Source organism: Pseudonocardia sp. KRD291, assembly GCF_019263595.1.
Lineage (GTDB): Bacteria > Actinomycetota > Actinomycetes > Mycobacteriales > Pseudonocardiaceae > Pseudonocardia.
Window position 1 is genome coordinate 1 of the sequence record NZ_JADQDD010000010.1, and the last position, 51,463, is coordinate 51,463.

General features: G+C 69.5%; 50 protein-coding genes and 3 pseudogenes. 18 read left to right on the top strand and 35 right to left on the bottom strand.

Going from position 1 to position 51,463, the window contains the following annotated elements:
- Positions 1-246 precede the first annotated feature (246 nt).
- On the top strand, positions 247-1,086 hold the full coding sequence (locus I4I78_RS03040) for an abortive infection family protein (protein WP_308251868.1): 840 nt from the start codon (positions 247-249) through the stop codon (positions 1,084-1,086).
- A 20-nt stretch (positions 1,087-1,106) separates the two neighbouring features.
- Here I4I78_RS03040 and xerC read toward each other — a convergent pair whose 3' ends face one another.
- From xerC to I4I78_RS03055, 3 genes are all read right to left on the bottom strand, one after another.
- Positions 1,107-2,246, bottom strand: a complete 1,140-nt coding sequence (xerC, locus tag I4I78_RS03045; RefSeq protein ID WP_218609625.1) for a tyrosine recombinase XerC — start codon at positions 2,244-2,246, stop codon at positions 1,107-1,109.
- On the bottom strand, positions 2,243-2,452 hold the full coding sequence (locus tag I4I78_RS03050; RefSeq protein ID WP_218609626.1) for a helix-turn-helix domain-containing protein: 210 nt from the start codon (positions 2,450-2,452) through the stop codon (positions 2,243-2,245). Before I4I78_RS03050 ends, xerC begins: the two co-directional genes overlap by 4 nt.
- 65 nt (positions 2,453-2,517) lie before the next feature.
- Positions 2,518-2,856 carry a hypothetical protein gene (locus I4I78_RS03055; RefSeq protein WP_218609627.1) on the bottom strand — a complete coding sequence of 113 codons (339 nt, stop codon included), beginning with the start codon at positions 2,854-2,856 and terminating at the stop codon, positions 2,518-2,520.
- Positions 2,857-2,949: 93 nt separating this feature from the next.
- On the opposite strand from I4I78_RS03055, the gene I4I78_RS03060 reads away from it, so the two are divergent.
- The 4 genes from I4I78_RS03060 to I4I78_RS03075 all read left to right on the top strand — a co-directional run bounded on the left by I4I78_RS03060 (position 2,950) and on the right by I4I78_RS03075 (position 5,852).
- The gene (locus I4I78_RS03060) at positions 2,950-3,183 is read left to right on the top strand and encodes a hypothetical protein (protein ID WP_218609628.1); all 234 of its coding nucleotides are present in this window, start codon (positions 2,950-2,952) and stop codon (positions 3,181-3,183) included.
- Positions 3,184-3,484: 301 nt separating this feature from the next.
- Positions 3,485-3,769, top strand: coding sequence for a hypothetical protein (locus I4I78_RS03065; RefSeq protein WP_218609629.1), 285 nt, complete (start codon positions 3,485-3,487; stop codon positions 3,767-3,769).
- Entirely contained in the window at positions 3,766-5,193 is a 1,428-nt protein-coding gene (locus I4I78_RS03070) for a relaxase/mobilization nuclease domain-containing protein (protein ID WP_218609630.1), read from the top strand. Before I4I78_RS03065 ends, I4I78_RS03070 begins: the two co-directional genes overlap by 4 nt.
- Positions 5,194-5,234: 41 nt before the next feature.
- Complete coding sequence (locus I4I78_RS03075; RefSeq protein ID WP_218609631.1) at positions 5,235-5,852, top strand: hypothetical protein; 618 nt, start codon at positions 5,235-5,237, stop codon at positions 5,850-5,852.
- Positions 5,853-6,537: 685 nt separating this feature from the next.
- Here the strand turns inward: I4I78_RS03075 and I4I78_RS03080 are convergent.
- The 12 genes from I4I78_RS03080 to I4I78_RS03135 form a co-directional block, all read right to left on the bottom strand.
- Positions 6,538-7,122, bottom strand: coding sequence for a prepilin peptidase (locus tag I4I78_RS03080; RefSeq protein ID WP_218609632.1), 585 nt, complete (start codon positions 7,120-7,122; stop codon positions 6,538-6,540).
- Positions 7,119-10,223, bottom strand: coding sequence for a LysM peptidoglycan-binding domain-containing protein (locus I4I78_RS03085; RefSeq protein ID WP_218609633.1), 3,105 nt, complete (start codon positions 10,221-10,223; stop codon positions 7,119-7,121). The genes I4I78_RS03080 and I4I78_RS03085 overlap by 4 nt, the downstream gene beginning before the upstream one ends.
- Positions 10,224-10,228: 5 nt before the next feature.
- A complete protein-coding gene (locus tag I4I78_RS03090) occupies positions 10,229-10,621 on the bottom strand; it encodes a hypothetical protein (protein WP_218609634.1) in 393 nt (130 codons plus the stop codon).
- Between the two features lie 35 nt (positions 10,622-10,656).
- Positions 10,657-11,076: a TadE/TadG family type IV pilus assembly protein gene (locus tag I4I78_RS03095; protein ID WP_218609635.1), complete on the bottom strand. Its 420-nt coding sequence runs from the start codon at positions 11,074-11,076 to the stop codon at positions 10,657-10,659.
- An 11-nt stretch (positions 11,077-11,087) separates the two neighbouring features.
- Positions 11,088-11,468 carry a TadE family protein gene (locus I4I78_RS03100; RefSeq protein ID WP_218609636.1) on the bottom strand — a complete coding sequence of 127 codons (381 nt, stop codon included), beginning with the start codon at positions 11,466-11,468 and terminating at the stop codon, positions 11,088-11,090.
- Between the two features lie 10 nt (positions 11,469-11,478).
- Positions 11,479-11,685, bottom strand: a complete 207-nt coding sequence (locus I4I78_RS03105; protein WP_218609637.1) for a hypothetical protein — start codon at positions 11,683-11,685, stop codon at positions 11,479-11,481.
- A 20-nt stretch (positions 11,686-11,705) separates the two neighbouring features.
- Complete coding sequence (locus tag I4I78_RS03110; protein ID WP_218609638.1) at positions 11,706-12,593, bottom strand: hypothetical protein; 888 nt, start codon at positions 12,591-12,593, stop codon at positions 11,706-11,708.
- Positions 12,590-13,237 (bottom strand): type II secretion system F family protein, encoded by a 648-nt coding sequence (locus I4I78_RS03115; protein WP_218609639.1) that lies wholly within the window; start codon positions 13,235-13,237, stop codon positions 12,590-12,592. The genes I4I78_RS03110 and I4I78_RS03115 overlap by 4 nt, the downstream gene beginning before the upstream one ends.
- A gap of 257 nt (positions 13,238-13,494) precedes the next feature.
- Positions 13,495-14,796 (bottom strand): CpaF family protein, encoded by a 1,302-nt coding sequence (locus tag I4I78_RS03120; RefSeq protein WP_218609640.1) that lies wholly within the window; start codon positions 14,794-14,796, stop codon positions 13,495-13,497.
- A gap of 65 nt (positions 14,797-14,861) precedes the next feature.
- Positions 14,862-15,608: a hypothetical protein gene (locus I4I78_RS03125; protein ID WP_218609641.1), complete on the bottom strand. Its 747-nt coding sequence runs from the start codon at positions 15,606-15,608 to the stop codon at positions 14,862-14,864.
- A gap of 5 nt (positions 15,609-15,613) precedes the next feature.
- Entirely contained in the window at positions 15,614-16,234 is a 621-nt protein-coding gene (locus I4I78_RS03130) for an SAF domain-containing protein (protein WP_218609642.1), read from the bottom strand.
- 877 nt (positions 16,235-17,111) lie between these two features.
- On the bottom strand, positions 17,112-17,501 hold the full coding sequence (locus tag I4I78_RS03135; protein WP_218609643.1) for a hypothetical protein: 390 nt from the start codon (positions 17,499-17,501) through the stop codon (positions 17,112-17,114).
- Between the two features lie 390 nt (positions 17,502-17,891).
- On the opposite strand from I4I78_RS03135, the gene I4I78_RS03140 reads away from it, so the two are divergent.
- Positions 17,892-18,758, top strand: coding sequence for a bifunctional DNA primase/polymerase (locus tag I4I78_RS03140; protein ID WP_226379013.1), 867 nt, complete (start codon positions 17,892-17,894; stop codon positions 18,756-18,758).
- A 26-nt stretch (positions 18,759-18,784) separates the two neighbouring features.
- Here the strand turns inward: I4I78_RS03140 and I4I78_RS03145 are convergent, their stop codons facing one another.
- From I4I78_RS03145 to I4I78_RS03185, 9 genes are all read right to left on the bottom strand, one after another.
- Positions 18,785-19,303 carry a hypothetical protein gene (locus tag I4I78_RS03145; protein WP_218609644.1) on the bottom strand — a complete coding sequence of 173 codons (519 nt, stop codon included), beginning with the start codon at positions 19,301-19,303 and terminating at the stop codon, positions 18,785-18,787.
- A gap of 39 nt (positions 19,304-19,342) precedes the next feature.
- Entirely contained in the window at positions 19,343-20,080 is a 738-nt protein-coding gene (locus I4I78_RS03150; RefSeq protein WP_218609645.1) for a DUF2786 domain-containing protein, read from the bottom strand.
- Positions 20,081-20,245: 165 nt separating this feature from the next.
- Positions 20,246-21,373 carry a hypothetical protein gene (locus tag I4I78_RS03155; RefSeq protein WP_218609646.1) on the bottom strand — a complete coding sequence of 376 codons (1,128 nt, stop codon included), beginning with the start codon at positions 21,371-21,373 and terminating at the stop codon, positions 20,246-20,248.
- A 6-nt stretch (positions 21,374-21,379) separates the two neighbouring features.
- The gene (locus I4I78_RS03160) at positions 21,380-21,904 is read right to left on the bottom strand and encodes a DUF4913 domain-containing protein (RefSeq protein ID WP_218609647.1); all 525 of its coding nucleotides are present in this window, start codon (positions 21,902-21,904) and stop codon (positions 21,380-21,382) included.
- The gene (locus tag I4I78_RS03165) at positions 21,901-23,763 is read right to left on the bottom strand and encodes a type IV secretory system conjugative DNA transfer family protein (RefSeq protein ID WP_218609648.1); all 1,863 of its coding nucleotides are present in this window, start codon (positions 23,761-23,763) and stop codon (positions 21,901-21,903) included. The genes I4I78_RS03160 and I4I78_RS03165 overlap by 4 nt, the downstream gene beginning before the upstream one ends.
- Positions 23,760-25,190, bottom strand: a complete 1,431-nt coding sequence (locus I4I78_RS03170) for a hypothetical protein (protein ID WP_218609649.1) — start codon at positions 25,188-25,190, stop codon at positions 23,760-23,762. The genes I4I78_RS03165 and I4I78_RS03170 overlap by 4 nt, the downstream gene beginning before the upstream one ends.
- A gap of 10 nt (positions 25,191-25,200) precedes the next feature.
- Positions 25,201-26,694, bottom strand: a complete 1,494-nt coding sequence (locus I4I78_RS03175) for an SCO6880 family protein (protein WP_218609650.1) — start codon at positions 26,692-26,694, stop codon at positions 25,201-25,203.
- Positions 26,691-27,857: a hypothetical protein gene (locus I4I78_RS32500; RefSeq protein ID WP_226378999.1), complete on the bottom strand. Its 1,167-nt coding sequence runs from the start codon at positions 27,855-27,857 to the stop codon at positions 26,691-26,693. The genes I4I78_RS03175 and I4I78_RS32500 overlap by 4 nt, the downstream gene beginning before the upstream one ends.
- Entirely contained in the window at positions 27,854-28,138 is a 285-nt protein-coding gene (locus tag I4I78_RS03185) for a hypothetical protein (RefSeq protein WP_218609651.1), read from the bottom strand. The genes I4I78_RS32500 and I4I78_RS03185 overlap by 4 nt, the downstream gene beginning before the upstream one ends.
- 818 nt (positions 28,139-28,956) lie before the next feature.
- Between I4I78_RS03185 and I4I78_RS03190 the strand changes: the two genes are divergently transcribed.
- From I4I78_RS03190 to I4I78_RS34145, 4 genes and pseudogenes are all read left to right on the top strand, one after another.
- A complete protein-coding gene (locus I4I78_RS03190) occupies positions 28,957-29,238 on the top strand; it encodes a transposase (protein ID WP_218609652.1) in 282 nt (93 codons plus the stop codon).
- 134 nt (positions 29,239-29,372) lie between these two features.
- A pseudogene (locus tag I4I78_RS34135) lies at positions 29,373-29,528 on the top strand (IS3 family transposase); the annotation flags it as partial.
- A 148-nt stretch (positions 29,529-29,676) separates the two neighbouring features.
- Positions 29,677-29,820: pseudogene (locus I4I78_RS34140) on the top strand (DDE-type integrase/transposase/recombinase); the annotation flags it as partial.
- Positions 29,804-30,001 (top strand): IS3 family transposase, encoded by a 198-nt coding sequence (locus I4I78_RS34145; RefSeq protein ID WP_218609653.1) that lies wholly within the window; start codon positions 29,804-29,806, stop codon positions 29,999-30,001. The pseudogene I4I78_RS34140 and the gene I4I78_RS34145, both read left to right, overlap by 17 nt.
- A gap of 209 nt (positions 30,002-30,210) precedes the next feature.
- Here the strand turns inward: I4I78_RS34145 and I4I78_RS34150 are convergent, their stop codons facing one another.
- A complete protein-coding gene (locus I4I78_RS34150) occupies positions 30,211-30,543 on the bottom strand; it encodes a hypothetical protein (RefSeq protein WP_218609654.1) in 333 nt (110 codons plus the stop codon).
- 1,169 nt (positions 30,544-31,712) lie between these two features.
- The gene (locus tag I4I78_RS03215; RefSeq protein ID WP_226379000.1) at positions 31,713-33,335 is read right to left on the bottom strand and encodes an NAD(P)/FAD-dependent oxidoreductase; all 1,623 of its coding nucleotides are present in this window, start codon (positions 33,333-33,335) and stop codon (positions 31,713-31,715) included.
- A gap of 657 nt (positions 33,336-33,992) precedes the next feature.
- Here I4I78_RS03215 and I4I78_RS03220 point away from each other — a divergent pair.
- Positions 33,993-35,768 (top strand): sigma-54-dependent Fis family transcriptional regulator, encoded by a 1,776-nt coding sequence (locus tag I4I78_RS03220; RefSeq protein WP_218609656.1) that lies wholly within the window; start codon positions 33,993-33,995, stop codon positions 35,766-35,768.
- Positions 35,769-36,313: 545 nt separating this feature from the next.
- Here the strand turns inward: I4I78_RS03220 and I4I78_RS03225 are convergent.
- Entirely contained in the window at positions 36,314-36,886 is a 573-nt protein-coding gene (locus tag I4I78_RS03225) for a TetR/AcrR family transcriptional regulator (RefSeq protein ID WP_226379001.1), read from the bottom strand.
- A gap of 201 nt (positions 36,887-37,087) precedes the next feature.
- Here I4I78_RS03225 and I4I78_RS34155 point away from each other — a divergent pair.
- Both I4I78_RS34155 and I4I78_RS03230 read left to right on the top strand, forming a co-directional pair.
- Positions 37,088-37,465 (top strand): annotated as a pseudogene (locus tag I4I78_RS34155) (hypothetical protein); the annotation flags it as partial.
- Between the two features lie 8 nt (positions 37,466-37,473).
- On the top strand, positions 37,474-37,887 hold the full coding sequence (locus tag I4I78_RS03230) for an ATP-binding protein (protein ID WP_218609657.1): 414 nt from the start codon (positions 37,474-37,476) through the stop codon (positions 37,885-37,887).
- Positions 37,888-37,960: 73 nt separating this feature from the next.
- Here I4I78_RS03230 and I4I78_RS03235 read toward each other — a convergent pair whose 3' ends face one another.
- From I4I78_RS03235 to I4I78_RS03260, 6 genes are read right to left on the bottom strand one after another with little or no spacing between them, the layout of a single operon-like run.
- On the bottom strand, positions 37,961-38,833 hold the full coding sequence (locus I4I78_RS03235) for a hypothetical protein (RefSeq protein WP_308251870.1): 873 nt from the start codon (positions 38,831-38,833) through the stop codon (positions 37,961-37,963).
- A 24-nt stretch (positions 38,834-38,857) separates the two neighbouring features.
- Complete coding sequence (locus I4I78_RS03240) at positions 38,858-39,868, bottom strand: dihydrodipicolinate synthase family protein (protein WP_218609659.1); 1,011 nt, start codon at positions 39,866-39,868, stop codon at positions 38,858-38,860.
- On the bottom strand, positions 39,865-40,359 hold the full coding sequence (locus I4I78_RS03245) for a cupin domain-containing protein (RefSeq protein WP_218609660.1): 495 nt from the start codon (positions 40,357-40,359) through the stop codon (positions 39,865-39,867). Before I4I78_RS03245 ends, I4I78_RS03240 begins: the two co-directional genes overlap by 4 nt.
- Positions 40,360-40,417: 58 nt before the next feature.
- Positions 40,418-41,260: a 3-(cis-5,6-dihydroxycyclohexa-1,3-dien-1-yl)propanoate dehydrogenase gene (gene hcaB / locus I4I78_RS03250; protein WP_218609661.1), complete on the bottom strand. Its 843-nt coding sequence runs from the start codon at positions 41,258-41,260 to the stop codon at positions 40,418-40,420.
- A gap of 33 nt (positions 41,261-41,293) precedes the next feature.
- Positions 41,294-41,821, bottom strand: a complete 528-nt coding sequence (locus tag I4I78_RS03255) for a 3-phenylpropionate/cinnamic acid dioxygenase subunit beta (protein ID WP_226379003.1) — start codon at positions 41,819-41,821, stop codon at positions 41,294-41,296.
- Between the two features lie 27 nt (positions 41,822-41,848).
- Positions 41,849-43,204: an aromatic ring-hydroxylating dioxygenase subunit alpha gene (locus tag I4I78_RS03260; protein WP_218609662.1), complete on the bottom strand. Its 1,356-nt coding sequence runs from the start codon at positions 43,202-43,204 to the stop codon at positions 41,849-41,851.
- Between the two features lie 197 nt (positions 43,205-43,401).
- Here I4I78_RS03260 and I4I78_RS03265 point away from each other — a divergent pair, with 197 nt between their 5' ends.
- Positions 43,402-44,136, top strand: coding sequence for an IclR family transcriptional regulator C-terminal domain-containing protein (locus I4I78_RS03265; RefSeq protein WP_218609663.1), 735 nt, complete (start codon positions 43,402-43,404; stop codon positions 44,134-44,136).
- Positions 44,137-44,152: 16 nt separating this feature from the next.
- Here I4I78_RS03265 and I4I78_RS03270 read toward each other — a convergent pair whose 3' ends face one another.
- Entirely contained in the window at positions 44,153-45,388 is a 1,236-nt protein-coding gene (locus I4I78_RS03270) for an FAD-dependent monooxygenase (RefSeq protein ID WP_226379004.1), read from the bottom strand.
- 905 nt (positions 45,389-46,293) lie between these two features.
- Between I4I78_RS03270 and I4I78_RS03275 the strand changes: the two genes are divergently transcribed.
- The 3 genes from I4I78_RS03275 to I4I78_RS03285 all read left to right on the top strand — a co-directional run bounded on the left by I4I78_RS03275 (position 46,294) and on the right by I4I78_RS03285 (position 50,128).
- Positions 46,294-46,902: a TetR/AcrR family transcriptional regulator gene (locus I4I78_RS03275; RefSeq protein WP_218609664.1), complete on the top strand. Its 609-nt coding sequence runs from the start codon at positions 46,294-46,296 to the stop codon at positions 46,900-46,902.
- 903 nt (positions 46,903-47,805) lie between these two features.
- Positions 47,806-49,323: a class I adenylate-forming enzyme family protein gene (locus I4I78_RS03280; protein WP_218609665.1), complete on the top strand. Its 1,518-nt coding sequence runs from the start codon at positions 47,806-47,808 to the stop codon at positions 49,321-49,323.
- Between the two features lie 97 nt (positions 49,324-49,420).
- Positions 49,421-50,128: a TetR/AcrR family transcriptional regulator gene (locus tag I4I78_RS03285; protein WP_218609666.1), complete on the top strand. Its 708-nt coding sequence runs from the start codon at positions 49,421-49,423 to the stop codon at positions 50,126-50,128.
- A gap of 34 nt (positions 50,129-50,162) precedes the next feature.
- Here I4I78_RS03285 and I4I78_RS03290 read toward each other — a convergent pair whose 3' ends face one another.
- Complete coding sequence (locus I4I78_RS03290; RefSeq protein WP_218609667.1) at positions 50,163-50,708, bottom strand: TetR family transcriptional regulator; 546 nt, start codon at positions 50,706-50,708, stop codon at positions 50,163-50,165.
- Between the two features lie 125 nt (positions 50,709-50,833).
- Here I4I78_RS03290 and I4I78_RS03295 point away from each other — a divergent pair, with 125 nt between their 5' ends.
- Positions 50,834-51,418: a PaaI family thioesterase gene (locus I4I78_RS03295; RefSeq protein WP_218609668.1), complete on the top strand. Its 585-nt coding sequence runs from the start codon at positions 50,834-50,836 to the stop codon at positions 51,416-51,418.
- Positions 51,419-51,463 lie beyond the last annotated feature (45 nt).

Sequence of the window (51,463 nt, forward strand, 5' to 3'; positions counted from 1 at the left end):
ACTGGGGGTCAAGGGGTCGCAGGTTCAAATCCTGTCGTCCCGACAGGCCAAAGGCCGGTATCCGATCTTCTGGGATACCGGCCTTCAGTGTCTCTACCTGCGGATACTCTCCCCTCGGGGTTCTGTGGGCTACCGCGCTCGCCGGCAACCCCGTGTCCGACTGCCGCTGCGAAGTGGATCGAGTGACTAACTGAGTGACTATCCTTTGCGGCCTCTGTCGTCGGGACACATCTATGGAGGCTTCACGTGAGTCCAGGACGTGACCTGCTCACCAGCACGACCCGAGGGCGGTTCCGCGACCTGTTGGCGGGTAGCTCCTACGGCCGCATCAGCGCAGCCTTTCAGGACGAGGGGTTCGCGCCGAACCCCGAAAGCAGTTGGGACGACGGCAGCGTGCGTCGAACCAGGACCCAGCAGTACCTCGAAGCCGTCGACTGGACCGACCCGAATCACGTCGTAAGGGCTCTGCGTGTGTTCGCCCGGCTGATGGACGACTACGACGGTCAGTACACCGAACTCGTTCTGAGGGCACTCCGCCGAGACGGCTGTCGGATCGACGACGACGGCTCGTTGATTCTCCCGCTTGCCCAGCTACCCCGGATCGCGCTCGACGGGCTTCGGGATCCCGCAGCGATCCTGGACAATCTTGACCGTATCCACCGCGCGATCGATGATGATCCCGCTCAGGCCGTCGGCAGTGCGAAGGAGCTCATCGAGAGCACGGCGAAGACGGTCCTGCTCGAGCGTGGCGAGCCGGTCAGCGAGAAGGCCACGATCGCTGCGTTGATCAGCCAAGCCCAGATGGCGCTGAACCTCCACCCGTCGTCGGCTACACCGGGCCCGGATGGCAGCGACGCGGTCAAGAAGATCCTCGGGTCGGTTATGACCGTGGCTATCGGCGTTGCCGAGCTGCGCAGCCGTGGTTATGGCACCGGGTACGGTGCGGCCGGCTCCCGGGTCGGCCTGCACTCCCGCCATGCGCATTTAGCCGTCAACGCCGCTGTCACCTGGTGCCGTCTGATGCTCGACACCCTCTCCGATCTCAAGGCCCCGTGGCGGTCACAGTCGTCGACCACGACGAACTGAACCCGCTGCGAACGCGGACCCTATTCCTCACCGATAGGGAAGATGTCGTTCATCGCCGTTGCGCCGTGGTCGAGGACTGGCCGGAGCTGCTGGCGGTACACGGCTTCGGTGATGGCAGTCCCGCTGTGGCCGACGAGCCGGGAGATGTGCTCAAGGGGCATTCCGGAGTCCGAGAGCAGGGACACGAAGCTATGCCGCATCTCACGTGGGGTCCACGCGGTGGCATCGAGTCCAGCGCTTGTCACGACGCGCCGGAAGGCGCGACGCACGTTGTGGGCATCCATCTCGGAACCGCTTCGGGTCGCGAAGACCAGCTGCCCCGGATCTGGTGCGGGCGTATGCCTGGCCGCCTGGCGTCGGAGCGCCGTCACGCATCGGTGCGGCATACCGAGCCGACGCCTTGATTTGCGTGTCTTGGTGTCTCCGCCTATGCGCACCGATCGCACCACGGCGATCGACGCCGGGATCGGAGGCGACGCCTCGGGCTGTCCAACCAGATCAACGTCTTCCCAACGCAGTGCGCGAAGCTCCTCGGTACGGGCGCCGGTAAGCAGCGAGAGCACGATGTAGGCGTGGAGGGGGCTCGACTCAGCTGCATCGAGGAGCGCGCCTGCCTGCGCGAGGTCGAGTGACTTGGATCGCCGCCCCGGCCGGCCGGCCGGAGGGCTGCACACGCTCACGACGTTGCGTTTGACCTTGTCGCGGGCCATGGCGTGGGTGACGGCCCGGTTCAGTATCGAGTGCATCAGACGGAGCGTTCGGGTACTCACTGATCGCGATTCCGTATTCAACCAGCGGTCAACGTCATAAGCGGACAGATCTCGGAGCTTGTGGGCGCCGAGTGGTCCCACGATGTGTTGCTCGGCGATCGTGGTGTAATTCTTGACCGTCGCCGGTGCCAGTCCGGAAACTCCATAGAACAACCAGTCCTGCACCGTCTCCCGCACCGTGTAGTGGCCGGGAGCGACGGTGGTGCCGTCCTCGTGATCGCGGAGGATCTCCCGCAGCTTGGCCTTGGCAGCCGTCTTCGTAGTTCCGCTGGCCTTGCGAGTGATCCGCTTCCCACGGCCGTCGAACCCTATGGCCGCGGTGGCGATCCAGCGCTGCCGTGATTCGTCCCAGTGCACACCGCCCTCGCCGCGGCTGCGCCGCGCCGTCATGAGGCCACGCCGAATCGACCCGAGGCTGCCGCCTCGCCTTCGAGTAGCGCGACGTACTCGGCGATGGCGGTAGCGGGGATCAGCCGGGTCCGGCCGACATGTACTGAGCGCAGCCTTCCGCATCGGAGCTGCTCGTAGATCGTGCTGCGCTTCAGAGAAAGGATCGTCATCGTCTCGTCGACCCGGTAGAGCTCCTTGTCCGCCATGAGGTCGTCTCCGTGCTGCCACGAGCGCCACGACGAGGGCACCCTGATCGTCTGCTGCTGCACGATCACGCTTCCGGTCGAGGTGTTCTGCTGCGTTGCTGTGGTGTGCTCGGTCCCGTTGGTGGGCCGTCGCTTCCGTCCGTGGGGTAGGGATGACGGTCAAACCGGCGGGGTTGTTCGACCCCGTCGACGAACCAGCTGATGGGCCGGCGGGTGCCGAGCTCGCCCATGAGGTACCGGGTCACCGATGCGGACAGGACCCCTGGATCCTTAGAGCGGTCAGCCGCGAACTCCTCGGCTGCGCCTTGGTTGTCGAAGACCACCTCGATGGCTCCGATGTCGTCGGGCTTCGATGCGTGGACGGAGAAGACGGCGGTGCGACGCCGCGCCTTGTCGGAGGTCATGCAGGTCAGCTTTCGGGTGCCCGAAAGCCGCGGCGGATCGAACTTCGGAAGTGTGGATAGATGCGCGTCGGCGGAGTCGGTGACAATGACGCGGTGGACCTCGCCGCGATGTCGGTGGACGAGCTCGTTTCTGCGGTGCAGCACTCCGAACAGCTGCGGCGCGCCGGCCGGGAGAACAGTGGCCGGCTCTTGGCCGAGCTCCACAGTCGTGAAGGTCTGTCGTGGCCGGCGATCGCGCGGCTGACGGAGATCCGTCAGACCACCGCCTACGACCTCGCTCGTCCGTTCCTGGACGTCACTTCTGGGGACGATGACCCGTCCGAGTAGGTCGGCGGGGATGGGCAGCGCCGCGGTGCCTGGTTTCGGGCGCAGCGAGATATGCCGGAAGCGATGCTTCCGGCTGCGGCCGTGGGCGGCCTGTTGGTCGGAACGAGGGCGTTCCGAGGCACGACGTCGTTTCGTACCGAGCGGGAGGAAGGATGCGCCCGAGACGCTGCGTCTCCGCTGACCACGGCGTGGCAGCGTCGCTGTGGTCCGCTCCCGGACTGTGTGCGGCGGGCCGGGCGACAACGAACCGGTTCGTCGTCGTCGCGTTCGCAGTGCTTCTCCGCGGACTCGCCAGGTCGTCGTGCGGTTCTCGGCTGAGGAACTCGACGCGGTCCGGGCTCGGGCGACGTTGGCCGGTTTCGCTGTCGGGGCGTGGATCGGACAAGCTGCGGTGGACGCGGCAGGCGGACGCGACTCTGCTTCGGCGGGGCTGCCGGATCTCCTGCGTCTTCATGCAGACCTCGTCCGGACCCAGCAGATGGCCGCCGCGTCAGGCCTAGAGATGGCGCGAATCGAGGAACTGCTCTTCCGGCTCGATGCGGTGATCGATGTTGTGACGGCCGAGTTCGAGCGAGGTCGGCGATGATCACGAAGGTCGTGCACGGTTGGCGTGTTGGGGGCCTGGTTGCCTACCTGATGGGTCCCGGGCGGGCGCAGGAGCATGTGCGCCCGCGCGTGATCGCGAGCTGGGACGGCCAGGACGCGGGCCGTCAGCCCCAGCAGGACGACGCTGGTGATCTCGAGTTGGGCCCCCTAATCCGGGCTCTCCGCGCCCCCGCGGTGGCAGCCGGGCTGCCCGAGAGGGACGAGGGCGGAAAGCGGGGCTACGTGTGGCACTGCTCTGTGCGGGTCGCGGCCGGCGACCGGGTGCTGTCGGACGGGGAGTGGGCGTCGATCGCGCGCGAGTTACTCGACGGGTCGGGAGTCGCCGCCACGGGCGACGCCGGCGGGCCTCGGTGGGTCGCGATCCGTCACGCGGACGACCACATCCATATCGCGGCTGTCCTGGTCCGGCAGGACACCTCCCGCCGGTTCTGGCCCAGCCACGACTACCCCCGCCTCCGCGAGACCGCGCGGCGGATCGAGCAACGACTGGGGCTGACCGTGACCGCGTCGGCCGACGGGACCGCGGCGAAGGCGCCGGGGCGTGGCGAGCTGGAGAAGGCTGAGCGCCAGGGACTGCCCCCGGCTCGACTCGAGCTGACCCGAGCTGTCCGGGCCGCGATGGCCGCGTCGTGTGACCTGGCCGGGTTCGTCGCCGCTCTCGAAGGAAACGGCTACCTCGTCGAGCTGCGACGTGCGCCGTCCGGTGATCCGCTGGGCTACAAGGTGGCCCGGCCCGGTGACGTGACCGCTGATGGTGCGCCTGTCTTCTACAGCGGCAGCAAGCTCGCTCCGGATCTGTCGCTGCCGCGGCTGATGCGAGCCTGGGAGGAGGCGGGGCGCGGATCCGATGCCGCCGATCCGGTGTCCGCGGCGCGGCGCCGCGTCGACAGCGCACGTGCCCTGGTGGGAGCAGCCCGTCGCGGCGACGCGGCCGAAGACCCGGACGGCGTGGCGCACGCGACGAGGGACCTCCTGGCCGCGGTCGGGGACTGGTCCGACGAGCTGGGTACGGCGGCCGAGCGCTTCGATCGGTCGGCGCGGCCCCCGCGAGGCCCGCAACGGGGGACAGGCGGCCCGACGTCGGCGGGCCTACGGCGGGTCGCCCGCCAGCTGATCAGGCGGCGCCGGATGCTGGGGGTGCAGGACGACGCCGGCGCTGCGGCGGTGGCGTTGGTCGTGTCCCTGGCCGCGTTGCTGCAGGAGATCGGGGCGTGGCAACACGGGCGCGACCGTGTCCATCAGGGCGCTGCGGCCCGGGACGCAGCACGGGACCTGAGCCAGTGGGCCGCCGGGCGGGTTCCCGCAGTACCGGACCCGAGCGCTGCGCGTGACCACGCCGCCGTCGTGCTCGAACCACGGCAGCACCGCACCGTCGGTCGAGGCTCCGGGCAACCGCGCGACTGAACCGGTCGCGCTACCGCAGGTGCTCGGAGGCGAGACTGAAGATGCAGCGCAGCCGGCAGGCGATCAACGTGGCCGTTGTTCTGATGGGGCTACAGGACACGACGGTGGCCGCCCATCGTCCCGGGACCGAGGGTGCGGCCGTGAGCGTCCGGATCGGCAGCGCGTTGCTCTATGTCGCCGACGCTGAGACGGCGTCGCGTTTCACCGGGGCCTGGAGATCGGTCGCCACCGCGGCCGAGCGCCACCTTCCCCGTCAGGGCAACCCGGCCAGAGCGACCCCGATGCCGGGAGTTGCCGAGCCGTCGGTGATGGTCGACGCGGCAGGGTCGCCGCCGGCGTTCGCTCGGCTAGAGCGTCCGGCCGGGCAGGCCAGCCACGCGCGGGTGGTTCTCGGTCGGATCATGTTCGACGTTCGTGACCTCGCGGCGTTCCGCACGACGGCGTTGGCGTTTGAGAGGGTCGAGGAGCTCTCGGCCAGCACATTCCTGCCCCGACCGGTCCAACCAGCCGCCAAGCAGCGCGCAGCGCGGACCGCGGGACGGTTCTTCGTCGCACCGGCCACGGACTCACGACGGCAGCGCCGCGCGGCAACCCGCTCCGGCCCGGCAGCTGCCCCGGCCGCAGCTCAGGCTTCGAAGGCAATCGAGAGCGGTCGATGAGATGACGACTCCCGATTACCCGGTGCTGTCGCTCGGCGGCTACGAGACCTATCAGCTCGCACACATCGCCACCTTCATCGCCGACCGGCTCGCCCGGCACCGATCCAGCAAGCGAGGACGCGAGGGCCGCGCGGACCGGGCCGCTGCGGTGCGCGATCTGGCTCTGGGGTCCACAGCCTTCGACGCCGCGGTCGGGGCGACCGAACCGACCCCGCCGCACGGGCTTCCGCGGCCCCTCGATGTGGGGACTTATGAAGCAGCCCGAGAGCTGATCAGCGCCGCGCCGCGCTCGGCTGATGTCGTCTCGCTGGCCGCAGTCGGTGAGCCGGGGTGGGCCGTCGTCGGGCACGTGCCCGGCCTCGGGCCTGTCGGCGCCGCGGTGTCGACCCAGGATGTCGCCGAGGCACTGCGCCGCCACATGTTGACGAGACCGGTCGCGGAGCTTGCGCCGTGGGTCGTGACCGACGCGCCGGCCGTCATACCGACGCTTCCCGAACGGATCGATCTGACTCGCGTGGTTCAACAGCTCGATCCCGAGGCGGTGAACGATCGGGCCGCCGCCGGTGCTCTTCGCGGACGCGACCCCTACACCGACGCCGCCATCGACGACCGATTCCGCGGGGTCGACTTGGATGCCCCGCCCGTGATCGAACCCCCGGGCCCACCGATCGCTGTGTCTCTTGGTTCAGAGCCCGGCGCCGGCGCTCAGCGTGCCGATCACGAGAGCCGGGCCGTAGGGGACGACCGCGCGGCGATGCCGGAATCCGACCAGGACTGCGGTCAGACCGACGAGTGCGACGATCCGCAGCAGGCCGCCCAGCAGCGCGTCGAGGTGAGCCAGGGCGATCGCCAGGGACGGGATCAGCTTGACGTCGCCCCATCCCAGGAGGTCCGTGGACAGGGCGGCCAGGACGATGGCCACCCCGCTGACTCCGGCGGCCACGGCGACGGCCCTGGCTCCGGCCGGGCCGGAGAAGGCGGCCACGACGAGGCTGGCGCCGAGAAGCGGCGCGGTGAGCACGTCGGGCAGACGCGACTCCCTGGCGTCGACCACGGCCGCGGCCGGACCGAGCAGCATCAGCGGAAGCAGGACCGCGACCGTCCGGCTGCCGTGCGTCGCGAGGGCTGGCGTGATGCCCGCCAGGGCCACGATCGCCGCGGTCTCGGCCCGTCCGGGCACCCATAAGGTGCGCATCCCACGCCGGGCCAGCACGAGGGTGAGCGGACCGAGCGCGGCGGCAGCCAAGATCGCCGTGAGCGTGGGCGTCACGACCGGGCCGTCCTGGCCGGGCCCGTCGGCAGGAGTTCGTTGAGGACCGCGAAGCTGTCCGGGGCCAGCTCCTCGGGCACCTCGAATCCGCGGGCGTCCAACAGCACAGAGGCGTGCAGCTCCAGTTCGGCGCGGTTGTCCTCGGCGTGCGCGACGCGCATCAGATCTGTCAGCGGCTGATCGAACGCGACGTCGATGTCGACGAATCGGGCCTGCTCGGCCGCGTGGCGGGCCAGGGCTGTATCTCCGGCTGCGAGGGCGATGTCGACCAGCTCGTGCGCGGTGTCGACGATGAACCCGGGGATCTGGAGGTCGTGTCGCTGGTCATGGTTGTTCAGCCACGCGTAGCCGCCGGGACGCAACGCGCTCAGGACGGGCCCCCGGATCAGGGCCAGGGCCGCTTCGTAGTCGTCGAGGCCATCCGAGCGACCGGCGCCGTGGCGGGCCTGGCCGCGCTTGCGGAGGCGGCGGAACAGGTCCCAGTCCGACAGGTGCCCGCGCAGGCGATAGGTGCTGTCGTTCTGCATGTCGCTGACGAACGTGGCGCCCGGATCGCCGCCCAGGCCCCGGCCGGCCCAGCGCCGAGCACCGTAGAACGCGTGCCGGATCGTCGAGGGGCTGATCCGGTGGCCGTCGGGCCACAGGTCGGTGACAGCCTTGGCTGCGGTGACGCCGGCCGGATGCAGGCTCAGGTAGACGAGAACCTCGGCGAACCAACTGGGGCGGGCGGTCGGCGGGGGGCCGGGCGCCCGGACGGTCGGTTCCCCGAGTATCGCGATCATCGGCTGCACGGGTGTGTTCCCGTCGTGCCACGCCGCCAGGTCGTCGTCGAGGCGCGGATCCTGGTGCTCGACCATGGCCAGGCGGCGGAGTGCCTCAGGATCAGCGGACGATCGGGTCAGCGGCACCACGTCGGACAGGCCGGAGTTCGGGCTCGACGGGCCGCCCTCGACGTCGTCATCGGGATCGTCCCCGTTCTCGACGGCCGGAAGGTCGTCGGTCAGCGCCCCGTCCTCATCCATGCCGTCGGCCCACGCCTCGGATCCGTCGGCGGGGCCCACCGGCACCGCCGGCTCGTCGGTCGATCCCAGAAGCGATGCCAGATGCGTTCCGGCGTTCTCGGTGAGTTGCACGGCCCACCACGGCCCGTCGTCGCCATCGGGTAGCTCGAGAACGCCGTCGGGCAGGACGCAGGTCCGTGTCTCCTCCGGATCGAACACGACGACGCAGACGGCGGCGCTGCCGGCTCCGGTGGTGACCAGGTTCCGGAGCCGGGCCCGCTCCTGCTCTGTGGGCTCGGCCGCGGACAGGACAACGGTGGGCAACCAGGAATCGGCCGCGACATCGCGGAGGCGGCCTTCTACCGCCGAGGCCATCTGGTGCCGACCAAGCTCGGAGCGGGTCGCTTCGGCCCGGTTCTCGATCTTCGTGAGCGCCGCAGAGAGGTCGGGTGCTTGCAGCATCTGCTCGGGGTTCAGGGTGATCAGTTCGTCGTCCAGCCCGACCAGGATGATCTCAGCGTCCTCGGCGGTGCGGTTGGTGGCCAGCTCGGCCGCGAGGTGCCGTAGCAGCGCAATCACCCGGAGCCGGTCGCCACCGATCGAGAGGACGCCGCGCTCCTCGAGCTCGAGGAGCAGGCGCCTGTCGTCGTCATCGGCGGTGGCGACGGTAACCAGCGCCGGGAACGGGGAGCAACATCCTGCTGCCTCGCCCTCGGGCACCGGGAGCGTGGCGGCCGGGTCGAGGTTCCATTCGAGCTCGCCGGCTTCGGTGAACGGATCTGGTGCCGACGTTGGAGAAGCAAGAGTGAGTCGCGCACCGGAGGAAGCCACCCGGACCAGACGTAGCGCTGGCGTCACCGATCGGTCCCGACCCGGATGTGCCAGTGAGCGCAGCGCAAGATCCAGACCGAGGGCATGTGCGGCCGGGGGAGCGGTCGCTGCCGACCACTCCAAGCGACCGGCCGAGTCGTCCGACGGGACCGAGATCCTGTGCCGGGCTGGCCGGTATCGGAGTTGGCGCCGACGGCGAATGGCGAGCGCCGCGATCACACCAGCTGCGATCAGTGTCGAGATCCCTGCGGCGGCGATGACCGGCATCGCCTCGAAGCTCTGGTCATCATCAGGGGTTGGTGCGGGCTCCGCCTGCGGCGGATGCTGCGGAGCAGCCGTCGGTACAGAACCGGCCACCGGCGGATTCGTCGCGGGCGGTCGCGTCGGAGTCGGGGTTGCCGAAGCCGCTGGCGGGTGGGCGGTATCGGGCACCGAGGACGAGGGTGCGCCACCGGGCGCCGGTCCAAGACCGTGCAGGGTGAGCGTCCAGCCCGGGCGTAGCTGGTCGGGGTCATCGAGTCTCGCGCCTCCCGGCTGCGTACTGCCCGAGTTCGCGGCGAAGAGATCATCCGCTCGAGCCGGATCACCGAGGTACTCGGCCGCCAGGCCAGTGAGGGTGTCGCCGGGCCCGACCCGGATGACGTCAGCGGCGTCGGCCGGCATCACCAGCTGCCAACCGACAGTGAGAACTGAACCCTCGGTCAGGCGCCCACCGTCGGCCTGGACATGTCCGGCGTTGAGCTCGTAGATCTCACGCCACCGCAGCGGATCTCCGAGAGCCGTTTCCGCAATCCGCCAGAGGGTGTCCCGTGGGGCGACGACGTGGACGGGTCCGTCAGCGAGGGTTCCGTCGACGACCGACATAGGCTTCAGCGGCTGTATCAACGCGAGCGTCGCCGTCACGGCTGCGGGTGCGGCAAGGGCAGGGCCGGTCCCGAGCAGCATGGCGACGAGCGCGCCGGCGACCAGACCCCCGAGGCGGAAACCGGGCATGGTGATCCGCGGCGGCGGCCGATGAGCCAGGGCGGCCAACAGCTCCCCGACGAGCGAGACCGCGAGGATCAACCACACCACCGTCGCCACGACTGCGAGGAATCCCATCAGCAGGGTTCCGTCGTCCGGACGCAGGATCAGGTCCGACGGAGACCCGGCGAAGGAACCGATCTGGAGGAGGAGTGGCGTTCCGAGCCACCAGAGTGCGACAGGTACACCGATCAGAATTCCAGCGATGGCCAGGGCTCCAGTGACAGCTGAGGCGATGCGAGACACGACCCTCACGGCGTCCCTCCACCCGTCGGGTCTGCGACGAGAAGCGCCTCGGCCGTTCCGGTGCTGACGATCTCCGCGCGCCCGATGATGCCCAGCAGGATGGTGGGGCGGGTGAGCCGAGCCTCGACCCTGATCCGCTGCGGGTCCACGATCTCCGCCGACCCGTCGGCTCCGGCCTGTGCGAGGTAGGAGCGGGCCGACGCCACCGCCGCGACCGGGTCGACCGCCACCCGGCCTCCCCGGAGCTGCGTCACATCGAGGGCCTGCCCAGCGGCCCGCGCGGCCTCCTCGGCGATCGCATCAGCACCGGCGAGACCCTGCGCAGCGCGGACGCCGTCGATGCCCAGCCCGATCGCGACGAACAACGCCAGGACGGCGGCGGCCATCGGTGCACTCACAGCACCACCGCCCCGCTCGGTCACTACACGGCCGATCATGAACGCTCCCGCCACCGATCGATGGGGCTGCTGAAGCTGGCTACGACGGTCCGCGTGCCAGCGCCCGGGACACCGAGTTCCGACCAGTCGACCGAGCACCGCACCGTCGCCTCGGCGGAGGACGGTGTCCCGAGCGGCACGGAGAAGCCGGTGGCGTCCACCTCGACATCCATCTGCGTGCAGCGCAGGCCCTGTTCGGAGAGTCCGAGGTCGGCGGCACGTCGCGCCTGCGCTGAGGCTGACGCCGCGTCGCGCTGCAACGACGCGACCCGCGCAGCCGATCGCGCTGCATGCTCCACCGCGGACTCGGCCGACACGAGCCGCCCACCGGCAACCGCGAACGCGATGAGCAGCCCGACGACCACTGTCAGGACGGCCGCCTCGACGGAAGGACTGCCACCGCGCTCCTCGTCCACGGCCGTCCCGATCACCCCGCCACCCGCTCGAGTCCGCCGACCGCTTCCCGACTGACCTTCAGCGGGACGCCCGGAACGAGCGACAGAGCCGTACCGGTCACCCGAACCCGGAGAAGACCCGTACCGTCGTCGACGGACGCGGAGACGTCGACACCGGTGAGCACCGACCCGGCTGCGCGCCGGAGGAAGTCGTCTGCGTCGCGACTGGCGGCTGCGGTGACCGACTCCGTCGCGAAGTACCGCCCGGATCGCAGACCGTCCTGGGCCGCCGTCAGAGCCAGCTGGCCGGCGTAGAACAGCAGTGCCACCTGGACGACCGCGAGGATCAAGAGGATGAGGACGCCCCACAACAGCGCCATCTCGACGCCGGCCGATCCGCCACGTTCGTCCACGGCCCTGCGCCTACTTCAAGGCGCCGAGCTTGTCGGCCACGAACGCGGCGACGCCGGCCGCGATCACGCCGGCGATGACGGCGCCCGCCGAGATGTGGAACCCCTCGTCGGTGTTCCGTCCTCCTCCGCGCTCGTCGATGGGTTCCAGTCGCAGGCGGACGTTCCAGGCGTAGTGCTGGAGACGTGTGAGCACGCGGTTGACAAGTTGGACGATCACGATCGAACCTCCGATGGGTGTCAGACGCTGCCCAGCAGCGCTGTTCCTGCGGGAAACAACACCCAGGCGGCGATCAGAAAAACCTGAAGCGCCCCTGGGGTACTCATCTGGCCGCTCGCGCGGTTGGCGTCCGCGTGCTCGTCGGCGAGGAGCTCGTCACTGAGACTTTCCGCGCGGGCGAGCAAGGTGCCGACGACCGTCGCACCGTCGTGTCCGGCAGCGGCGGCGATCGCCGAGAGATCTGCCAGTTCGTCGACCTCGACGCGTTCGCCGAACCGTCGGAGTCCCTCCCACGGCATCTCGCCGGCCATCTGCGCAAGCTCGAGTTCGTCGCGGAGCCGACGCATCGCCCAGCTGTCGGCCAGCAAAGTTCCGGGGACGGTCAGCGCGGTCGACACACCGGCGCCTCCACGACGGAGCAGCCCGACCTGCTGCAGGTAGGCGACCAACGCCGATCTGAGCTGGATGCGGGCATCGTCGGCTCTCGCCATGACGCGACGGGAATGCCCCGTCCATCCGACCAGCAGACCCACGACGGTGAAGCCACCGGGGATCACCAGTGGGAGCCCGGTGCCGACGAGCGCGAGGAGCCCGGCCAGCGCCGGCCCGGCGCCGGCGAGCACTGCCGCCGAGGACGCGGCCCCGATGAGAAATCTGTCCCGACCGATTCCGAGGAGCTCGAGGTCGCTGTCGGGAACCGCCACCGGGACGCGACGCAGTGTCGGTAGCAGAGCGCGATGCCACGCTTTCTGCATCGCGGGCACGGCGGCTTTCCCTACACGTTCGTCGAGTGCGATCAGCGCCTCGGCGAGAACCGGGGGGCGGCGGCGCCCGGCCGTCACAGCCAGTGCCAGAGCGGCTCCGATGAGCGCCCCGGCCAGCAGTACGAGTCCCAGACCGCCGGTCACGAGGCACCGGCCGAGACGCCGAAGAAGCGCGGAGCCTTCTTTCCGAGGGACAGTCGGCGCATCCAGACCAGGAGCGTCGCCGTCGCGATCAGCAGGGTGGCCATCACGGCCTGCCCGGCCGCGGTCTCGTAGGGCGCAGCGAAGGTGGGGACGAGAGCCAGCAGAATGAGCAGCCCGGCCTGGATCACGAGCAGCATCCGGATCGACTGCCGGGACTCGGCTCGTGCGGCCTCGATCTCCCGTCGTGCGCGAACGTCGCGTGCGACGCCGTCAGCGAGCTGCCGCAGCACCTGCGCGATCCCGGTGCTCTGCTGGTTCAGCGCCAGCAGCAACGCGGCGGCCACGGCATCGCCGGTGCGGTCGTCGACGGTGTCCGCGAACTCGCGAAGGGCAGCGGCAGGATCGCGGTTGTCGGTCTGCATGCGCCGGGCCAGGGTTCGCACCGCGACTGCGATCGGTTCCTCGACGCGGGTCGCCGTCGTGGCGATCGCCTGCGCCAGCCCGATCGCACCGCCTCCGGCAAGGGTGTCGGCCATCCGGCGGCACCAGGTCTCGAGCGCTTCGAGGGTGGAGATCCGTTCCTGCACGACGCGGGCTGATCCCAGCAGCCACGGAAGCCACAGCCCGGCCACGACCACAGTCACACCGGCGACCGGCCACCCGGACACGGCCCAGATCACCGCCCCCGCTACGGCCCAGACCACGGCCCGTCGGCGGGCCGGGCGAGATCGGACGGGGTCTCCGAGCGTCGCCGAGATGACTCGGAGACGGAGAAGCCACGGTCGCTCGGGGGCGGCAGGGGCCCGCGCGGCAACGGGCCGTGGTCGGCCACCGACGATCGCCATGCACCCGGCGAGGGCGAAGCATGCTCCCGCCAGCAGCGCGGCCGTGTGCGCGAGCGTCATCGGGACCACCCATCTCCGGCGACGTGCAGGAACCCGAGGTCGAGTCCTATCTCCTCGAACGGACGTCGGTTCTGGGGGAGCAGTTGGAACACCCCACGCGGGTCGGCGCCCTTCGGCGCGAAGATGCGGTTCATGGCGACGCCGCCGTTCTCCCCGACCGAGGTCACCTCGGCGACCTCGGAGACGAACCGCGTGCGGCGGCCCTCGGGGGTCGTCGTGTGGCGTAGGTGAACGACGTAGTCGATGCCCTGTGCGGCAAGGCGGGTCACGAAGGCGTCGGACCAGCCTGAACCGGCGCCCTTCATCGTTGCGGTGACCAGCCGTTCGAAGGCGTCGGACGCGGAGCCGGCGTGCAACGTGCACATCGACCCCGGCATACCGGCGTTCATCGCTTCGAGCATCGGCAGCGCCTCCGCTCCGCGGACCTCGCCGACGATCACGCGTGTGACCGACATTCTGAGCGTCTGGTGCAGAAGGTCCGACAGGGTCATCTCTCCGGCCGGACGGCCGGTCGACGGGTCCCGCTCGGTCGAACCTGCCCGGCACTCCGCGGCGTAGAGCAGCGGTGGCCGCTGGGGCAGCCTGTGCAGGTTGAGCTCGAACTCCGTCTCGAGAGTGGCGAACCGCTCGCGCGGGTCGATCTCGCGGGCCAGCGCCCGGAGCATCGTGGTCTTCCCGCAGGCAGGCATCCCCGTGACGAGGGTGCTCTGTTTCGCCTTGACCAGCGCGGCGAGAAACCGCCCCATGACCGTCGAGACCGTGCCGAGGCGGACGAGGTCGTTGATCTGGACGTCGACCAGCCGGTGCTTGCGGATGGTGACGACCGGCCGTGGGACGACCTCGCGCATCGCCGCCAGCCTTGAGCCATCCGGCAGCTGCATGTTCAGACACGGCTGGGCGGGGGAGAACGCTCGCTCCGAACTGCCATGGTGCGCGGCGATGTGCTGCAGCTGCTGCACCAGGTCGGAGTCGGTGTCCGCGATGGGACTCTGGGCCGGGCGGATGGAGCCGTCGGTCATGCGCAGGACCGGGGTCTCGCAGCCGGTGATGTGGATGTCCTCCACCCCGGGCACGTCGAGCAACGCCTGAATGCGGCCGAGGCCCCACACCGTGTTCTCGACGGTCCGGGCGATCGTCCGCTCGACCTCCGGGTCCAATTGCTGTTCGCCGTCGGCGATGCGGCGTCGTGCTTCGAGGTCGAGCTCGGCCTGGATCCAGGCCAGCATGATCTGTCTCTGGTCGGCCGGATCGAGACGATCGCGCTGCGGCTCGTCGGCGAGACGTTGCAGGACCGCCATGTGAACGTGTTCAGCCAGTCGACGATCGGTGTGCGGGCTGCGAGTCGCCCCGTTCGACGGCCGCGTCACGCTGCACCGGCCCCCGCCGTGCCCGCCCGGACGAGCTTCGCGGCGATGCGATTCGCCCCCCGTTGAAGCGGACTGCGATCGAACGCTCGAGCAGGCGGAACCCCGTCGCTCCAGACGTCCGCCGCTCGACGGTCGCGGGGGAGCTCACCCAGCAGCGGTAGCCGGCACCCGGCGGCGATCTCCGAGGTCGAATACGGCTCGTCCGGGCCGACGACGAGCAGCGAGACGCGGACGTCGCCCGGTTCGGCATTGAGCTCCTCGCGAAGGAGCGGAGCGATCCGGGAGCCCGCCCGGACGGCCCGGAGGCCGGATCCGACGACGAGGACCACGACATCGCAGCCGCGCAGAAGCGGGGTGACACCGTCGAGGACGGCGAAGCGACCGCAGTCGGCCACCGTGTCGGCTCCGGGCATGCGGCCCAGGGCGGCACCCAGCTGTGTCCACGCGACGCTCGATGCCTGTCCGACACAGCCGAGTCCGGCGAGGATCGGAGGCGCGTGCGGGGCGGGGCGATGTACGCGTCGACGGAGGGCTTCGTCAAGGCCGGTGGAGCGGAGGTCGACGACGGCGTCCGCGAGGCCCGATGCCGACGGCCATTCGCCGCCGCCGAGCCCGGCGCCGATGTCGCCGCCGAACGGGTCCGCTTCGAGCACAAGCACCCGGCGGGGCCACTGCGATGCGACTGCGAGGGCGGACGTCGTCACGCCGGGACTGCCCTTCGCCGAGACCATTCCGACCAACACCGTCGTCACCCCCGGGCCACGAGGACGACGGCTACACGGTCGTCGACGGAGGCCAGCGCCAGGTCTTCGGCATCGGCCTGACGGACGAGGACGTCGATGCCGCGCCGGCCCGTCGTGTCGGGTTCGCCGGATCGCACGACGACGGCTCGCCGTGGAGGGCGGCCGGCACCGGTCACGACGAGAACCTCGTCCCGCGGGGCCAGCGATGCGGAAGGCGCGCGGCCGGACTCCACCGAGAGCCCCACCACGGCTTCACCGGGGGCCGGCACTCGCTCTCCGGTCACCGAGTCGGGAGTGAGGATCTGTCCGGCCCGAAGGTCGGTTGCAGTCAGCTTGCCGACGACCGAGTCGACCTCGCTCCACTCAATCGTGGCCAGTCCGGTGTCGGTGGGGAGCTGCACCTCTCGAAGATCGACGATCTGAACGGCGGCGCCGAACGACAGCGGCTGCGCGACCCCCACCACGCCCACTCGACTCACCGCAGCGCGGTAGGCGTACGCGCCCAGCAGCGCACCGAGGATGGCGAGGACGACGGACAGCAGGAGTACCCGTGATGACCGTCGGCGTCGAAGGGGCCGCGATGTCGGTTCGGGAGGTGCACTCCGCGCTTGAGCCGTGGTGGTCATGATCCGTCACCACCGACCAGCACCTGAACCTCGCTCACGGCCAGCGTCGTCTCATTCGGGACTCGGACGATCTGCTCGCCGGCGACCGGAGCGCCACCACTGGCCCCTGACCACGTCACGGTCCAGACGCTGGTCGCCGTGATGGTCCAGCGCCCGGTTCCCGCAGTCCGGTCCGGGAGCGACCGCCGTTGATAGGTGTAGCCGCAGTCGGGTGACTCTCCCTCCTGCCCCGTCCACGGTGTTCCCGGCCCGGCGCACCGGACGACGGCGCCGGGAGGGCCCATCGCCCACTCCACCTCGGAAAGCTGCGCCGTTGCGGTGACGCTTGCTGCGCCGGCGGTGGCCGTTGCGGAGACCGGGCCGGTGTACGCCGCACCGCCGTCGATCCACAGCCACATCGGCACCCCGACGAACCCGCGATCGACGCCCGACGTGTGCAGCACCGGCGCAGGCAACGAGAGTTGTTCGACCGCTCGCTGGGCGAGGATCTCCGGCGGCACTGCAGGAGCGGCAGGCTGCCCATCAGGCAATGGTTGCGCGAGGAGGCCCGAAAGGTCCCGTACCGGCCGTTGGCTCCATCCTCCGGCGGGCCCGGCTCCAGGAAACGCCCTCAAAGGCGGCGGAGGCGGAGGGGTCGGCAGGCCTGTTGATTCGTCGGACGACGCGACCCGCTGGGGCCGCTCGGACGTACGGGACCCCGAGTCATGTTCGTGCGACCGTCGCATCGGTTCGACAGCGCGACGACGACCCGGGTCGACGGCGCTGATGAGACACCGCCCGATGCTGTCGACGACCGCGCAGCGCGGGGGACTCATCGCTCCTGCGTGGACCGTTGTGATCATCAAGGTCGGCAGGAGCAGTCCGACGACCGACGCGCTCAACACGGCTCGGCCAAGGACGGCGCTGTTCTCTCGACCACCCACCGGTCGCCGCGGGGGATCACCTCGGCCCGGTAGAGGTAGCGGGGAACGCGGTTCGCCAAGTCGTCGAGGACCTGGCCGTTGTCATCCGAGACGAGCCGCGAGCCGCTGATGTCGACGCAGTCGATGGTTCTGACCCGGTCAGCCGCAGCCGTGGCCACCTTGGGTGCGCGAGAGACCGTCCCCTCCGTGTGAGCCGGGATCCCGGAGTAGCTCGCGATGTCCCTGTCCAAGGACTGGAGTGCCTGACCCGTGGCTACCTCCCGGGTCCTGGATGTCCAGTCCCGCGCACCTGGTGAGGCGAGCGCGGCGTCGGTGACCGTCCAGAACTCCTCGTAGGCGGCCAAGGCTTTCCGCTCCACCGGATCGTTCGTCGGAGGCGCACTCGTCGGCGACGGCTCTGCGGGATCGGGCGCTGAACAGCCCACGACAAGTCCGGCTGCGAAAAACGGAATCAGCCACCGGTGGCTGTGCCTTGTCGTCACGTGTCCCCCTCGAATGCCGGTGCAGCTGAGGTTGCGCCGAGGCGTGGTCGCTGCGTTGCTCCTGCGTGGTCGGTCCGTGACGCCGATCGGTGATCGACGTCACGTAGATAGCAATCTGATCGGTCCCGGGCGACAGAACGGGCATTTGTCCCCTGATCGGACCAGCAATCCGACGACCACGGTTTGCTCGCGCGAACACGGCAATCTGCGGATCTCCCGATGAAGGGGGCTGAGATGCCGTCTGACCGCCTGATGCGCGCGGCGTGTTCGCTGGCCGCCCGAGGCCTGTGCGTCTTTCCGCTCCGGCCAGGTACGAAGATCCCTGCCGTACGACGAGACTGGGAGGGATGCGCGACCACCGACGTCGGGCAGATCGAACGATGGTGGATGCGTGCGCCCTACAACGTCGGGGTCGCGACGGGGCCGTCACACCTACTGGTGATCGACCTGGACGCGCCGCAGCGGTCCGACCCCGACCGGCGCCACGGAAGGCAGGTACTGGCCGAGCTCGCTCGTGACGAGCACGAGGTCGTTCCGCGCGACACCCTGACGGTCGTGACCGCACGTGGTGGACAGCATCTCTACTTCCGGGCGCCGGCAGGGGTCCCCCTGACCAACACGGCGGGTCGGCTCGGGCCCCATGTCGACACCCGCGCACGGGGCGGTTACGTGGTCGGGCCCGGGTCGCGGAACGGGAGATCGGGTTACCGAATCGTCCATGGGGACGACCCCGCACCAGCCCCGGCCTGGATCATCGCGGCGCTGCAGCCGTCTGTCCCTCGCTGCCCTCCGCGGCAGGAAACTGTCCATCCCGCGTACATCCGGGCAGCGATCGACGGCGAGATGCGACGGGTTTCCGAGGCATCGCCAGGTCGACGGAACGCCACGTTGTTCCAAGCTGCTGCCCGCCTCGGACGCTTCGTGCACGCCGGCCAGCTGAAAGACGGCGACGTCGACGCGGCTCTGCACGCCGCGGCGTCCCGGCACGTCGGAGTCGAGAGATTCAGCGCCGACGAGATTCGCCGGACCATCCGATCCGGCCTGGTTCGGAGCGGCCGGGACATAAGACATCGGCGAGGCGATGATCCGGTCCTCGGCAGCGGTCGCGGCCCGAGCTGACGGACGGCCCCCGCGGCGCCGCTTGATCATCTGATGACGAAGAGGACGGCTCCGGCACGCGCAGCTCCGTATACCATCGCCAGAGCACCGAGTCCCGCGGCGATCCACGCGACGGGCAGCAGCAGCCACAAGCTGATGTCGTCGTCACGCTCGGCCGCCGCAACGACCGGTCCCGAAGGGCCGTCGCCGAATCGGTCGGTGAGCACTCCGCGGGAGAGGGCCACCGTTAGTGGCGCTCCGTACCCGTCTCGTGCCGGCACCTCGATCCGGATCTCGTCTACCGGCTGACGGAGTGATCGCCATACTGCCGCGGCAATGCGATCGACCGCTGTGGCCGCGTCGGGACACCCGGCGGCGCGAACGGTCATCGCGACGCCGGAGGTGGCGGGCGCGCGTTTGGTCGTGATCGACGTGCAACCGGTCTGGACGTCGAGATTCCCGGACGACGACGGGATGCATGCGCTGCAGACGATTGCGAGCATGACGACGATGACGGCCGTTCGAAGTGTGGACACAGACCCGAGGTTCGAGCCGGTGGAGGTCATAGACAATGACAGCGTCACCGTTGTGGATAACTCCGGGCGTCAACCTCGCTCGATGGACCTCCTGATGCGCTCGACGCGCTTGTGCCCTACATCCGCGCGCCGTCCAGCTTCCGCGCCGGCGTGGTAGCCGGTTCCGGACAGCCGACGTGGACGAGCAGCTCGGAGGGTCCCGAACTGCTCGTCGTACGCACGGTCGACCAGAGATCGCCGGTCGGCGAGCACCAACGCAGCTGACGGTCGTCCGGCGACGAGCTGCGCGTCGTGGTCGCGGACAGCGACTGTGCCGGCCTCGGACAGCCTTCGATGGACCTCAGCGGCGAAGCCGATGAGCCAGGTCCGACGGAATGCGGTGGTCGACTCGTTCGACCATGCAGGCGGTCGTTGCCGGACCAGCGAACGCGTCGCCTGCAGCAACAGCGACGTGTAGGTGAGCTCAACGCGATTCAGGTCCGACTCGAAGCCCATCACCGTCACCGCGGCGGTCTGACCCCGGCCGAACCCTGGATGCCGCACGACACGGCAGTTCGTCGTGCTGGCGACGCAGCCCGCGAGCGTCGCCTTCTCGGTCGAGTACGGGTCGGTCATGGTGATGCGCCGACTCCCGACCACATCCTGCGCGTCTCCGGCCGAGGCGACCATCGCGGCGTCGACACCGTGCCGCGCCATCATGTCCGCCGCCTTGGAGTTGTAGACATCGGCCTCGTCCGGGGTCGCGGCCCGTTCGGCCTTCGCGAGCAGCTTTCGGATGATCTCGAGCTTGTGGTCCTCGGAGTCCATGAACAGTCACCTCTCGACAAGCAGACCCGGTGGCCCGGGTCGGGTGAGTCCGGTAGTAACGACTCGCATCGGTGATCCCGTGGTCGCTGCCGTACGAGCCGAGGAACCCGGAGTCGGGATGCGTGGCTGATCCGTGGTCACGCCTGTGTCCTGCGCCGTGGGCGGCTATCGCTCGATCGAGAGGTGCACGTGGTCGTAATGGCCACCGGTGGCGTCGCTCGGGTCATAGACGCCGCCTCCGGTGTAGGGGCGTCCCCAGCCGCCGACGTCCGAGGTGCCGGGAGTCCAGATCCGGCCCTGCCAGATGATGTAGGAGACGTTCAGGGCTGCGGCGTGGGTGCGGAGCCAGTTGGCGAGGCGCCAGCCGTTCTGTAGCTCCTGGCCTTGGGGGAAGCGACCGGCCGTCGTGGGGAAGAAGTCGCACGCCTTTCCTTGAGGGTGGTCGCTGGTGGGATTCCAGGCGTGCGCGTCCCAGCAGCCCGCGGAGCGGAGGACGCTGCTCCCGCCGGGAGGCCCGAAGATCCTCGCGATCTCGTCGTACGCGTGGCGTGTTGCGGCGCTCAGGCAGCGTCCGCCGGTGGGATCGGCGGCCGTACAGCCGCGACCCGCCTCACCGGCCGGGGCGGGAGCAGGGAGATCGCCGACGGCGGCCCCTCCTGCGGCGGCGCCGAACACGTTCACCAGTGCATGGACCCGCTCGATGTAGGTGTGCACGAGGTCGGAACAGCGCCGGTCGCAGCCGGCCTCGCCCGCCGCCGGAACCCCACTCGCCGAATCGGTGACGCGACCGCAGCCCGCGATGTGGCAGACGAGCATGGCGTCGAGCGGGGGCGTCGGTTTCCGGGTCGCCCGTAGGTGGGCGAACGCGAAGCGGAGGTTGCCGCAGACCCAGGGGATGGCACGACGAAGGTGCGCCTCGGGCTGGAGGACGTCGCTGCCTGCGGCCGGCGGAGTGGTGGGCCAGCGGGCGCCCCCGGCGGCGCGCCAATTCGCCTCGTTGAGCTGGTACAGCCCCGCTGCGCCGCCGTTGACGTCACGGCTGAACGCGGCGGGATCCCAGCCGGACTCGGCCTCGACGTGGGCAACGACCCACACGGGAGGAAGTTCCGGGCATGCGTCTGTGGTGACGGCACTGATGGTCCCGAGCTGCTCGGAGGCGAGGGCAGGGACGGCCGCCGCGTTCACGGCAGCCGCCGGTGTCGCAGCAGTGAGACCCCCGAGTACCGCGGCGACCAGGATGAGCGGGAGGAGGACGGCGATCAGGAGGCCGCCGGCGATGGAGACGCCGCGCATCTGCGATCACTCGTTGTCGTCGGGCGTCCGGGTAGGCAGAGTCGCCAGGGGTGTGTGGCCGTTGAGGCTGCGGTATCGGGTGTTCTGCTGGCAGTCGGCGAACGGGCCGAGCGGGGTCAGCAGTTCGCGCAGGCACGGGTCGAGGTGGTCGCGGATCCAGATCGACATCGCGGCACCGGGTTCGGGTGCGAGTTCGGTCCACGCCCGCCGGAGCGCCTCCAGGCGGAACACGGCTTCGGGGTGCTCCCACCACAGAGGGCACCAGGTGAGCTCCCCGCGAAGTGGACGAGCGATGACCGAGGTGACCGTCTCGTGCACCCAATCGATCAAGGTATCGACGTCGAGCCCGTCCTCCGCGGGCTGGGCGTTCGTGCCCGGGACCGTCTCGGGGACGGGCATGCCGTTGAGCAGCTCGTCGAGCAGGTCTGACTGGTGGGTGCGCCACGCCTCGAGGGCCTGGACCCTTCCGAGCAGATCCTCGATCAGCTCTTCTGGCGTGCGAGCGGTGGTGCCGGACTCGGGCGTTGTCATGATCCGTCTCCTGGAGGCGGCCACGCGGCGCCGTCGAGGGCGCTCGGGGCGACACGATTGATGGGGTTGTCCGCACCGAGTGCTGCGGCGGCGGCCAGCCGGAGCTCGGCGAGGGCGATGTCGGCGTAGTCGCCGATGTCGGTGTGCTCCCGCTCGCGGTACCAGGGGTGGAGGGCGCCGAGGCCGGCGCGGCGGCCGGTCGAGAGCAGCACCGCTCGGTCTCGCGGGATCGCTCGTAGCGCCGAGGCGGGCATGACGGGTTCGCGGGCTTCGGAGTACTGCCGGGAGGTGCGGGTGCGGTCGACGCTGGTCGAGATACGTTCGACGTAGTGGTCGCCGATCAGGCCGGAGAGCTTCTGCAGGAAGGCGTGATCGTCGACGCCGGCCCCGACGAGTTTGATGGTGGCCGCGGACCAGAGGGCCTGCATGCCCTGCTCACCCCACACACCGACGCCCTGCTGGTAGCTCTGGAGCATGGTCAGGACCTGGATGCCGCGGGAGCCGTAGTGGCTGTAGAGCTGGGGGAGTGCACGGATCGGGCAGATGTTGGCGGCCTCGTCGAGCACGGCGACCATGGGAGGCTCGAGGCGTCCTCCCGATGCCTGTGCCAGGAGTTCGGCGATCTCGAGGATCCGGTCCACGAGTGCTGTGACGACCGGTGCTGCCGTACCGGCGCCCTCCTTGGACAGCAGCTGCACGGTGGCCCGGCCCTCGCGGCCGGCCGCGAGGAGGTCCCACAGGTCCAGCTCGACCGGCGGGTCGACGACGAGCAGTTCGCCCCAGGTGTCGGGAGGGGTGACCCACCGCATCAGCCGTTCCGAGGTGAGCGACTTCGTGGCGGTGCGGGCGGTCTGGAAGATGCCCTTCGTGGTCACGTCGGCGCCGGCGAGGGTGGCCTCGAGATCGGCGGCTTCGGTCTCGGCGCCGGCCTGGTCGAGTGCGGTGATGGCGTCGCGGCGTCCGGGCTGCAGCCATGCCACCACGTCGCGCATCGTCCCGCCGCTGATCGCGGCGGCGAGTAGCGTTGCGGTGAGGACCTGTTCCCCTGCGGAGTGGAAGAACGGGTCGCGACGCTCGCCACCGATGGTGCCCATGAAGTGCCCGGCCAGTCGTGCTGCGGCTTCGACCCGCTCGGTCGGATCGGCGTCGGCGATGCTGCGGAGCGGGTCCCACCACCAGGTCTGCTCGGCGTGGGCGATGCGCTGCGGGTCGAAGGTCCACACGGGGCCCGCCTGCGCGCGCATGCCCGCGGTCAGCGCCCATAGGTCGGCCTTGTTCGAAGTGGCCACGACCAGACCGGGAGCGGAGAGCACGGTGGGGACCGCGATGGCGCTGGTCTTGTTGGACCGCGGCCCCATGATGACGAGGGCGACGTCCTCCCACGACATCCAGACCTCGCGACGATCGATCGTCAGGAGACGAAGGCCTCGGGCGAACGACTCGGCCGTGTCCGCCGTCGGCCGGAGCTGAAACGCCCTGCACCGGGCGGCGTCACCGGTGAGCTCGCCCAGGTCGGCTGCGCGCAGCATGGACCTGCGGGGATCGCCGCGGCGTCCCCGGCGACGGATGACGAATGCGCCGATCACGCCGGCGACGCCCAACTCGACCGCGACCAGAACGATGATCACGACAACGAATATCGACGTGATCGCGCCCGGAACGAGGACCGCTTCTGTCCCGCCCTGCACCAGGTCGCCCAGAATCGTGGTGCCGGGTCGGGGAATCGACCAGGTTCCGAGTCCGGCCAGCGATGCGACTCCGGCCGCGATCCATACGTCGCCGTTGAGCAGCACGGCCAGCGAGATGACGGCGAGCAGTGTCAGCGGCGCCGTGGCTTCCCGGAGCCCTCCCGGGGTCATGAGGTTTCCGGACGGAATGCGCGGTCGGTGTCGTGCAGGGCGATCTCGCTCGGCGTGAGGGTCAGGGCGACGGGCAGCCCGACCCTCTGGCCGGACTTGATGAGGTACTTGCCTCGTCCCGGGTGGATGCGTCCGGCATGCCATGTCGGTGGAGCGGCCCAGGACGTGATGAGTGCGGCCTCGCCCTCGCTGAGTGAGGTGATGCGGCGGACCCCGTCGAGTTCCTTCTCGGCCATCCCTCCGAGCAGCAGGACGCCGTTGCGGGACGCCATTCCGCGGGCCTTCGCGCGGTCCGACTCGGTGGGTAGGGCTTCGAGGTCGTCGAGGGAGTGGGTGATCTGGAAGGAGACGACGCCGCGATGGCGTCCCAGCCGGGTGATCCGGTCGGATCGCTCCACCAGGCCGGGCGCGACGCGAAGGGCTCGCCAGAGCTCGTCCTGTACCTGGACGACGTTGCGCCGTCGTGAGCCGTAGGCGGCGGCGTCGGTGAGTGCCGCGGACCAGGCCCAGGAGCAGAGCATCGCTGCGGCCACGACGTCGTCGTCATCGTCGTCGAGTGCGCTGATGTCCAGGGACAGGGCCGGGGTGTCGGGGTCGAAGCGGGCGGTGCTGGGCCGGTCGAAGATGCCGCGGATCGCGCCCTCGCACAGCAGCCCGAGCGCGTTGATCAGCGAGCGGGCGCTGCGGCCGTAGTCGAGTTGATCGCTGCACGCGGCGATCGTCATCAGCTGGGGTGCGCCTGAGACCAGTACCTCCAGGACGTCGGGGATCAGTGGCTCGCGCTCGCCGGCCGAAGCCACGGCGCGATCGAGCGCCGCACCGAGGAGTCGTCGCTCGGTGACGTCCGGTTCGTTGCGGCGCACGATCGTCACGAGCGCGTCCAGCAGAGACAGACGTCGCGCGCGCAACGTCTCCAGCAGCCGCGTCCGGTCGGTCACCGGCGCGGTGTGCAGCGCGGCGCGCAGCGGTCCGGCGTCGAGTGGGTTCAGGGAGTGCAGGCCACGGCCGAGACGCCAGACCGCACCGTCGAGGGCCTGGACGAGCGGGGTGTACTCGCCCTTGATGTCGCCGGGTACGACGGCGCGCATGCCGAAGCCGACGAGGCCGGCTAGCAGGCGCTTGGTGATGGAGGACTTGCCGATGCCCGGTTGGCCCTGCACCCATACCCCGGTGTTGGACACGAGGCCGGCGCGCAACCAGTGGGCCGGGTCGAGCCCGACCGGCTCGGCGGTGTGCAGATGTCGTCCGATGGGCACGCCGCGGACGTCGGAGCCCGACGATGTGGCGAACGGGAACAGTCCGCAGATCTGGCTGGTGGTGCCGGCGAAGCGGCTGCCGGCCTCGACGTGCGCTGCGCGGCCGCCGCCGGGTACGGGCCAGCCCCAGCTCCGCGGGACCGGGTCTGTGCCGTGCTGTTCGACCGTCATGGGCGTCTCCTCAGCGGTGGTGGCGATGGGTGAGCAGGTCGGCCGGGTCGATGCCGATGCCGAGGGACGCGGCGAATCCGGCGGCCTGCGCGCCTCGCAGCCGTCGCAGTCGCAGCTTCGACTGGCCGGCTCGCTGCTCGACGTCGGCGATGGCAGCTGGGAGGTCGTCGTCGTGCAGCACCGTCGTCGTCACGTAGACGGTGAACCGGCCTACGCCGGCGCCCTGGGCCTCCTCGCGTGCGGATTGCAGGGCACGAGTTCGGTCGTCGCGTTCGCGCTGGGTCTCATCGCGGCGAGTGCGTTCGGCCCAGGCTCGACGGACCTGACCGGAGGTCAGCTCGGCCTCGACCTTCGCGGCGGCCTGGTCGGCCGGGTAGGGCTGGTAGAGCCAGGTGGTCCGCCGTGGGAACGGTCCGGGCGAGAGCAGCGGCCCGAGCACACCGGACCCGACGGCCTGCCGCGGCGCTTCGCGCAGGGCCCACGAGACGGACAGCCCACCTTCGTGGCGGTAGACGTCCCAGCGCTCGCTCGCCGCCACCGGGCCTGCCTCGGACCACGCCATTACCGCGTCCGACTCGGACAGTCGAGCCAGCTCGGGGCGGAGGTGCGGTTCGAACGCGGCGCGGATCCGGCCGGTCAGCCAGCCCGTGGTGGCTCGGCCGAGAACCGCGACGCCGCATGCCGCCAGCTGGTTCTCGATCGCCGGGAGCCGCCGGCCCACCTCGACGGCCGCGGCCAGCAGGTCGGCCGGACGTGGAGTCGCGCGGGCGGGATCGAGACAGATCGCGACCCGGGTGTCGGTCTCGGCTGTGGTGGCCGGGGTGAGCTCGGCCAGTTCAGTAAGGATGCGACGGGACAGCTCCGGTGCGGACGGGTCGAAAGCGCCCGCGATGTGGTCGCGCACGGTGGTGCCACCCGCCGGGGCGGTGTCGACGGTGACGGCGAGGTGGCGTGTCAGCGGGATGTAGCCCAGGTCGGCCAGCAACGCTCCCCAGGACGCGACCCATCTGTCCGCGTGGTCGGGATCGGCGAGGTCGAGGCCGATGGGGGAGCAGCGCAGGACCGCGGTGAGGGTTCCGTTGCGGCGGTGCCAGAGCAGCGCGTGGCGTCCGCCGCGTCCATCCTCGATATCGAGAGGTCGAAGGGGAGCGAGCACACCGGGCAGGTCGGCCGACCGAGGGTGTTCGGTGAGTACCCCGGCCGACAGTTCGGTCCAACCGGCCACCCGTGCTCGATGGAACCGGACGCGCCGCAGCATGATGTCGAGCCCACTGGTTCCGCCGACCCTGCCGAAGACGGCGGCCACGGTGACCGCGCTGATGCCGAGCAGGGGAAGGGCCGCCGAGGGCAGCGCGGACACCGCGAGCAGTGGGGCTAGCACGGCGAGGAAGAGGATGATCGTCGCGGTCGTCGACAGTGACCCGATGCCCCAGCCGCGTTCGGACCGCCAGTTGCCGTAGAGCCGCGGTCCCTGTCCGGTGTCCTGACGGTAGGGACTGCTCATCCTCGCTCCTCGGCGTCGTCGCCGCCGGTCATCCCGTCGGCTGCTGCTCGGCCGGCGGACGAGGCCGCGGCGCCGAGCACCACGACCCCGGCGGCGACGCCACCCGTCGCGGCGGCGGCGGATCCTGCGGCGGCCCCGCCCGCTGCGCCGGTGGCGCCCGCTCCGCCTGCCGCGGCGCTCGGGGCCGCGCCGGTCGGGGCCGTGTAGCCACCCGACGTTGCCTGAGAACCGGGGCCGCCCGCGTCCATCGCGGCGGCCCGGTCCACGGCTCCGCGCCCGCCGCCCTGAGACATCCCGACCGCGCCGGCGGCGCCGAGAAACCCGGAACCGCTGCCTCCTCCTCCGACCTGTGTTCCCGACCAGGCGAAGAACTTCAGCAGCGCTGGCATCGCGATCACCGCAAGCAGCAGGACCATCAGACCGGTGATCATCGTGGCCAGACCGCCGGCGTCCGCGGCACTCGGCGAGGACAGGTAGGAGAACCCGATGTAGTAAATGAACGCGGCGGCCGGCTTGTAGGCGACCATCGCGATCAGCCAGACGACGAGCTTGTCCAGCCAGCCCCGGGTGGACCGGGTCAGGGACCCGGATGCGGCCAGCGGCAGCATCGCGGCGAGCACCAGCAGGCCGGCCTGGCGCATCGCCATCAGCACCCACTGCACCAGCGACAACACGGCCGCGACGAGTGACATGAGCAGCACCGGGAACGTCGCGTCGCCGTCGGTGAGGATGTCGCGCATGAGTAGCGCGAAATCGTTGGCCGCGCCGTCCAGGAGCTGGCCCGAGATCGCATCACCCGCCTGGAGCGCGCCCTGCAGCACGACCAGCCCCAACGCCGACACTGCGGCATAGCGGACCAGACCGATCGCCACCATGATCAGCGGCTCACCCTTACGAGACAGGATCAACCGGATCGACTGGACCAGGACGGAGCCGACCAGAATCAGGAGGATCAGCTCACGGGTCGCACCTTGTGCCGCGGCGACCGCGGGGTCGGTGGGATCGATGCTGTCGGTCTCGACCCACCAGGCTGCCGAGGAGACCACCAGCTCGGCGGCACCTTGGGCGACGTCGGTGATGATGCTCTCGAACGCCGAGGTCGCGGCCCGGCAGCCGAGGTCGATTCCGCAGTCCTGGGCCTGCTGCAGCGTGTGGGCGCTCATAGTTGGAACGCCCCGACCAGCAGCGCCGCGACCGAGGCCAGAGCCAGGCCACCGAGCACCCATGCCGAGCCGACGAGGCCCTCGTACGCGGTCGCCGACCGGTTGCGTCGTCCGATGATCAGCATGAAGGCGCAGATCAGGATGCCGAGTACCCCGGAGACGAGGACGCCCCATTTCAGCCAGCCCAGCAGCTGGTCGGCCAGCGCACCCAGGCCCGGGGGCACGGCAGGGCCGGGGTTCGGGACCTGCTGTGCCAACCAGAGCGACACGAGTGCGTTCATCGGGTCTGCCCCGGAGCTCGCCTCGCGACAACGGTCCTGATGGGCATCGGTCGCGACGACGCGGGGAAGCGGCCCTCGATCGCCGACCGAAGCTCGAGCACGGCGTCCGCGAAGCTCCGTAGGCGGCGGGGAAGCTCGCCTCGGCGGGCCGAAAGGAGGCCACGGATCTCTTCGATCGACACGGAAGTTTCGCTCCAGTGCCGGACGAAAGGCATGAGTACGACCGACGAGGTGTGCGGCTCGATCAGTCGCAGCCGGGCGGTCATCGACCTGCTAGGCGCCGACGCATTCGCTGCATTCACGGCGAGCACGGGCTTCCGCCCGGCCGACGCAACGACAACCTGGGCGGCCTGTGCGGCCTGGACCAGCGAGTCGCGGCTGGCCCTGCACACTAGAACGTCAACCCGCTGGTTGACCGACACCCCGCGGTCCATCGCGCCGATCGCGGCAGCGACGGTCGTTGCGCCGACCCCAGCTGAAACGCCCGCGACCGAGATTCCCCTTCGGCTCGCTGATCGGGATCCGATTCGCAGGGCCCAGCCTGCGGGCGTATTCGGATTCGTCATCCGGTACCTCCCTCCATGTCGGAGGGAAGCGTCCGATTGGGGAGCTGCGGCAGTGTGGTGTCGCGTGGTCGGAGCTCTGACCACGGCCTGACCACATCGGGGTTATCGGGGCCGACAATCTGGCCGGCAGGTCGAGCGAGGAGGTCGTCGTGACCCAACAAACGCAGGCTCGACACATGTCGGAGCCTGACCCTCTTTCCCGGACACCTTGATGCCCTGAGGCGATGATCGCCTTGGAGAGGAGTCCGTCCGATGCCTGCACCCCGTCCACCTGAGTTCCGTCGCCGCGCTGTGGAGCTCGCCCGCCAGGGCGAGCAGCCCGTGGCTGTGATCGCGAAGGACCTGGAGATCAGTGAGTCGTGCCTGCGGCGCTGGATGGCCATCGACGACGTCGACGCGGGCCGGGTCGAGGGTGTGAGCGAACGCGCCGAGCTGGCCGAGCTGCGCCGCCGCGACCGGGTGCTGGGGGTGGAAGTGGAGATCCTCAAGCGGGCCAGCGCCTACTCCGCCCGGGAGAACATTCTCCCAAAATAGTGTTCCCGCTGGTCCAGGAACTGGCCGCGGACGGGATCCCCGTCGCGGTGACCTGCCGGGTTCTGCACGTGCCCAGATCGGGCTTCTATGACTGGGCCACCCGCGTGCCGTCGGCGCGGGCCGTGGCCGACGCGGTGTTGACAGCGTCGATCGTCGAGATCCACGCGGTGTCGCGGCGCAGCTACGGGGCGCCGCGGGTGCATGCCGAGCTGCGCCTGCGCCTCGGGGTGCGTTGCGGACGTAAGCGGGTCGCCCGCCTGATGCGCGCAGCGGGAGTTGCCGGGATCTGCCACCGCCGCAAACGCGGGCGCGACCGGCCCCTGCCTGCGCCGCACGACGATCTGTCAAACGCCGCTTCCGCGCCGAGGGACCCGACCAGTTGTGGGCCACCTACATCACCGAGCACCCCACCACAACTGGAAAGGTCCACGCTGCGCAGTGATCGACGCCCACTCGCGGATGATCGTCGGGTGGGCGATCGCCGATCACATGCGCACCGAACTCGTCGTCGACGCCCTGCAGATGGCGCTGTGGACACGCCGGCCTGCGCCTGGGGTGATCCTGCGTGCCGAACGCGGATCGCAATACACCTCATGGGTGTTCGGACACCGGTTGCAACTGGGACACCCCCGCACAGGTATCCGCGGCGATCTTCGAATGGATCGAGACCTGGTACAACCCCCGACGCCGCCACACCAGCATCGCCCACCGGTCCCCGGCCGAGTTCGAACACCTTCACAGAACCGCCGCTACCGCGGCATGATCAACCAACCCGGATGTGTTCGGAGAACCGGGTCAGGCTCCAGGGCGGGAGTGGGGATCAGCTTCACGTCACCCAGCCGAGGGCACTGCGGGCCCCGACGGCCATGACCACGGCACCGGCCGTGACAACAGCTGCGCCGATCACGACACGCAGGCCGCCCGGCCCGGCCACAACGGTGAGCAGCAACGTGGCGCCGAGCAGCGGAACGGTCAGCGTGTCGGGCAGCCGCTATCGGGCGTCCTGCAGGTGGGGGCCGTGCTGTCCTGCCAGCGCCTCACCAGCGGGACCGTCACCACTCGCGCCGTGTAGGCCGAGGTCAGGCGGAGCCTGGCGGACACGGCCCGGCTCAGACCACCGGGCTCGGTCGCGGTGACCGCGAAGAGCGGGCGGCTGCCGGTGGACTCGGTCTGCAGCTGCGCGGCCTGGCCGGCGCGCTGGAGAGACTCGGCGGTGCTGCGGCAGACCAGGACGTCGACCGGGCGACCGACGAACACACCGCGGTCGATCCCGTCGATCGCCATAGCGAAGGTGGTGGTCCGCACCCCGCCGGACACCCCGGCCACCGACACCCGTTGCCGACGCTTCGGCTCCCGCGGTGGGGGAACGGTCGACTGCCTCGTCACGTCGTTCGTCACTGTCTGCCTCCCGGATCTGGGCTTCGACAGACAAGTTGCGGCGCAGCCGCTATTGAGCCGTGGCGCCGCCGTGGCTGAACTGGAGACCACGGTCGGCCACGTGATGGCCACGGGGGATCCCGAAGATGTCCGTTCGGCTTACCGGCGGGAGGCGGCCATGGTCGATCGGCGGGTTGTGATCCCGAACGCCGGATCCGGTGGGCCGGGGCGATGGTCGAGGGTGGAGGACCTGTGCTGTCCGGTCTGTCGAGGCGGGGTCCGGGCCAAACCGCCCGGATACTGGAGAGTCGCCGACGGTCCGCTACCGGCGTGGTCGCACCGCGACGGGCGGGCGCTGTGTATCAGCCGCGCCGTCGAAGGCTTTCGGCGAGTGCAGCCAGTTCCCCGGTGACTGTAGGGACCGATCGTCATTCGGTCGCCGGAGCGACGCGCCGCCTTCTCATCAACGGACAGGGACGCCGAGCAGCGAATCAGGTTGGCCCTGGTCCTTCAGTAGTCCGCGATCAGCGCCCCTCTGAGAGACCAGGGCTTGGTCGCCTACCCAGCGAGACGCCGCGGCCGTCACCTAGGGGCGTGAAGCAGTCGTTCCTGGCACAGGGCGATTGACTGATCTGCCTTGTGGATCATGTCGAGATCCTGGCCTGGGTAAGAAGGCCAGCTGGGCTCGACTACTGCCCGCGGTGTCGTCGTTCTACCGGCTTGCTCGCCGCCGGCATCCGGCGCTACGCATGGACGACCCGATCGACGGGGTCGAGCCCGCGGACGTCGCGGACCTCGGCCACGGTTGGGCCGTCGATGAGTAGTGGCGACTCCTCGACTTGTCTTCGGCGTCCGCACGTACGACGAGCGCGACGACGGCGAGTCCCACACCAGGCCTCTGGTCCTCGACGCTTACGACCGAATGGCCGCGGCCACCTCCCCATGCGGGATCGTGTGGGAGCTGCTCGCCTGCGACCTCGCCGGTTCGCGCGTGCAGACGAGCAGCCAATGCCCCGACGACAAGGATCGGGGTGTTCGTGAGAGGACGACGGCCCGGGCCAGCCGGTGCGCCGGGCACGGGCTGCCGCCGACCGGGGTCAGGAGATGGTGAATCCGGCGAAGTCGTTCTCCTTCGACTCGGCGAACTTCTGCCGGTACAGCGGCAGGCCGCCCGGGTAGTTCAGGCTCTGCAGCGGTTTGCCCGGGATGTTGGCCCCCATGTACCAGGACTTGGCCTTGGGGAACAGCGTCGGCTCGACCAGCCCGGAGACGTGCTCGCTCCACTGCCTGTCGGCCTCGGGCGTCGACTCGATCCGGTTGCCACCCCCGGAGAGCAGGTGGTCGAGTGTCTCGACGATCATCTCGCCCTGGATCTCGGCGCAGGTCGGGCCGTTGCAGAAGCCGGACGGGCTCTGCGGGCCGTAGAGGAACAGCAGGTTGGGGAAGTTCGCTGTGGCGATCCCGAGGTGGGCGTCCACACCGTTGCTCCACTGGTCGCGCAGCAGTGATCCGTCGGTTCCTCGGATGTCGAGCTGGGTCAGTCCGCCCGAGACGGAGTCGAAGCCCGTCGCGAGCACGATGATGTCGAACCCGTGTTCGACACCGTCGCGGGTCCTGATGCCCTTCTCGGTGATGGCGTCGATCGGGTTCTCGCTGAGGTCGACGAGGTGGACGTTGTCCTGGTTGTAGACGTCGTAGTAGTTCTGTTCCAGCGACGGCCGCTTGGTCCCGAACGGGTGCAGCTGTCGGGTCGGCGCGAGCTTCTCGGCCAGTTCGGGGTCACCGATCCGGGTGCGGACCTTGTCCCTCCAGAACGAGTAGGCGTAGTCGTTGGACTCCTGGACGAACAGGGTGTCCTGATAGACACCGAGCCAGAAGCGGAAGCCGCCCTTACGCCAGAGCTCCTCGTAGCCGGCGTTGCGCTCCTCTTCGGAGAGGTCGACGGCGTTCTGCGGGATGAAGTCGTAGTCGAAGCCGGCGAACGTGCTGCCCCGAGCGTCGAAGTTCTCCGGGAGTTCCTTCTTGATCTCCGCTTGTTCGTCCGGCGTCAGCGTGCGCTGGCCCATCGGCAGCGCCAGGTTCGGTGTCCGCTGGAACACGGTCAGGTCGACCGATTCCCCGGAGGCCTCCTGGATGACCTGGACACCGCTGGCGCCGGTGCCGATCACCGCGACCCGCTTGCCGGTGAGGTCGACGCCGTCCTGCGGCCACAGGGCGGTGTGGTGGCTGATGCCGCGGAACGAGTCGAGGCCCGGGAGCGGGGGTGTGTAGGGCTTGGAGGCGAAGCCCAGGCAGGGCACGAGGTAGCTGCAGCGGGTGGTCGAGCCGTCGCCGGTGCGCACGACCCACTGATTTCGCTCGGTGTCGAAGTCCGCGCCGGTGACGCGGGTGTCGAAGCGGATGTCCTTGCTGAGGTCGAGCCGGCGGTCCAGGTACTGGAAGTACTCTCGGACCTCGCTCCAGTTCGGGTACAGCGAGCTGTACTCCCAGTCCTTCCAGAGGTCCTTGTGGGCGAACTGGTACATCGGGCCCTCGGTGTCCACACGGGCGCCGGGATAGCAGTTCCAGTACCAGATCCCGCCGAGCTCCGATCCGGCCTCGTAGACCTTCACCGAGTATCCGAGGTCGCGCAGCCGGTCGAGCTGGTAGATGCCGGCGAACCCGGCTCCGATCACGAGGACGTCGAGCTCCTCCACGGTGGTGTCGGCTGTGGTAGTCATTCTCCTTGTGCTCCTTTGCATCGAGGCTGCTGCGAACTCACCGGAACGCGAGCCGATGGTGGGTGCGAACGGGCAGCGGACCTTGTCCGGATTCGCCGCACGAATCGGTCAGGGCGTACCGGCGTATGCTGATCTCTTCGAGGGACCTTGGCGCCCTCGGCGACTCGCACGCAGCGGTGGTGGAGCGCCTCGGAGATCCAGATCGCCTTCGGCGTCGAGGCAGTGCTGTCTTGGCTGATGGACGCCGCCGCCACCGGGTCGTTCACGTCGTCGGTGCCGGGGCAGCGAGCCGAAGTCGGCCCAGTCCGGTCGCGCCCCGGGGTGTCCCGTCGTCCGACATCCACAACCTGCCGTCGTGCCACCGCGGGCCCTCAAGGTGTACCCGTCGGCAACGGGTGTGCGCTTGGGGTCGGTCACGGCTGCGCTTCCCTTCTCCGGGGTTGAACGAGTACAGAGTCTGGTGGGCTGTGACCGTCGGCACTGTCCGACTTCGCAACATCTTGTTGACCTTCCGACCGGTGTCCTGTTTTCGGACAGTTGTCGACACGGGCCTCAGCTTGGATCGAGGCAGCTAGAGTTGCGAGTGCCTTCGACAACGGTGAGGAGGCCACGGTGCGACCGAGTGATCAGAGCATTCGGCGCGGTGAGCGGGAGCGGATGATCGACGGGTCCCTCGCGGTGGCCGACGATGACGCGCACCCGTTCCGGGACGAGATCGTCTCCTCGTGGCGGCGATGCAAGCTCGTCGGCGTGGCACCCACCGGCGAGGACGTCCCCTATCAGCCGGAGTTCGACCGGCCCAACCGGCTTCTGCGGGCCGCGGGACCGGTCATGGACCGGCTGGCCGAGCAGATGATCGGCGGTCCCGTGTCGATCCTGCTCGCCGACTGCGAGGCCCAGATCATCGACCGCCGGGCGGGTGGCCGCGAGCTGTCCCAGGCACTGGACAAGGCACTGGTCGCTCCGGGTTTCCACTACGCCGAGGAGTTCACCGGCACCAACGGGATCGGCAGCGCGCTCGAGGAGCGTCGACCCTTCGTCGTCTCCGGAGCCGAGCATTTTCGGGAGAACCTGCAGGAGTTCACCTGCATCGGCGCGCCGTTGCGGCACCCAATCAGCGGCTCGGTCGAGGGGGTTCTCGACGTCACCTGCCGCGTCGACGACAGCAACGAGCTTTTGAGGCCTCTCGTGCTGGCGGCGGTCCGGGAGATCGAGTCGCGGATGTACGCCGACGCGTCACGTCGGGAGCAGATGCTGCTGGAACAGTTCCTGCGGGCGAGCCGCCGGGCGGCAACGGCCGTGCTGACCCTGAACGAGGACGTCGTCATGGCGAACACTGCCGCGTCCGGTCTTCTGGACCATTCGGACCAGGCGATGCTGTGGGAGTGGGCTTGCCGGATGCTCGGGAGCCGGGACGAGTACGTCGGCGAGGTCCGACTGGCTCGCGATGTCGTCGTCGCGGCCCGGGCGACCCGGGTGGGTGATCCGGGTGCGATGGCTGGTGTCGTGGTCGAGATGCGCCCTCGGTCCGACGCCCCCGACCGGGTGGCTGTGGCTCGCCCGCGCGGGCGGCGGCGCGGCCGGACCGACGCGAGCGAGGCCATGGCAGGGCGCAGCGCCGCCGCCGGCCGGCTGCGCGACGACGTCGACTCCGTCCTCAGGCTGGACGTGCCCGTGCTCGTGTGCGGCGAGCCGGGCACCGGGAAGCTCTTCGTTGCGAAGCATGTGCACCGCAGACGAGACGCCCACGAGCCCCTCACCGTGCTCGACGCGGTGGCTTCTCAGGACGACCCTGCTGCGTGGATGGCCCGCCTGAACGTCAGCCTGGACGCCTCGGGGACGGTCGTGGTTCGTCATCTCGACGAGCTCGCACCCGAGCTTGCCACCCGCGTCGAGGCGGTCGTGGATTCCGTGCCCCGGGCTCGGGTGATCGCCACGGCGCGCGGGCGTGGCGGACGCGACGCGGTGAGCCGGGTTCTCGACCACTTTGCGCTGTCGCTCACCGTGCCGCCGTTGCGCTACCGCGGCGAGGACGTCGCTGACCTGTCTCCGCTCCTGCTGAACGCCTGCAGCACGCGTCGGCCGGTGCCCAGGCTGACGCCCTGTGCGCTGCGGACCCTGGTCGGCCTCGACTGGCCGGGAAACATCCGGGAGCTGGAGTCCGTCCTGTTCACCGCGGTGACGCGCTCACTCGGATCGGACATCTCGCAGCAGCACCTCCCACCCGAGTACCGGTCGGGAGGAAACCGCTCAGGGCCGTCATTGCTGCAACGTGCCGAGCGCGACATCGTGATGGAGGCGCTGGTCGAGACCCGTGGGAACAAGCTCGCCGCAGCCGCGCGGCTTGGCGTAGCGCGTTCCACTTTGTACCGGAAGATGCGCGTGCTCGGCATCGACGAGAACCATCTTCCCGCCCCGACAACCCCTCGTTAGCGATGCCGAGGACTGGGCGGAGATCCGGCGGCATCGGATCGCCTGGTAGGCGTCGGCCAGGGGTCCGCTGCGCGACAGCGCCAGCGTCGGTTTACCAGCCTGCCGCTCGCCGAGCGGGCGGGCATGTGCCTCGAGGATCAGGTCCATCAACGGGGACAAGGCCATGCCCGGCCGGTGAGGACCTCGGTGTTCCGGCCCGCGCGCAGTGCCGCGTCGTTACGCTCCAGCCCCGCCGCGAGCCGCTCGGGCAGCAGCGGCCCATGGCGCTCAACCGCCCACGTACCGGTCGATGGTGACAAGGCCGGTCCCGGCGAAGACGGCCAGGATCACCGCGGCGGTTTCCGCACCCCAGGCCCGCACCAGTGGCGAGTTCGACCAAGCCGCCGCCGCGTAGGGCCACGTCGATCGTGGTATGCCCCGTTCGTCGGGCCCGCCACGCGAGCACTCCAAAGATCAGTGCCGGCACCAGGCAGGCTGCCGGTCGCCAGGCTCTGCACGCCATTGTCGATCCCTCATTCTCTTTCGTATCGATGTCGTGGGGGTGATCAGGGCACGCGGATCGCAGCGACGACCAGATTTGCCAGCTGTTCGGTGTGCGCGATCAGGTCGTGCTCCGGGAATGTGATCCAGTAGCCGAACATGCTGTCCAGCGCGGACTGAACGGTCACCGCCATAACGCGGTGGTCGAACACGCGCATCGCGCTGACCGCCTCGTACTTCTGTTCGAGGGTCCGGTAGAGCCCTTCGTTGTCAGCCATCGAGTAGCGGCGTCTGCCGTCCTTACGGCGCAGGTGCGTGACGATCTCGGTGCCCGCGACGAGGTCCTCGCGGTGCGCGAGGTCGTCACGGGCGACGGCCAGGATGTGCTCGCGCACAAACTCCAGAGGTGTGAGTTGTTCTAGCTGGGAGATTGCCCGTTCGGCAATGCTGGCGTAGACGCGGTCCACGCAGGCCTCCATCAACTCCTCCTTGCCGGAGAATTGGTAGGGGTTCACTCCCTTGGAGATCGCGGACATGTGCGCGATCGCGCCCAGCGAGGCGTTCCTGAAACCCATCCGGGCAACGGTCGTGACGGCCGCTTCGATGATCTGTCGTCGACAGGCCTGCTCAATGAACAACGGCGCACGTTGACCGGGCGTTCTGCAATCTAACGACACAGCTAGACAACCAGTCGAACGTCCAGAATGTGCAAGACGTGCGTCGGGTTGCCGCAGTTGCTCCTGGGTATATGCCGCGATGAACGACGCCCGAGCCAACCCGCGGCAGCCACGTGATGAAGTGGGTTGTCACGTGGTTGCTAGGGCTGCGACGGCAACGGCTGCTCGGTCCACCCCCGGGTAATCGGCCGCCGTGTCGAGCTGGCTGCGGACCTCGAGCAGCTCGTGGTCACCGGCGATAGTGTCGAGGTCGCCCGCCATCGCGGCAGCTGGGCTCGCCACCAGAGCGTCACTGACCCCGCTGCATGCCGCGGCGTCGACGCGCTTGCGCTCGGCGCACCGCGCCCAGGCCCGTCGCGGGACGGACGCAGCGGTCGAGCACCGCGATCTGGCCGACTAAGATCGAATCTTCGGCCTCGGCGCGGCCTCGGCGCGGCCTCGGCTGAGGGCGTTGCGGCGAGTGTCTCATTGCGACAGCGAAGACCACCGACGGCGCCGGCCTCGCTGGTCGCACCGTCACCTCCGAACTGGCCTATCTGACCTGGGCCATGAAGGTGCCCTCGTTGGCCGGGGCAGTTGGGCTCCTGGCCGAACGCGCCCGGACCGAGGGCTGGACGCACGATGAGTTCCTGGCCGCTTGCCTACAGCGCGAGGTCGCCGTCCGCGAAGCACACGGCGGGGAGGGCCGCATCCGCGCCGCCCGATTCCCGGCACGCACGTCCCTTGAAGACTTCGGCTACGACGACCAGCGCTCCCTGAAGCGCGAGACGATCTCGAATCTCGGGAGGCGTGGACTTCATCACCCGAAAGACAACGTCGTGTTCCTCGGCCCACCCGGGGCGGCAGGACCGTTGTCCTGGGTGCGAGATCCCGCCGGGGAACGGCAGGGTCGCGCAGTAGTTGACGCGCCTGCTCTGGCCGACCCCGCCGGCTCGCGACCGCACGACTGGATCCCGGGCTGATCCTTGCCCGCGACCGCCGACCTGATGAAGCCGCGCAGCTCGGCGTACTTGACGTCGATCCGGACGTCGGGCCTCAGCCCGTCGTGGTACCGAAGGCGACGCCCATGCCTGTGATCCAGGGCTCGACGGGCTCGTAGGACGTGAACGACGCCGGAGGGCAACCCGCAGCAGCCCACGCCGCCGCCCAAGTACGGATTTCATTGGCCCCGCCGCCGCGCCTGTCGAGATCCTCCTGCTGCAGCGACCCGAGAGCCTGTCGGTCCCCGCGCTCCATACCGGTCAGAAGGGCGCGATCCCACTCCGGATCGATGTACCGGGGAGCTGTCCGGATCGCTTCGGCTCGCTCGTCCGGTCCGAGTCGCTGCACGCCCGGCTCTGGGGCAGGGAAGGGCGGGTTGTGGCTGAGCCCTCCGGTACCGACGAACGCGATCCGACCCGGTTCGGCTGCGAGGACCTCACCGATCCGCTGGCCGACCGCGGCCGAACGAGACATGGGGAATAGCGGGAATCCAATGGCGTTCACGATGATCGGCACGAGGGGGACAGCGGCGGGTTCCTCGAAGAGGTCCAGCAGGGACAGCCCCATGCCGTGGTCGATGGTCACGTCCTCCCCGACAGCCAGATCGACGTCGCGGGTGACGAGTTCGGCGTAGAGCGTCCGGGCAGCAGGACTGACGGTCAGCTCGAACTCGGGGATGTCGAACTCCTCGAGCGTGCGCCCGGACAGCACACCGGTGAACGGGGGCCGGATCCGGTTCAGCAGGTTCATGTGGTCCGGGGCGAACATCACCACCACGTCCGGGGCGAAGTCGGCCAGGAACCGGCGGGCTTCCTCGGTCGCGGCCAGGTGACGTTTCCCGGCCTCACGCCGGTCGGGCAGGGTCATAAGCGGACTGTGAGAGAGGCATACGAATGCCCGCCGGCCGCGTGTTCGGTCACCGTTCACTGGGTTCTCCTCAATCGGGTCGCCTCATGCGCCATCGGAGGCGACCGGAAGTGTCCCCGCGGGCTGCGCGTACCGCGCGTGGAGCGCGGCGAGCTTCGTGCCCGATGCGCGGGCGCCCGCGGCATAGGGCTCCGGACAGCCGATGTAAGGGGGCCGGCACGGGCCGGCGTCGATGTAGCCGGCCGCGTTGATCCGAATCTTCTCGAGCTGGATGTTGTAGCGGGAGAAGAGCGCGAACGAGCCCTCCGGGAAGAAGCCGGCCGACGCCGCTCCGAGCTCCGCGACCAGCGCGTCCGCTCCTCCCAGGTCGCCGGTGAGGATCCTCCTGGCCAGCTCGACCTGTGGTCGGGGCCCGCACGAGGCGGCGCCGCTCCAGCAGGCGAGCACGTCGCCCGGGCCGAGCCGGTGTGCGGCGAGCCAATCCCGGTCCACAGGCAGGAGCCGCATCCGGCCGTCAACCGCAGCGAGGTCGTCGGCGAAGGTGGGCCCGAACACGGGGTACTTCGCCGCTACGACCTGTGGGATCTCGGCGAGGCGGGCGTATGCGGCGGTGGTGATCTTGCCCTTGAACGCTTCCGGGTTGTCGTAGACGACCAGGGCCAGATCGGGTACGGCTTCGGCCACCGCGCGGTAGTAGGCGACCAGGTCGTCGTCGTCGACCTGACACCACATCGGTCGGCCCAGCAGCAGTCCGTTCACCCCGATGTCGCGCAGCGCCTTCGCCCGGGCGATTGTGTCCCGGGTGTTCAGCGTGGTGGCGCCGACGAACACAGGTACCCGGCCGGCGACCGCGGAGACCACGACGTCGGTGAAGTCGCGCAGCTCCGTCCAGGTGAGGGTGGCGCACTCTCCGAACGTGCCTGTGGTCAACACGGCGTCCGCCCCGTCCGCGACGAGGGCGCGGGCGGCGCGTTCGGTCTCGGGCCGGTCGAGGGTGTCCTCGAGGGCTGGGTCGTCCGATCCCGGCACGGCCGGAGTCGGCATGATCGCGTAGAGCCCTCGCACATCGACGGCGTCGAGCTGCGGTCCGCTCATCGGTCCAGGCCCTTCTCCTGCAGTTCGGCCCAGCTCAGCAGTCCGACGGACTCGCGGAAGTTGAGCCCCAACGACTCGAGGATCTTCGAGTTCTCCACGATCAACATGCGCGCGGGCGCGGTCTCGCTCCCGTTGTAGTGCCGGTGCCACATCATCGGCGGGACGCAGATGAAGTCGCCCTGCTTCCATGGGTGCCGTCCGGCTCCGATCTCGCTGTAGCCGCTGCCGGACAACACCACGTGGACGGCCTCGTGGTGGTGGCGCTGCATGTCGGAGGTGCTACCAGGCTCGAACTCCTGTACGAACAGCTCGAACGTCTTCATGCCGGTACCGATGACCGGGGCCAGGTGGGCGGGATTGTGGGCCGACTCGAACCACAGGAGGCCGTCCTCGTGCACGATGAGGTCCTCGCGATCGGGTGGTCGCGGCAGCGGGGTGCGCTGCGCCGCGATCTCCGCGCGCAGGGCGGCCAGCTCCTCGGTGGTGGCCATGGGTCATTCCTCTCCTCGGATCGTTGTTCTGGTCGGACGAGGCGGGCCGGAGTTCGGCCTACGGCACCGTCGCCGTCGCGGAGGGCGACCTGTCGGACAGGTCATAGCCACCTGCGATCGCGGACAGCCCGCGTGCGCGCAGGCCGCCGTCACTGCTGAGAATCTCCCCGGTGATCGCGGGGGAGTTCTCACGGGACGCGAGCAGGACGTAGACCCCGGTGTGGTCCGCGGCGGTGGGTGCGATGTCGAGCGGCTTCGTGGCACGGATCTGCTGCGCCGCTGCCTCGGGATCGGTGAACAGGCCGGTCCCGTCCTGGTCAAGGGCAGCCGGGCCGCGCAGAGCGGTCACAGTGCCTGCGGGCGCGACGCCGTTCACCCGAATCACGGGCGCGAGCTCGTGCGCGAGCTGCCTCACCAGCCCGGTCACTGCGTGCTTCGACGCTGTGTAGAGGGGCCCCCCGCCGCCGGGGTAGAGGCCTGCATTGGACACCGTGAAGATCATGGTGCCGCGCCGGGCCGCCAGCTCGCCCACGGCCGACTTCGCCGCCAGCAGATACCCCTTGACGTTGACCGCGAAAACCTCGTCGAACGCCGCGGAGAGACGGTCGACCGGGAGATCCACGAGCGGGACGAAACCGTCGTGGATACCGACGTTGGCGACAAGTACGTCCAGCCGACCGAACTCGCTGACGGCGGTCCGGACGGCGCGGTCGTTGTCCGCGGCGACGGTCACATCACCTTGCACCACCCGGATCCGTTCGGCGGCGTCGCCCCACTCGATCGCGTCGATCGGCGTGCGCTCCAGCACGACGACCTGCGCTCCCTCGTGCAGGAAGCGCTCTATCACTGCGTACCCGATGCCGGAGCCGCCGCCGGTGACCAGCGCTACCCGGTTGTCCAACCACCCCAAATGCCCTCCCTCCCTCGCCGTCGTTCAGTAGAGAGTGCTCAAGTTGAGTGTCCCGAGCACCGTCTGATCCAGGACAACCTCCCGGCGCGCGAGCTTCCACGCCCCGTCGGCCCTGCGCAGGACGTCGGATCGCAGCCCGGTGAGCACGTCGTTCGCCGTGCTGCCGCCCCGGCTGCGTGTGAACAGCAGATTGCTGCGCACCGCCACCTCTGCCGGTGCGTCCCCTGCCCGCACGACGACGTTTGTGACGAAGTGCCGCGTCCGGGAGGGTGGGTCCTCCGCCCAGGCCGACCGGGTGCCGAGCCGCGCGGCGCGCACGCTCAGCGAGGCCAGGTCCTCGTCGATGTAGACGGCGTCCGGGTCGACGCTGTGTCCGTCCTTGCGCTCTCGGGTCAGGCGGACCGGCATCCGGTACCGGATGTCCTCGGTGAGTACCGACAGCCAGCCGGTGAAGTCGGGCGCATCCAGCAGCGCGGCCTCCTCGAACAGGAACTGGCTGATCTCCCAGTGCAGCTCGAAGCCGGTCAGCTCGGTGGTGCCCTCGATGGTCATCGGTCCTCGATTCCGTTGCCGCGCAAGTCAGTCCACCATCAGCAGCGAGTTCCACACCTCGTAGAAGCTGCGCTGTGCGGCTTCCATGAAGGTCGTCGGATACGCCGTGCCCGGGCCGGGCCAGTCGGGATCAGGGTCGACGCGATCGAGCCCCATCACGTAGTTCATGACGTTGCCGTAGCTGAGGTCCTTGTCCCTGGCCATCAGGCCCTTGCTGGCATCGGTGATCCGCGTCCAGATCTCCACGTCGTCCTGCTCGAGCGTGCCGGCTGGGCCGAACGTGGCGACGTAACGCTTGTAGGACTCCTTCTTGAACTCCTCCGGCGCCTCCCGGTCGGCCAGGAACCAGGACCAGATCTCGACCTTGTCGGGTCCGATCGGGCGCCACTGGCGAAGCGTCAGGAAGTTCGTCAGGTGCGCGTGGCCCCCAGCCCCGTGCATGGGGCTCAGGAAGGAGAGGTTCGGGAAGCATGTGCCGTGGAAGACGGCGGCGTCTCGCCATACGCCCAGTTGATCGGGGGTGAGGTTGCGTTCGAAGTTCGACCACAACTCCTCGGGTTGGCCCTGGTAGGGCGGGGTCGGCCCGAGCTTGGGCGACTTCGTGATGACCGACATCGAGTGTCCCTGGTCCAGCACGACCTGGTGGCCGTAGCTGGTGAAGAGGGGGTCCTTCGGGCTCAGCCCGAGCTCGACGGTCGACCGGTGCGTCATCGCCACGTGGTAGGCGTCGCCGCCGAAGTTCTCTGAGCCGATCTTCCAGTTCGCGTCGACCACCCAACGCAGGGGCGCCCCGTGCACCTCCATCTTCTTGTCAGTGCGACCGATGAGGATGTCGAGGTACCACCCGAGCCCTCCGAGGTACTCGTCCAATGGCTGGACGTCCGGATCGAGGCTGGCGAAGATCATCCCGTGGAACGACTCCAGCCGAGGCAGCTGGCGCAGTGCCCATTGCTCCCGGTCCATCTCGGCTCCGTAGACCTTGTCGTCGGCGATGACGCCGATGAGGTCGCCGTCGAGCGAGTAGGTCCACCCGTGGTACGGGCAGGTGAACGCCTTGCGGTTACCGGAGTCCGCAGTGCACAACATTGTCCCGCGATGCATGCACGAGTTCAGGTAGGCGCGAAGCTCGCCGCTCTTGGTTCGGGTTAGCACCACAGGGTCGTTGATGTACCAGCGGGTCACATAGTCGCCCGGATTCGGCAGTTCGGACTCGTGGCCGATGAAGTACCAGGTGCGGGCGAAGATGCGCTCGACCTCGAGGTTGAACACGGTGGGATCCGTCAACACCCACTGGGGGAGGGTTCCGGTCGCCAGGCGCTCCTGCACGTCGAGTAGCTGCTTGTGCATGCCGGGTTCGAGTGTGGCGCGCGTATGGCGACTCATGGCAGCTCTCCTTCGAGTGCACAATTCGAATATCGAAAGTTCTGCGTTATTTGATTGAAGTGCGTCGACATCGACATGTCAAGGTGTGACAACTTGACATCTCCCCCAAAATTTCGTATAACGAAAATGTGACCGAAAGTTGGAGTGGTGCCGAGGATCGTCGGGTCGACCCGGAGGGCGGTGGCCGGCGAGAGAGCATGGGAGGCCTGGCCAAGGGCCTGGCGATCATCGAGGCCTTCGGGCCGCTCCGTACACAGCTGACGGTGAGCGAGGCTGCGGCGCAGTCCGCAACGACGCCGGCGGCCGCCCGGCGGTGCCTCCTGACGATGGTCGATCTTGGCTATGTCAGCCACGACGGCAAGTACTTCCGCCCGACGCCGCGGATGATGCGACTGGCCGCCGCCTACTCGAGCAGCGCGCCGCTGCCGGTGCTCGCTCAACCGTGCCTGCAGGCCGTTCATGACCAGCTTGACGAGTCGGCGTCCTTCGCCGTCCTCGACGGCGACGACTCGCTGTTCGTGGCGCGGGCCGAGGCTGCCCGAATCGTGTCCGCCGGTGTCCGCGTCGGCGTCGCACTGCCCCTGCACGCTTCGGCGACCGGGCGGGTGCTGCTCGCCGCACTGGACGACGACGAGCTGAACGAACGGCTGCGCCGCGCACGGCCACAGCGGAACACGCCGAATACCCTGGTCACGGTGGCCGACATCCGAGACCGGGTGCACCGGGCTAGGGTGGAGGGCTTCGCGCTGACCGACGAGGAACTCGAGTTCGGGATGCGGACCATGGCCGTGCCGGTGGTCGACCGCACCGGCCTTACATGCGGGGCGATGAGCGTCAGCGCGTTCAGCGCTCGAGTGTCGATGGAGACCATGCTGGGCCGCTTCCTGGACGTGCTGCAGCGGGAGGCGGCGCGGCTGGGCAGGATGCTGTGACCGTGTTTCGCGGACGTCATGGGTGCTCCGCTCGTGTCGCTCGGCCTCGCCGTCCTGCCGCCACGGTCGTCTTCAGGGTGCGTGCGACCGCCTCGGCCTCCGTCTGGCTGTCGTAGTCGTAGAGCCAGAGCCGGAAGGTCGCCGAGGCGGCGATCTCGGCGTCCCGGTCCCGCAGGTCCGGATAGGCGGAGTCGTAGCGTCGACCGTTCGCGCGGGCGCCGAGCTGTATCGCAGAGGTGCGTTCGCGTCGCAGCTCCTCGTAGGCCTGGAGCGCCGCTTCGACGCCCTCCCGGCCGCCCGCGGCCAGCAGGACGGCCAGGGCGACGCCGTCCTCCACCGACTGGTTGGCGCCTTGCCCAAGGTGGGGCAGCATAGGGTGGGCCGCGTCACCGAGCAGCGTCAGCCGGCCCTCGGACCACCGGTCGAGCGGCTCGCGGTCGTAGAGACCCCACCAGAAGGCCTCCTCGACCTCGTCCAGCAGGCCGACGATGCGCGGGTCCCAGTCAGCGAATGCGGCGGCCAGCTTCGCGGGGTCTCCCGGTGCGCTCCACGACTCCGTGGTCTGTTCGTCGCTGGGTACGAACCCGACATAGTTGATCTGGGCACCGCCCCGGACGGGGTAGACGAGGAAGTGCTTGCCCTCGCCCATCCACAGCTGGGAAACGCCCGGTGTCCACCAGGGGAGGCGTTCCGCGTCGATCAGACCCCGGTAAGCGACCGAGCCGGAGTGCACCGCCGTTCTGGGTTCGACGACGTGTCCTCGAAGGTTCGAGTTGATGCCGTCCGCCGCTACAACGACGTCCGCGCCGACCGAGCTGCCGTCGGCGAACTCCACCTCCGCACCGTCGGTGTCCTGGCGGAAGCCGACACACTCCTTGCCGGTGTGGACCGTGCCCTCCGGCAGCGCGTCGGCCAGCAGGCCGAGCAGGTCGGCTCGGTGCATGCCGAAGGCAGCGATCTCGCCAGACGAGTCGGTGGTCAGGATCGGGGCGACCAGTGCGCCGTCCTTGCGGTAGTACGACGAGCCGTCGCCCACTCGCGCTCCTGCGGCCGCAATCGCACCACCCAGGCCCATCCGCTCGAGCAGACGGACGCTGTTCGGCGTCACGAATACACCGGCACCGATCTCACCGAGGCCTGTAGCGCGCTCGTGGACGGTCACGTCGATCCCGCGGCCGACGAGTGCACCGGCGGCGGCAAGGCCCCCGATGCCACCCCCGACGATCGCGACGCGCAGCTGGGGTTCCCGCATCCGATTCCTTCGGAGTTCGAAGTTTTTTCGCTGAGAGCCCGAACGGTAGAGCGAGCTCGGCTCGCGGTCAAGCAGAAGCCCCCATAGACGGGCCAGGCTTACGATAGAAATTTCGTTACCCGAAGTTGACTCGAAGTCCGTTTGGATTCACGGGTGTGACCGACCGGCGCGGTGGTCCATGAGGACCTCGCTGTGCCGGTCGGCGCGCAGTGCCGCGTCGTTGCGCTCCAACGCTGCCGTGGTCCGCTCGGTCAGCAGCGACCCAGTGCACGTCGTCCGACCTCGGGATTGCGCGGCAGCGGGCTGGGGTTCCTATCGCCACAAGCCGAAGCGCAAGCTCGAACAGAACGTCGCGCCCACCGCGTTACCCGCCGCTCGCGCGGCGGAGCAGTCGACTTCATAAGCCGATGCCAGGTACAGGATCGAGGGGGTGTGGTCCTCACTTGTGCGGTCCTGTCCCATCGGACGACCGGGGCGGATCTGGGGGACCGCGTGGATCCATCGGGCACTGTCCGTGTTGTGCGCGAGGCCCCGATATACGCTTGCCGACAGCCGCGGCTGTCGGCGACCGACGTGCTGGCGGATCAGTTGCGTGGGCAGATTCTCGGCAACGAAATGCCGGGCGAGCCACTGCGGTCGGAGGCCAGCAGTGGCGGTCGGCGACGCGACCGAGCGTCGAAGGCGATGGTCCGTCGCCTGCAACAGGTCGAGAGCATGCTGGCCGCGAACGGCCGGCTGGACCAGCCCGTCCCGCCTCGAAGCGGTGGCTGTCGGACTGAGTGCGACCGTGCTGAGCCCGCCCGGAGGTCCTGTTGGCTGGCATGGCAAGGTTAGCGCTGACTAACCTATGGGCCTTCTGGGTCACTATCCGAGGAGTCGCAAGTGGGGGCGTCTACATGCCTGCCGTGAACCGGAGCGAAGGCACCCTCTCGCTGCGGAAGTCAGCGCTGCTCCAGGCGGCGGCCGACCTGTTCGCGGCCAGGGGTTTCCATGCGGTCAGCACCGATGACATCGGCCGTGCAGTCGGGATCTCGGGACCGGGCGTGTACCGCCACTTCACGAGCAAGGTCGAGCTGCTGATGACGCTCTGTGACGCGGCGATGGACCACCTCCTCGACGGATCTCGGGCGATCGTCGCGTCTGGTGGCGCCCGATCAGTCGCAATTGCGCGGCTCGTCGAGTTCCACGTGGAATTCGCGGCGAACGAACGAGCACTTCTTGCGGTCTACCTTCGTGAACAGCAGGAGCTCCCGGTCCGAGAGCTGCGACAGCTACGTCGCCGCCAGCGCGAGTACGAAGGCGTCTGGTGCGAGGCCATCTCAGCGGAAGGTGCGGACCTGACCGAGCCCGACGTCCGCGCAGTCGTGAAGGTGATGCTGTCGATGCTGAACGGGACGGCGCATATCAGGGACGCCATTCCGCGGGCGCGCCTCGTCGGACTCCTGGAGCAACTCGCTGCAGGCGCGCTCGCTGGTGTCGGGATCGAGATCGGCAGTGACACCACGGCCAGCTGAGCGATCTGTTCATCCCCCTCCCGGCGTCACGACCGGCCAGGATGTTCGAGTCCCATGACGACCGGGACTCGGCGCCGCGGGTACCGGCCGAAGGCCATGGCACCGCTCGGCAAGCCGTCGCGAGCCCCAGGGCTGCGCACGGGCGGCCATCGTGGTCCGGCCGGCGCAACGCTGTCGTCGCGACCGTGGTCAGCCTGCTCGGACGCGGTGGCGATGTCGGTCGAGGCGACGGGCTGCGTGGCCCGGCTGTGCAGACCGCGCTGATCGTGCGCCGGAGCACCGTCCGGCTGTTCGGCGACGTCATCGTGGCTGTCGAACGGAACGGAGCTACGGCTATGCGTTCGACCCGCTGGACTCCGACCGGCGCGGAGCGCAGGACGTCGTCAGCGGCGCCTTAGCCGACCGGCTCGCAAGAAGTTCGGCATCATGCGGGAACCGGCGTCGGCCCAGCCGGAGACGGTCTCGCCATCGTGCCGGAGTCAGTCGTGCGGAGCCTGCGGAGGATCTCGCGCGGAGGTGCTGCTTCGTGGACCAGACAATTCCGCAACCTCGAGCTGCCCGGCGCCGTCAGTAGCGCCCGACTGGTCGCCGCCGTCGCGCTGGTGGACGGGCGGTAGCGCATCGCCGACGTGTTGAGCCGATAGCGGCCGGGTTGCCACCCGGGCCTGTGGGCGAGTTCTGCCGACCTCGCAGTTGACGAGTTCGAGGCGTCTCCGTACGTTCGTGACTCCAATTTGCGGGTACGTGCCCCGCCGTCCCGACGGGTCGTCCCGGCTGTCCCGCCCGCAATAGTCGCGTGCCGGGGCGAGCGAGGTGGAGCGTGCGACGCAGGCCCCGGGCGGAACGGGAGTGGGCATACCGATGACCGCAGCCCGGCTCGGTGTAGCGCCGCGGAGCTTCTCGGTGACCGTCGGCGATCTGGTCGCTGAGCAGGCGCGCTGCGCCCCCGACGAGGTGGCGATCGAGGAGGCCGGGCGGACCTGGACCTACCGCGAACTCGATGATCGGGTGGCGCGTCTGGCGGGGGTGCTGATGGCGTACGGCGTGCGCCACGGACACCGTGTCGCGGTGCTCGCGGAGAACCGGCACGAGTACGTCGAGCTCGAGGTGGCAGCCGGGCGGCTGGGGGCCATCACGGCCTGCCTCAATTGGCGGCTGGTGCCGAGCGAACTGGAGCACTGCATCCGGCTGGTCGAGCCGTCGTTGGTCGTGGTCTCGCCGCGGTTCCTCCCCGCCCTGGCCGCGGTGGCACACGGCGCGCGCCGTGTCGTGGTGCTCGGCGAGGAGCTCGACGACCTGCTTGCTGCCGCCGGCCCGGTCGCTCCGGGCGCCACCGGGCGGGTCGACCCCGAGGACGGCCTCACCATTCTTTACACCAGCGGCACCACGGGCCCGCCCAAGGGCGCCCTGGTCAGCCACCGCGCGATGATCGCCCGCGCGGGCCTGTTCGCGACGATCACCGGCGCGACCTGCGAGGACGCCTTCGTGGCATGGGCGCCGATGTTCCACATGGCCTCCACTGACCAGAGCCTGATCACACTTATGCTCGGCGGCCGGGTGGTGATCTGCGACGGGCTGGACCTCGACGCGATCGGGGCTGCGCTGGAACGCCACCGCCTCAGCTGGCTGGTCGCGATGCCCGGGATGATCGAGCAGTTGCTGGGTGCCCTGACCGGCCAGGGCGGAGGGCGCCCGGTGCGTGGAGTTCGGCTGGTCGGGGCGATGGCCGATCTGGTGCCCCGCCGGCAGATCGCGGCACTGACGGCCTTGCTGGACTGTCCCTATGCAAACACGTTCGGCTCGACCGAGTGCGGGCTCGCGCCGGCGTCCGCGAACCGGATCGGCATCGGTGCGGCGCCCGCGACGCTTCCTAAGCGTCAGAGCCCTCTCGGCATGGTCCGACTGGTGGACGCGGAGGACCGCGATGTCCCCGACGGCACGCCGGGGGAGCTGGCGTTCCGCGGTCCAACACTGTTCAGCGGGTACTGGTCGGCCCCGGAGGTCAACGCAGAGGACTTCCGGGGCGGCTGGTTTCACACCGGTGACTGCTTCGTCCGCCAAGCCGATGGCGCACTCGACTTCGTCGACCGGGTCAAGTACATGATCAAGTCAGGTGGGGAGAACATCTATCCCGCCGAGATCGAGCGCGAGCTGCTTGCCGACGAGCGGGTCGCCGACGCCGTGGTCGTACGTCACGCCGACGAGCGCTGGGGCGAGGTGCCGGTGGCGGTCGTGGTGCGTGCCGTTGGTGCTGACCTCTCAGCTGAGGATCTGCTCCAGCGGTTGCGCGGGCGGATCGCCGCATACAAGATCCCCCGAGTCGTCCACTTCGTCGAACCGACTGACTTGCCGCGAAGCACAACGGGAAAGATCCAGCGCCACGAGGTGGAGCGGCGGCTCTCGGCGGCGGGACCGGCTTGAGTCCGGACTGCGCAGGTCGGAGCGCCGGGGGACAGGGGCGGTGACGCGCCTACTAGAGTAGGTCGTGACCAGCTACTCGGGGATGAAGGGGCGAGCGATGGCGGCGGCAGCCGATCGCGACACCGAGTCCGCCGTGCCGCGGCGCCGCCCGGGCCGTCCCCGGCTGACCGAACCGTCGCCGGAGTACCGCGTACGCCTCGAGGAGATCATCGACACCGCCACCGTGGTCTTCCACGAACGAGGATTCGACGCTGGCTCGCTCGATGACGTCGCGGCCGTGCTCGGGTTCAGCAAGGCGAGCCTGTACCACTACGTACGCAGCAAGGCCCAGTTGCTCTACCTGATCTTCGATCGGGCGATCACCCTGTCACTGCACCGTCTGGACGCGATGTCCGGCATCCCCGACCCTCGGGAACGGCTGGCCACGCTCATCGCTCACCAGGTGCGGATGGTCGCCGAGGAGCCGAGCCTGTTCGCGGTGTTCTTCGACCAGCGTCCGCGGCTGGACGACAGTTTCGACGCCGACATCCGGCGCAAGGAGCGGGCCTACGTCCGGCGTGTCGCTGAGGTCATCCAGGCCGCGAACGGGGCGGACGGCCCGGCAGGGGGGCTGGACGCCCGACACGCCGCGCACGCGTTGCTGGGCATGACCAGCTGGGTCTACAAGTGGATGGACCCTGCGCGCGACACACCGGAGGCCGTCGCCCGCACCATGATCGGTCTCGTGCTCGGGCCGGACGTGCCGGTTCCGGAGGTCCTCGTCGCGGAGGACCCGGCGCGGGAGGGCCACGCGCCGTCGGACTGACGTTGCACAGACCCGGGAGTTCGCCGCATCCGGGTCACTCGTTCGGGAGGACTTCCCGCAGGTAGGGCCCGAGCAGTTCGGCGATCTCACCGGCCACGGTGTCCACGTCGCGGTCGGGCAGTACCACGTGGCTGACCAGGAGCCGGGCCAGCGTATCGGCGGCCACTGCCACACGGCGCGGATCCGAAGCGGGATGGCGTTGCATGACGTGACCGGTGAGGGCTGCGGTGGCGCGGTCGATGATCGGGGTCGCGTCCGTGGTGACCAGATCGAGCAGGCTGCTCTCCGCTCCGGTCAGCAGCCAGGCCACCATGGGGTCGTCCCGGGCTGCGTTCAGCACGAACCGGCAACAGGTGCGGACTGCCTCCTGGGCGTCGCCACCCGCTCCCGCCAGCACGTTCGAGAGCGCACCGAGGAGCCGGTCGGTACGGCGGAGCACAACCGCGCGGAGCAGAGCCGGTTTCGAGCCGAACTCCGCATAGAGGGTCTGCCGACTGATGCCCACCGCGACCGCCACGTCGCCCATGTGCAGTGACTCCCAGCCGGATCGGGCGGCGACCTGGGCGGTGGCGTCGATCACGGCGTCGCGCAGCAGGCGGCGCGTGACACCGGGGAACCGCTGCTGCCGTTGTGCCATGATGGCAGCCTGACAGACGGTGGCACGCTGTCAAGAAGACGGACATACACCCAACGAAGGGTCCACCGATGACGGAGCTCCCTCCGCGCCCAGCAGGCGCGGTCCTGCTCGACCCGCACGGGGACCGCTGCTTCGGCTGCGGCCCGGACAACCCGGCCGGAATCGCGTTGCAGGTCTACCGCGTCGGCGACGAGGTAATGGCCGACGTGTACTTCGCGCCGAAGCATGCCGGTGCCCACGGTGTCGTGCACGGCGGAGTGCTGGCGTCGGCCTGCGACGACCTGGTGGCGTTCCTTCTCTATGTGCTGCGGCAGCCGGCTGTCACCCGCAGTCTCCAGGTGGACTACCTCGCACCGGTGCCGGTGGGGGAGCCGCATCGGCTGGTGGGCCGGCTCGTGAGTCAGGACGGCCGCCGGCTGACGATGGCGGCCGAGGGGCGCGCCGCAGACGGTGCGGTGCGGTTCACCGCACATGCCGTGTTCGTCACGGTGGATCTCGCGCATTTCGAACGGTTCGGCTCGGTCGACGGGGCCGACGCGGTCACCATGCTCCGCGCCGCAGGACCCGACACGACATTGTCGGACACGAGCCCGCCCGGCCCGTCGGTGCACGACACGATGGAACGGGGTGCCCGATGGGCGGATCGAGGGTAGCCGGGTACCCGCACCGGATCGGCGGGCACTGCGGGTCCGGAGCGC

What these genes read in the sequence shown, in the direction of transcription:
- I4I78_RS32500 (WP_226378999.1), bottom strand. Translation starts at nt 27,857, where the DNA reads ATGAGCGCCCACACGCTGCAGCAGGCCCAGGACTGCGGAATCGACCTC.
- xerC (WP_218609625.1), bottom strand. Translation starts at nt 2,246, where the DNA reads ATGACGGCGCGGCGCAGCCGCGGCGAGGGCGGTGTGCACTGGGACGAA.
- I4I78_RS03240 (WP_218609659.1), bottom strand. Translation starts at nt 39,868, where the DNA reads ATGAGCGGACCGCAGCTCGACGCCGTCGATGTGCGAGGGCTCTACGCG.
- I4I78_RS03140 (WP_226379013.1), top strand. Translation starts at nt 17,892, where the DNA reads ATGCGCGCGGCGTGTTCGCTGGCCGCCCGAGGCCTGTGCGTCTTTCCG.
- I4I78_RS03255 (WP_226379003.1), bottom strand. Translation starts at nt 41,821, where the DNA reads ATGACCATCGAGGGCACCACCGAGCTGACCGGCTTCGAGCTGCACTGG.
- I4I78_RS03130 (WP_218609642.1), bottom strand. Translation starts at nt 16,234, where the DNA reads ATGACCACCACGGCTCAAGCGCGGAGTGCACCTCCCGAACCGACATCG.
- I4I78_RS03230 (WP_218609657.1), top strand. Translation starts at nt 37,474, where the DNA reads ATGAAGGTGCCCTCGTTGGCCGGGGCAGTTGGGCTCCTGGCCGAACGC.
- I4I78_RS03120 (WP_218609640.1), bottom strand. Translation starts at nt 14,796, where the DNA reads ATGGCGGTCCTGCAACGTCTCGCCGACGAGCCGCAGCGCGATCGTCTC.
- I4I78_RS03170 (WP_218609649.1), bottom strand. Translation starts at nt 25,190, where the DNA reads ATGACGGTCGAACAGCACGGCACAGACCCGGTCCCGCGGAGCTGGGGC.
- I4I78_RS03155 (WP_218609646.1), bottom strand. Translation starts at nt 21,373, where the DNA reads ATGCGCGGCGTCTCCATCGCCGGCGGCCTCCTGATCGCCGTCCTCCTC.
- I4I78_RS03145 (WP_218609644.1), bottom strand. Translation starts at nt 19,303, where the DNA reads ATGACCTCCACCGGCTCGAACCTCGGGTCTGTGTCCACACTTCGAACG.
- I4I78_RS03265 (WP_218609663.1), top strand. Translation starts at nt 43,402, where the DNA reads ATGGGAGGCCTGGCCAAGGGCCTGGCGATCATCGAGGCCTTCGGGCCG.
- I4I78_RS03160 (WP_218609647.1), bottom strand. Translation starts at nt 21,904, where the DNA reads ATGACAACGCCCGAGTCCGGCACCACCGCTCGCACGCCAGAAGAGCTG.
- I4I78_RS03070 (WP_218609630.1), top strand. Translation starts at nt 3,766, where the DNA reads ATGATCACGAAGGTCGTGCACGGTTGGCGTGTTGGGGGCCTGGTTGCC.
- I4I78_RS03075 (WP_218609631.1), top strand. Translation starts at nt 5,235, where the DNA reads ATGCAGCGCAGCCGGCAGGCGATCAACGTGGCCGTTGTTCTGATGGGG.
- I4I78_RS03220 (WP_218609656.1), top strand. Translation starts at nt 33,993, where the DNA reads ATGATCGACGGGTCCCTCGCGGTGGCCGACGATGACGCGCACCCGTTC.
- I4I78_RS03260 (WP_218609662.1), bottom strand. Translation starts at nt 43,204, where the DNA reads ATGAGTCGCCATACGCGCGCCACACTCGAACCCGGCATGCACAAGCAG.
- I4I78_RS03285 (WP_218609666.1), top strand. Translation starts at nt 49,421, where the DNA reads ATGGCGGCGGCAGCCGATCGCGACACCGAGTCCGCCGTGCCGCGGCGC.
- I4I78_RS03165 (WP_218609648.1), bottom strand. Translation starts at nt 23,763, where the DNA reads ATGACCCCGGGAGGGCTCCGGGAAGCCACGGCGCCGCTGACACTGCTC.
- I4I78_RS03150 (WP_218609645.1), bottom strand. Translation starts at nt 20,080, where the DNA reads ATGGACTCCGAGGACCACAAGCTCGAGATCATCCGAAAGCTGCTCGCG.
- I4I78_RS03215 (WP_226379000.1), bottom strand. Translation starts at nt 33,335, where the DNA reads ATGACTACCACAGCCGACACCACCGTGGAGGAGCTCGACGTCCTCGTG.
- I4I78_RS03055 (WP_218609627.1), bottom strand. Translation starts at nt 2,856, where the DNA reads ATGACCTCCGACAAGGCGCGGCGTCGCACCGCCGTCTTCTCCGTCCAC.
- I4I78_RS03245 (WP_218609660.1), bottom strand. Translation starts at nt 40,359, where the DNA reads ATGGCCACCACCGAGGAGCTGGCCGCCCTGCGCGCGGAGATCGCGGCG.
- I4I78_RS03295 (WP_218609668.1), top strand. Translation starts at nt 50,834, where the DNA reads ATGACGGAGCTCCCTCCGCGCCCAGCAGGCGCGGTCCTGCTCGACCCG.
- I4I78_RS03190 (WP_218609652.1), top strand. Translation starts at nt 28,957, where the DNA reads ATGCCTGCACCCCGTCCACCTGAGTTCCGTCGCCGCGCTGTGGAGCTC.
- I4I78_RS03270 (WP_226379004.1), bottom strand. Translation starts at nt 45,388, where the DNA reads ATGCGGGAACCCCAGCTGCGCGTCGCGATCGTCGGGGGTGGCATCGGG.
- I4I78_RS03175 (WP_218609650.1), bottom strand. Translation starts at nt 26,694, where the DNA reads ATGAGCAGTCCCTACCGTCAGGACACCGGACAGGGACCGCGGCTCTAC.
- I4I78_RS03050 (WP_218609626.1), bottom strand. Translation starts at nt 2,452, where the DNA reads ATGGCGGACAAGGAGCTCTACCGGGTCGACGAGACGATGACGATCCTT.
- I4I78_RS03185 (WP_218609651.1), bottom strand. Translation starts at nt 28,138, where the DNA reads ATGAACGCACTCGTGTCGCTCTGGTTGGCACAGCAGGTCCCGAACCCC.